Origin of the sequence: Paractinoplanes polyasparticus, from assembly GCF_019710575.1 — a bacterium.
Taxonomy (GTDB): Bacteria; Actinomycetota; Actinomycetes; order Mycobacteriales; family Micromonosporaceae; genus Actinoplanes; species Actinoplanes polyasparticus.
Genome location: NZ_JAHWFK010000068.1, coordinates 1 through 50,306 on the forward strand (window position 1 = coordinate 1; position 50,306 = coordinate 50,306).

35 protein-coding genes are annotated in these 50,306 nt (G+C 70.9%); 11 read left to right on the forward strand and 24 right to left on the reverse strand.

The genetic code is table 11. The features are described from left to right. From KXC43_RS47120 to KXC43_RS47165, 10 genes are all read right to left on the reverse strand, one after another. The coding region (locus KXC43_RS47120; protein ID WP_221382828.1) for a non-ribosomal peptide synthetase at nt 1–4,778 on the reverse strand (4,778 nt) is incomplete at its 3' end. 265 nt (nt 4,779–5,043) lie between these two features. Then, nucleotides 5,044–6,186, reverse strand: a complete 1,143-nt coding sequence (locus KXC43_RS47125) for a cytochrome P450 (RefSeq protein ID WP_221382829.1) — start codon at nt 6,184–6,186, stop codon at nt 5,044–5,046. 79 nt (nt 6,187–6,265) lie between these two features. Further along, the gene (locus tag KXC43_RS47130) at nt 6,266–6,478 is read right to left on the reverse strand and encodes an MbtH family protein (RefSeq protein WP_221382830.1); all 213 of its coding nucleotides are present in this window, start codon (nt 6,476–6,478) and stop codon (nt 6,266–6,268) included. Nucleotides 6,479–6,656: 178 nt separating this feature from the next. Continuing rightward, nucleotides 6,657–6,923, reverse strand: a complete 267-nt coding sequence (locus KXC43_RS47135; RefSeq protein ID WP_221382831.1) for an acyl carrier protein — start codon at nt 6,921–6,923, stop codon at nt 6,657–6,659. A gap of 20 nt (nt 6,924–6,943) precedes the next feature. Next, nucleotides 6,944–8,701 (reverse strand): fatty acyl-AMP ligase, encoded by a 1,758-nt coding sequence (locus KXC43_RS47140; protein WP_221382832.1) that lies wholly within the window; start codon nt 8,699–8,701, stop codon nt 6,944–6,946. A 28-nt stretch (nt 8,702–8,729) separates the two neighbouring features. After that, the gene (locus KXC43_RS47145) at nt 8,730–18,104 is read right to left on the reverse strand and encodes a non-ribosomal peptide synthetase (RefSeq protein WP_221382833.1); all 9,375 of its coding nucleotides are present in this window, start codon (nt 18,102–18,104) and stop codon (nt 8,730–8,732) included. Nucleotides 18,105–18,255: 151 nt separating this feature from the next. Beyond that, nucleotides 18,256–19,146: a prephenate dehydrogenase dimerization domain-containing protein gene (locus KXC43_RS47150; RefSeq protein ID WP_221382834.1), complete on the reverse strand. Its 891-nt coding sequence runs from the start codon at nt 19,144–19,146 to the stop codon at nt 18,256–18,258. Beyond that, entirely contained in the window at nt 19,143–21,170 is a 2,028-nt protein-coding gene (gene pabB / locus KXC43_RS47155) for an aminodeoxychorismate synthase component I (protein WP_221382835.1), read from the reverse strand. The genes KXC43_RS47150 and pabB overlap by 4 nt, the downstream gene beginning before the upstream one ends. Before the next feature lie 28 nt (nt 21,171–21,198). Then, the gene (locus KXC43_RS47160) at nt 21,199–21,495 is read right to left on the reverse strand and encodes a chorismate mutase (protein WP_221382836.1); all 297 of its coding nucleotides are present in this window, start codon (nt 21,493–21,495) and stop codon (nt 21,199–21,201) included. Next, on the reverse strand, nt 21,492–22,346 hold the full coding sequence (locus tag KXC43_RS47165; RefSeq protein WP_221382837.1) for a N5-glutamine methyltransferase family protein: 855 nt from the start codon (nt 22,344–22,346) through the stop codon (nt 21,492–21,494). The genes KXC43_RS47160 and KXC43_RS47165 overlap by 4 nt, the downstream gene beginning before the upstream one ends. Before the next feature lie 416 nt (nt 22,347–22,762). On the opposite strand from KXC43_RS47165, the gene KXC43_RS47170 reads away from it, so the two are divergent. Both KXC43_RS47170 and KXC43_RS47175 read left to right on the forward strand, forming a co-directional pair. Continuing rightward, on the forward strand, nt 22,763–23,419 hold the full coding sequence (locus tag KXC43_RS47170; protein WP_221382838.1) for a 4'-phosphopantetheinyl transferase family protein: 657 nt from the start codon (nt 22,763–22,765) through the stop codon (nt 23,417–23,419). Further along, a complete protein-coding gene (locus KXC43_RS47175) occupies nt 23,416–24,243 on the forward strand; it encodes a metallophosphoesterase family protein (RefSeq protein WP_221382839.1) in 828 nt (275 codons plus the stop codon). The genes KXC43_RS47170 and KXC43_RS47175 overlap by 4 nt, the downstream gene beginning before the upstream one ends. 37 nt (nt 24,244–24,280) lie before the next feature. On the opposite strand, the gene KXC43_RS47180 is transcribed toward KXC43_RS47175, so the two are convergent. The 9 genes from KXC43_RS47180 to KXC43_RS47220 all read right to left on the reverse strand — a co-directional run bounded on the left by KXC43_RS47180 (nt 24,281) and on the right by KXC43_RS47220 (nt 33,642). After that, entirely contained in the window at nt 24,281–24,964 is a 684-nt protein-coding gene (locus tag KXC43_RS47180; protein WP_221382840.1) for a CE1759 family FMN reductase, read from the reverse strand. Next, complete coding sequence (locus KXC43_RS47185) at nt 24,961–26,148, reverse strand: CE1758 family FMN-dependent luciferase-like monooxygenase (RefSeq protein WP_221382841.1); 1,188 nt, start codon at nt 26,146–26,148, stop codon at nt 24,961–24,963. The genes KXC43_RS47180 and KXC43_RS47185 overlap by 4 nt, the downstream gene beginning before the upstream one ends. 88 nt (nt 26,149–26,236) lie before the next feature. After that, on the reverse strand, nt 26,237–26,713 hold the full coding sequence (locus tag KXC43_RS47190) for a MarR family winged helix-turn-helix transcriptional regulator (protein WP_255646046.1): 477 nt from the start codon (nt 26,711–26,713) through the stop codon (nt 26,237–26,239). A gap of 65 nt (nt 26,714–26,778) precedes the next feature. Further along, nucleotides 26,779–28,086, reverse strand: a complete 1,308-nt coding sequence (locus KXC43_RS47195) for an RICIN domain-containing protein (RefSeq protein ID WP_221382843.1) — start codon at nt 28,084–28,086, stop codon at nt 26,779–26,781. Between the two features lie 54 nt (nt 28,087–28,140). Next, a complete protein-coding gene (locus KXC43_RS47200; protein WP_221382844.1) occupies nt 28,141–28,992 on the reverse strand; it encodes a sugar phosphate isomerase/epimerase family protein in 852 nt (283 codons plus the stop codon). A 5-nt stretch (nt 28,993–28,997) separates the two neighbouring features. Continuing rightward, a complete protein-coding gene (locus tag KXC43_RS47205; RefSeq protein WP_308129582.1) occupies nt 28,998–30,176 on the reverse strand; it encodes a substrate-binding domain-containing protein in 1,179 nt (392 codons plus the stop codon). 9 nt (nt 30,177–30,185) lie between these two features. Then, nucleotides 30,186–31,157 (reverse strand): ABC transporter permease, encoded by a 972-nt coding sequence (locus KXC43_RS47210; RefSeq protein WP_221382860.1) that lies wholly within the window; start codon nt 31,155–31,157, stop codon nt 30,186–30,188. 2 nt (nt 31,158–31,159) lie between these two features. After that, nucleotides 31,160–32,131 carry an ABC transporter permease gene (locus KXC43_RS47215; protein WP_221382845.1) on the reverse strand — a complete coding sequence of 324 codons (972 nt, stop codon included), beginning with the start codon at nt 32,129–32,131 and terminating at the stop codon, nt 31,160–31,162. Continuing rightward, nucleotides 32,128–33,642: a sugar ABC transporter ATP-binding protein gene (locus KXC43_RS47220; RefSeq protein ID WP_221382846.1), complete on the reverse strand. Its 1,515-nt coding sequence runs from the start codon at nt 33,640–33,642 to the stop codon at nt 32,128–32,130. The genes KXC43_RS47215 and KXC43_RS47220 overlap by 4 nt, the downstream gene beginning before the upstream one ends. Nucleotides 33,643–33,969: 327 nt before the next feature. On the opposite strand from KXC43_RS47220, the gene KXC43_RS47225 reads away from it, so the two are divergent. Continuing rightward, on the forward strand, nt 33,970–37,506 hold the full coding sequence (locus tag KXC43_RS47225; RefSeq protein WP_221382847.1) for a ThuA domain-containing protein: 3,537 nt from the start codon (nt 33,970–33,972) through the stop codon (nt 37,504–37,506). Between the two features lie 73 nt (nt 37,507–37,579). Here the strand turns inward: KXC43_RS47225 and KXC43_RS47230 are convergent, their stop codons facing one another. Beyond that, the gene (locus KXC43_RS47230) at nt 37,580–38,296 is read right to left on the reverse strand and encodes a helix-turn-helix transcriptional regulator (RefSeq protein ID WP_221382848.1); all 717 of its coding nucleotides are present in this window, start codon (nt 38,294–38,296) and stop codon (nt 37,580–37,582) included. Between the two features lie 40 nt (nt 38,297–38,336). Further along, complete coding sequence (locus KXC43_RS47235; protein ID WP_221382849.1) at nt 38,337–38,735, reverse strand: nuclear transport factor 2-like protein; 399 nt, start codon at nt 38,733–38,735, stop codon at nt 38,337–38,339. Nucleotides 38,736–39,044: 309 nt separating this feature from the next. Here KXC43_RS47235 and KXC43_RS47240 point away from each other — a divergent pair, with 309 nt between their 5' ends. The 4 genes from KXC43_RS47240 to KXC43_RS47255 all read left to right on the forward strand — a co-directional run bounded on the left by KXC43_RS47240 (nt 39,045) and on the right by KXC43_RS47255 (nt 44,113). Beyond that, the gene (locus KXC43_RS47240) at nt 39,045–40,343 is read left to right on the forward strand and encodes an enolase C-terminal domain-like protein (RefSeq protein ID WP_308129583.1); all 1,299 of its coding nucleotides are present in this window, start codon (nt 39,045–39,047) and stop codon (nt 40,341–40,343) included. A 167-nt stretch (nt 40,344–40,510) separates the two neighbouring features. Beyond that, nucleotides 40,511–41,578 (forward strand): sugar ABC transporter substrate-binding protein, encoded by a 1,068-nt coding sequence (locus KXC43_RS47245; RefSeq protein WP_308129584.1) that lies wholly within the window; start codon nt 40,511–40,513, stop codon nt 41,576–41,578. After that, nucleotides 41,575–43,089 (forward strand): sugar ABC transporter ATP-binding protein, encoded by a 1,515-nt coding sequence (locus tag KXC43_RS47250; RefSeq protein ID WP_221382851.1) that lies wholly within the window; start codon nt 41,575–41,577, stop codon nt 43,087–43,089. The genes KXC43_RS47245 and KXC43_RS47250 overlap by 4 nt, the downstream gene beginning before the upstream one ends. Then, nucleotides 43,082–44,113, forward strand: a complete 1,032-nt coding sequence (locus KXC43_RS47255) for an ABC transporter permease (RefSeq protein WP_221382852.1) — start codon at nt 43,082–43,084, stop codon at nt 44,111–44,113. The genes KXC43_RS47250 and KXC43_RS47255 overlap by 8 nt, the downstream gene beginning before the upstream one ends. A gap of 24 nt (nt 44,114–44,137) precedes the next feature. Here KXC43_RS47255 and KXC43_RS47260 read toward each other — a convergent pair whose 3' ends face one another. Together KXC43_RS47260 and KXC43_RS47265 are read right to left on the reverse strand one after the other, a co-directional pair. Continuing rightward, complete coding sequence (locus KXC43_RS47260) at nt 44,138–44,854, reverse strand: FadR/GntR family transcriptional regulator (RefSeq protein ID WP_308129585.1); 717 nt, start codon at nt 44,852–44,854, stop codon at nt 44,138–44,140. A gap of 12 nt (nt 44,855–44,866) precedes the next feature. Further along, complete coding sequence (locus KXC43_RS47265) at nt 44,867–45,772, reverse strand: EamA family transporter (RefSeq protein WP_221382853.1); 906 nt, start codon at nt 45,770–45,772, stop codon at nt 44,867–44,869. 69 nt (nt 45,773–45,841) lie between these two features. Between KXC43_RS47265 and KXC43_RS47270 the strand changes: the two genes are divergently transcribed. Then, a complete protein-coding gene (locus tag KXC43_RS47270) occupies nt 45,842–46,723 on the forward strand; it encodes a LysR family transcriptional regulator (protein ID WP_221382854.1) in 882 nt (293 codons plus the stop codon). A 25-nt stretch (nt 46,724–46,748) separates the two neighbouring features. Here the strand turns inward: KXC43_RS47270 and KXC43_RS47275 are convergent, their stop codons facing one another. Next, nucleotides 46,749–47,963: a hypothetical protein gene (locus KXC43_RS47275; RefSeq protein WP_221382855.1), complete on the reverse strand. Its 1,215-nt coding sequence runs from the start codon at nt 47,961–47,963 to the stop codon at nt 46,749–46,751. A 211-nt stretch (nt 47,964–48,174) separates the two neighbouring features. Between KXC43_RS47275 and KXC43_RS47280 the strand changes: the two genes are divergently transcribed. The 3 genes from KXC43_RS47280 (at nt 48,175) to KXC43_RS47290 (ending at nt 50,275) form a co-directional block, all read left to right on the forward strand. After that, nucleotides 48,175–48,912: an SDR family oxidoreductase gene (locus KXC43_RS47280; protein WP_221382856.1), complete on the forward strand. Its 738-nt coding sequence runs from the start codon at nt 48,175–48,177 to the stop codon at nt 48,910–48,912. Between the two features lie 116 nt (nt 48,913–49,028). Continuing rightward, a complete protein-coding gene (locus tag KXC43_RS47285; protein WP_221382857.1) occupies nt 49,029–49,868 on the forward strand; it encodes a helix-turn-helix transcriptional regulator in 840 nt (279 codons plus the stop codon). Between the two features lie 77 nt (nt 49,869–49,945). After that, on the forward strand, nt 49,946–50,275 hold the full coding sequence (locus tag KXC43_RS47290; protein WP_221382858.1) for a hypothetical protein: 330 nt from the start codon (nt 49,946–49,948) through the stop codon (nt 50,273–50,275). Nucleotides 50,276–50,306 lie beyond the last annotated feature (31 nt).

Genomic DNA, 50,306 nt, shown 5'->3' on the forward strand with positions numbered 1-50,306 from the left:
ATCGGCAGGTAGGCCGCGCCCGCCTTGAGCACGCCCAGCAGGGCCGCCACCAGATCCGGGCCGCGGTCCATGACCACCGCGACGACCGACTCGGCGCCCACGCCGTAGCCGCGCAGCAGCCACGCCAGCTGGTTGGCCCGGGCGTCCAGTTGCGCGTACGTCAGCTCGACGCCGTCGGCTCGTATCGCCACCGCTTCCGGCGACGCCGCCGCGATCAGATCCAGGACCGTCCGGGCGGGAACCGGCGCCGCCGTGTCGTTCCACTCGGAGAGCACCTGAGCACGCTCGGCCGCGTCAAGCAGATCGATCGCCCGCAGCCGGGCGTGAGGCGTCGTTGTCACGATGTCCAGGACCCGCGCCAGGCCACCGGTGAGCCGTTCCACGGTCGAGCGGTCGAACAGGTCGGCCGAGCCGGTGAGGGAGCCGCGCAGCCCGGCCGGGCGGCCCCGCTCGTCGAAAACCTCGCCGATCATCAGGTCGATGTCGGTCTTCACCACCGCCGTGCCGTCGCCGGCCATCGCCAGCCCGCTGACCTGAACGTCGGGCAGCTCCATCACGGCCCGCTCGACGTTCTGCAGCGTCAGCACGACCTGACACAGCGGGTGCCGGGCCAGCGACCGCACCGGCGCCAGCTCCTCGACCAGCCGCTCGAACGGCACGTCCTGGTGGGCGAGGGCGCCCAGGGTCGTCTGCCGCACCCGCCCGAGCACCTCCCGGAACTCCGGGTCGCCGGACAGGTCGGTGCGGATGACCAGCGTGTTGACGAAGAAGCCGACCAGGTCGTTGAGCGCCTCATCGGTACGCCCGGCGTTGCCCGAGCCGATCGGGACGTCGGTGCCGGCGCCGTGCCGGGACAGCAACACCGCGACCGCGGCCTGCATCACCATGAAGACGGTGACGCCCTCGGCCCGGGCCAGCTCGATGAGCCGCCGGTGCAGCTCGGCCGGCATCTGCAGCGGCACCCGGTGCCCGCGGTGGCTCGCCTCGGCCGGGCGGGCCCGGTCCACCGGAAGGCTCAGCTCCTCGGGCGCGCCGGCCAGTTGCCGCCGCCAGTACGCGACCTGCTGCGACAGCCGGCTGTCCGGGTCGGCCTCGTCGCCGAGCAGTTCGCGCTGCCAGACCGCGTAGTCGGCGTACTGGACCGGGAGCGGCTCGAAGCGCGGCGCCTCGCCGCGGCTGCGTGCCGTGTAGGCGGCCGACAGGTCGCGGCCCAGCGCGGCGTTCGACCAGCCGTCGCTGGCGATGTGATGCATGACCAGCACCAGCACCTGCTCGTCCGGTCCGGTGCGGAACAGCCGGCCCTGCACCGGCACCTCGGCCGCCAGGTCGAACGCGTACTCCGCGGCCCGGGTCACCGCCTCGGCGAGGTCGGCGGGCGCCACCTCGGTGACCTGAAGGCGCCAGTCCAGCTCGGACGGCTCCAGGATCCGCTGGTACGGCTCGCCGTCCTCGACTGCGAAGACCGTGCGCAGCGGTTCGTGCCGCCCGATCACGTCGCGCAGCGCGGCGTCCATCGCGATCGGCTCCACCGTGCCGCCCAGCCGCACCACCAGCGGCGTGTTGTAGGTCGGGTTGGGACCTTCCAGCTGGGCCAGGAACCAGAGCCGGCGCTGCGCGAACGACAGCGGTGCGCGCTCCGGCCGGACCCCGGCCCGCAGCAGCGGCCGCACCGCGCCGGTCTCGGCGCCGGCCAGCCAGGCGGCCACGCCTGCCGGCGTGGGCGCCTCGAACAGCGTGCCCATCGGGAGTTCGGCGCCGAGCAGGGTCCGTACCCGCGACACCAGCTTGACGGCGAGCAGCGAGTGGCCGCCCAGGGCGAAGAAGCTGTCGTCGACACCCACCGCGTCGACACCGAGCACGTCGGCGAAGGCGGCGCACAGCAGTTCCTCCTGCACGGTCACCGGCGCGCGGCCGGTGCCGGTGTGGTCGACGGCGGGCAGGGCCTTGCGGTCGAGCTTGCCGTTGGGAGTCAGTGGGAGCTCGGGCAGCAGCACGAACGCCGAGGGAACCATGTAGTCGGGCAGCCGCGCCGCGGTCAGCTCACGCAACAGCTGCTCGGTGAGATCCTCGCCGACGACGTAGGCGATCAGGCGGTCGTCGCGGGCGATCACCGCAGCCTGATCGACCTCGGGGTGCGCGCGCAGGATCTGCTCGATCTCGCCCGGCTCGACCCGGAACCCACGGACCTTCACCTGCTCGTCCGCCCGGCCCAGGAACACCAACTGCCCGTCCGCCAGCCGCCGCACCCGATCGCCGGTCCGGTACATCCGCTCACCGGAGCCGAACGGGCACGCCACGAACCGCTCGCTCGTCAGGCCCGCACGGCCCACATAGCCTCGCGCCAGGGCGGCGCCGGCCACATACAGTTCGCCCGTGACGCCGACCGGGACCGGGCTCAAGGCCCCGTCCAGCACGAACAAGCGTGTGTTGGCGATCGGCGACCCGATCGGCACGGTGCCGTCGCCGGTCAGCTCGGCAGTTGCGACACCGACCGTGGTCTCGGTCGGGCCGTAGTGGTTGAAGACCCGACGGCCGTGCGCCGTGAGGTCGGCCACCCATTCCGGGGAGGCCGCCTCGCCACCCAGCACCAGCGACTCACTCGGCAACACCGCCTCGACACCCGCCACCGACGACAACGCCATCAGGTGCGACGGCACCGCCTTCACGAAATCGATCTGCCGCTCGGCCAGATACGCGGCCACCGCAGCGGGATCGGTCACCGCCGCCTCGCCAAGAATGTGCAGCTGGCCGCCGGTGGCCAGGCTGACGAACACCACCGTGTTACCCAGATCGGTCACCTGCGGCTGCAACAGCCCGTACCGGCGGCCCGTACCGGACCAGCCGAACCGCTCGGACACCGAAGCCACATAGTTGGCCAGCGAGCCGTGCGTGACCGCCACACCCTTCGGCGTGCCGGTCGAACCCGAGGTGTAGATGACATACGCGACCTGCCGCGGATCGAGGCGCACCTCCGGCGCAGACTCCGGATACACAGCCACCGACGGATCATCGAGCGCCACCAACGGCACCCGGCCCATCGGCAGATCGTCAAGCACCTCCGACAAACCCAACAACACCGTCGCCCGGCTGTCGTTCAAAACAAAAGCGATCCGATCGACCGGCAGCTTCGCATCGATCGGCAGATAAGCCGCACCGGCCTTCCACACACCCAGAATCGCCGTGATCATGTCCGCGCCACGGGGCAGGCACAAACCCACCACCGACTCCACGCCGACACCCTGACCACGCAGATAATGGGCGATCCGATTCGCCCGCGCGTCCAGTTGCGCGTACGTCACCGATTCGCCGTCGGCCACCAGCGCAACCTCCGCCGAGGTCGCCTGCCGCTCGAACAGCTCCAGCACCGACGCCCCGGCAACCGCGGCCGCCGTGTCGTTCCAGCCGCTGAGGATCTGCGCCCGCTCCCGCGCGTCGAGGACGTCGACCTCGCGCAGCCGGGCCTGCGGCGCCGCCGTCACCGCGGCCAGCACCCGCGCCAGGCCGGCAGTCATGCGCTCGACCGTCGCCCGGTCGAACAGGTCGACCGAGCCGGTGACCACGCCGGTCAGCCCGGCCGGGCGGCCCTGCTCGTCGAACAGCTCGACAGCGGCCACGTACAAGTCGAACTTGACAGAAACCGAATCCTCGGTCTGCTGGCCCGCGGCCCACGAGACCTCGTGCACGCCGGGCAGTTCCAGCATCGCCTGCTCGTTGTTCTGGAACGTCAGCATCACCTGGAACAGCGGGTGCCGGGCCAGCGACCGCACCGGCGCCAGCTCCTCGACCAGCCGCTCGAACGGCACGTCCTGGTGCGCGAGCGCCTCCAGGCTCGTCTCCCGCACCCGCCGCAGCACGTGGCGGAACTCCGGGTCGCCGGACAGATCCGTGCGGATCACGAGGCTGTTGACGAAGAACCCGACCAGATCGTTCAGGCCCTCATCGGTGCGGCCGGCGACCGCCGAGCCGATCGGGATGTCGGTGCCCGCACCGAACCGCGACAGGGTGACCGCCAGCGCGGCCTGCAACACCATGAACGTGGTGACGCCCTCAGCCCGGGCCAGCTCGACCAGCCGCCGGTGCACCTCGGCCGGCACGTTCACCGGCACCCGGTGTCCACGATGGCTCGACACCGCCGGGCGGGGCCGGTCCACCGGCAGGCCCAGTTCCTCGGGCGCGCCGGCCAGGGCCTGCCGCCAGTAGCCGACCTGCCGCGACAGCAGGCTGTCGGGATCGTGGTCCGCGCCCAGCAGTTCGCGCTGCCACAGGGCGTAGTCGGCGTACTGCACCGGCAGCGGCTCGAAGGACGGCGCCTCGCCGCGCAGCCGGGCCGCGTAGGCCGCCGACAGGTCGCGCATCAGCGGGCCGTGCGACCAGCCGTCGCAGGCGGTGTGGTGGACCAGCAGGGCCAGCGTCTGTTCGTCACCCCCGCGGCGGAACAGCCAGGCCCGGATCGGCAGGTCGGCCGACAGGTCGAAGACTTCCTCGTTGATGCGGCCGAGTGCCTGGTCGAGCTCCCCGTCGTCCAGCCGGCGCACCTCGAGCCGCCAGTCGAGGCCGGCCGGGTCCAGCACGAGCTGATGCGGCTCGTCGTGCGCCGCGGGCAGGACGGTGCGCAGCGACTCGTGCCGGGTGATCACGTCACGGAGTGCGGCGTCCAGCGCGCCCTCGTCGACTTCGCCGCGCAATGTCAGGGCGATGACGCTGTTGTATGTCGAACTCGGACCTTCGAGCTGGTCCAGGAACCACAACCGGCGCTGCCCGAACGACAAGGGAATCATCAGTGCGTCTCCTCATGCATCCGACCGCTCCGGGCCGATAGCGATCCGAATTCCGCGTCTTCACCGGCGCTGTCGCAGCCGTCATTGCTCGCCGATTACCGGCGTACCGAAAAGGGTTTGGATCCGAGCGAAATCAACCAGGAGCCCCGGGACCGGTCACCGAGATTCCAGCCGATCCGGCGTTACCGGACAAGGCCGGAGGTCGAACAGGGCGTGACCTGCCGTCCAACCGGCTCGGAGGCACGGTTGAACAGTCCCGCGGAGGTCACCAGGACACGTGCAGGTGCGCCGGCCCGCGGGTGAGCAGACCGTCCTTCCACTGCACGGCCGGGGCGCCGCCGGCCAGGCGTAGCCCCGGGAAGCGGCGCAGCAGGCGTTCCACCGCGATCCGCACCTGCAGCTGGGCCAGCGGGGCGCCGGGACAGCGGTGCGGGCCGTGGCCAAAGGTGAGATGCGGGGCGGGGCGCCGGTCCGGCCCCGCGGGGAACACCCGCCCGTCCCGGTTGGCGTCGAACAGGGAGACCAGCACGCCCTCGCCGGCCCGCACGGTGACGTCGCCCAGCTCGACCGTCTCCACGGCGACCCGCGGGAAGCTCAGCGGGGTGGACGGGTTGAGCCGCAGCAGCTCCTCGACCGCGGCCGCCGGGCGTTCGAGGAAGCCGTCGCGGCGGGCCGGCTCGGCCAGCAGCGACAGCACGGCCAGCCCGATCTGGCCGATCGTGGTCTCGTATCCGGCCATCAACAGGCTCAGGCCCATGGTCACCAGTTCGGTCAGCGACAGCTCGCCACCGTCGTGGCGTTCGATCAGCGCGGTGAGTAGGTCGGCGCCGGGCTCCCGGCGCTTGCGCTCGACCAGGCCGGCCATGTAGCGGGCCAGTTCGACGCGGTGGCGGACCTTCTGCTGCGGGGTGCTGGCGGAGACGTCGAACAGCACGCCGACCCAGGTGCCGAACCGGAGGCTGTCCGCGTGCGGCACGCCCATCAGCGTGCACAGCACCGCCAGCGGCAGTGGCACGGCCAGCCGGTCCATCACGTCGGCGCCGGGGCCGGCCGCCTCGAGGTCGTCCAGGTGCCGGTCGACGAGCCGCTCGATGCCGGGCGCCATGGCCGCGACCCGGCCGGACGTGAAGGTGCCGGTGATGATCCGCCGCAGCCGGGCGTGCTCCGAGCCGTCCATGCTCATCATCGAGGCGGGCACGGGCTGCGCGTCGTTGAACCGGGGCGCGTGCGGGGCGACCGCCTCGGCCCGGCTGAACCGGGCGTCGGTCAGCACGAGACGGGCGAGCGCGTAGTCGCGGACGAGCCACATCCGGTCGCCCATCGGCGTCACGATCGGCACGGTCGCGCCGCCGTCCCGCCCCAGGTGGTCCGGAAGCGGACCGATGTCGTCGAGGCCGAGCTGAGTCATCGGCTTCCCTCTCCGGTGGGCCGAACGAACTGCCCCCGGGCGCGGTGCGCGGCGGGGGCAGACGTACGGGTCGGTGGGCCTACTGTGCCTTCATCGCCTCGACGAGGCTCTTGGGCCGCAGGTCGGTCCACGACTTCTCGATGTATTCGAGGCAGTCGTCGCGCGACGCCTCTCCGAATACCGACGTCCAGCCCTCCGGAACGTCGATGAAGACGGGCCACAGCGAATGCTGTCCCTCGTCGTTGACCAGAACCAGATAGCTCGCATCGGGATCTTCGAACGGGTTCGGCACCGGACCATCCTTATCTATCGGCAATAAGGGAGACCCAGGAATGCAATGACTGGGCTGGACTCACTATGACCGGCGCCGGGCCCATCGACAAAGCAGTGTCCAGGTACAACCGTGCGTGCGAATGGAACAGAAACAGGGACCGTCCCAGCTGGGACGGTCCCTGTTTCTGTTCGATTCGTCAGACTCCGGACGTGCGGCCGGCCAGGTGGGCGGTGAACTCCGTCGCGGTGGGGTGATCCCAGAGGGCGTTGGGATCGACGTCGAACCCGACCCGTTTTTCCACGGCGACGAGGACGGCGGCCGCGGTCAGCGAGTCCAGGCCGTAATTGACCATCGGCTCGTCCGGGTCGATCCGGCCGCCCGGCACCCGCAGTTCCACGGCGAGATGGGCGCACAGCCACTGGCAGAGCTCGGTGCGAGCGATGTCGGTGAGGGGTGTGGACATGGGCACTCCTTGGGCGGCGGTCATGCCATCGACGGTGAACGGTCGTCGGCCGGCGGATCCTGGAAGATGGGGCTCAACCGGCCGGTGCGGAACAGCTCGGACATGGCGGCCCGTTGCACCTTGCCGCTCGTCGTGCGCCGGACCGTCCCGGGGCGCAGCAGCGCGACCACGGCCACCCGGACGCCGAATTCCCGCGTGACGGTCAGCCGCAGCTCACCGGCGAGCGACGACCACCTCTCCGGCGGCAGCTTGCCGATCTCGTGGGTCACCACGACGGCCTGGGTGGCGACCCCGTCGGCCTCGCCCGGAACGGCGAAGACGGCGCCGACCCGGCCCAGCTCGGGGTGGTGGATCCGCAACTCCTGCTCCATGTCGTGCGGGTAGAGGTTACGGCCGTGCACGATGAGCATGTCCTTGAGCCGGCCCTGCACGTACAGCTCGCCCTCGTACATCGCGCCGAGGTCGCCGGTGCGCAGGAACCCGCCCTCCCCGCCGGCGGTTGTGGCGTCGAACAGGTGAGCCTGATCGTCCCGGCGCCAGTACCCGTCGCAGACGACCGGGCCGCGCAGCCAGATCTCGCCGAGCCGTCCGTCCTCGACGGGCTCCCGGCTCGCCGGGTCGACCACCCGGATCTCGCAGGCCCGGGTGGGCGGCCCGCAGCTGACCACGTCGCGGGTCTCGCCCGGCCCGCCCTCGGCGAACCGGCCCTCGGCGAGCTGCCCGATGTTGATCCGGCGGACGACTGCCGACCGGCCGGACGTTCCGCTGACGTACGCGGTGGCTTCGGCCAGCCCGTAGGCGGGGGCGAAGGACTCGGCCCGGAAGCCGGCCGGGGCGAACTTGGCGGCGAACCGGTCGAGCACCGTCCGGTCCACCGGTTCCGAGGCGTTGCCCGCGATGCGCCAGCCCGACAGGTCGAGGCTCGCGACCTCCTCGTCGGAGATCCGGTTGACACACAGGTCGTAGGCGAAGCTGGGGGCGAACGCGACGTTGATCCCGTGCGCGTCCATGGCTCGCAGCCATCGCACCGGGCTACGGATGAAGGCGGACGGCGTCATCATCACCGTCGTCCCGCCGCGCAGGATTGCGGCCAGCAGCATCGTGACCAGTCCCATGTCGTGGTAGAGCGGAAGCCACCCGCCGACCCGCAGGGAAGCGGTCCAGCCGACGTCGGCGGTGAGCGCGTCCAGGTTGTGCAGCATGTTGCCGTGCCGCACCACGACACCCTTGGGGTCGCCGGTGGAGCCGGATGTGTACTGCAGCAACGCGATCGTGTCGCGGGTCAGCGGAACCGGCCGCCAGGCCTGCGGGTCGCCGAACCCCGGGGTGCCGTTCGCCGCGACGAGGACCCCGTCGAGGCCTGTCTCCTCCGCCCACTTGAGCACCTCGGGCAGGTCGGCGGCGTCGGTGAGCACGGCGGCGGCGTCGGCGCTGCCGGCCACCGTCGCGATGCGGCTGCGCTGGTGCCGCTGCCGGCCGGGTTGCGGGGCGGGCACGGCGATCATCCCGGCGTACAGGCAGCCGAAGTAGGCCGCGACCCACTCGATGCCGTTGGGGTGCAGCAGCAGCACGCGGGACCCCTCCGGCAGGCGTTCCTGCAACCAGGCCGCGCACGCGCGGGCCTGCCGGTCGAGCTCCTCGAAGGTGCAGCGGACCGCTCCGCCGTACACGTCGTCGGGATCGGCGAGAAAGACGAGCGCCTCGGCTCCGGGGCGGGTCGCGGCGTGCTGGCGCATCAGGGTGACCAGGTCCGGAGCATCCTCCAGGTCATAAAGCATGCGATTCCTCCGTAGCGGATCGGTCGGGTCAGGATCGGGGCATCGGGCGCAGCGCCGGCCGGCTCGGCTTCTCGGTGCGGGGCCGTTCGGCCAGCGAGGCCGCCAGCCCCTCGGGGGTGGGCACCTCGAACAGCGTCCGGATCTCGATCTCGGCGCCCAGCACCGTGCGGATCCGGGAGACCAGGCGGGCCGCGAGCAGCGAATGGCCGCCCAGGTCGAAGAAGCTGTCCTCGACACCGACCGTCTCCAGCCCGAGCACCTCGGCGAACGCCGCGCACAGCAGCTCCTCCGGCACGGTGGCCGGGGCCCGGCCGGTGCCGCCGGTCTGCTCCGGCGCGGGCAGGGCCTTGCGGTCGAGCTTGCCGTTCGGGGTGAGCGGCAGTTCCGGCAGCACGACGAAGGCCGACGGCACCATGTAGTCCGGCAGGCGGGCCGCCGCCGGCTTGCGCAGCTCCTCGGCCGTGACGTCGTCACCGACCACGTACGCGACCAGGCGGTCCTCCCTGACGATCACCGCGGCCTGCCGCACGCCCGGATGGGCCAGCAGCACCTGCTCGATCTCGCCCGGCTCGACCCGGAACCCGCGCACCTTCACCTGATCGTCGACCCGCCCGGCGAAGACGAGCCGTCCGTCCTCGGTCCACCGGGCCAGGTCGCCGGTGCGGTACATCCGCTCGCCGTCGCCGAACGGGCACGCCACGAACCGTTCGCCGGTCAGCCCGGCCCGGCCGACGTAGCCGCGGGCCAGACCCGCTCCCGCGACGTAGAGCTCGCCGGGCACGCCCACCGGCACCGGGCTCAGGGTGTCATCGAGCACGTAGGCGCGGCAGTTCGCGATCGGCGTGCCGATCACCGGCACGTCGCCGGCCGACAAGGGCTGCGACATCGACGCGCACACCGTCACCTCGGTCGGCCCGTACGCGTTGATCAGTCGCCGCCCCGCGGCCCATCGGTCCAGCAGCGCCGGGTCGAGCGCCTCGCCGGCCGACACGATCGTGCCCACCGGCACCGCCGCCGGGTCCAGCACGGCCAGCACGGCCGGTGGCAAGGTCACATGCGTCACCCGGTGCCGGTCCAGGAGTTCCACCAGCCCGCCGCCGGGCTGCAACTGCGATCCCCCCGCGGTCACCAGCGTGGCGCCGGACAGCAACGTCATCAGCACTTCCGAGGTCGCGGCGTCGAAGCCGATCGACGCGAACTGCAGCACCCGCGACTCCGGGCGCACCCCGAACCGTTCGATCTGCGCCGCCGCCAGATTCACCGCGCCCGCGTGGGTCAGCGCGACGCCCTTCGGCGTACCGGTCGACCCCGACGTGTAGATCACGTAGGCCAGGCCCTCCGGGTCGAGCCGCGTCGACGGTGCGGTCTCCGGCTGCGCGGCCACCGCCGGATCGTCGACCGCGACCATCGGCACCCGGCCCACCGGCAGATCGTCGAGCACGTCGGCCCCGCCGAGCACCACGGCCGCGCGGCTGTCGGCCAGCATGAACGCGATCCGCTCGACCGGGTAGGCCGGATCGATCGGCAGGTACGCCGCGCCGGCCTTGAGCACGCCCAGCAGCGCAGCCACGAAGTCCGGGCCGCGGTCCATGACCACCGCGACGACCGACTCGGCGCCGACGCCGTGCCCGCGCAGCAGCCACGCCAGCCGGTTGGCCCGGGCGTCCAGTTGCGCGTACGTCAGCTCGACACCGTCGGCCCGCACCGCAACAGCCCCAGGCGGCGCCGCCGCGAACCGGTCCAGGATCGTGCTCGGGGGAACCGGCGACGCGGTGTCGTTCCACGTGTCGAGGATCGCCGTCCGCTCGGCCGGATCGAGCAGGTCGATCGACCGCAGCCGCACCTGCGGCTCCGCCGTCACGATGTCGAGCACCCGCACCAGTCCCCGCGTGAACCGCTCCACCGTCGAGCGGTCGAACAGATCGGCTGAACCGGTCAGGAAGCCGCGCAGCCCGGCCGGGCGGCCCTGCCCGTCGAAGACCTCGCCGACCATCAGGTCGACGTCGGTGCGCACCACGGCCGTGCCGTCGCCGGCCACCGTGCCGTCGCCGGACCGCACGCCGGGCAGGTCCAGCGCCGCCTGCTCGACGTTGTGCAGGGTCAGCACGACCTGGCAGAGCGGATGCCGGGCCAGCGACCGCACCGGCGCCAGCTCCTCGACCAGCCGCTCGAACGGCACGTCCTGGTTGCTCAGCGCGCCCAGCGCCCGCTCCCGCACCTGGCCGAGGACCCGGCGGAACTCGGGGTCCCCCGACAGATCCGTGCGGATGACCAGGGTGTTGACGAAGAAGCCGACCACGTCGTTGAGCGCCTCATCGGTGCGCCCGGCGTTGCCCGAGCCGATTGGGATGTCGGTGCCCGCGCCCAGCCGGGACAGCAGCACCGCCACCGCGGCCTGCAACGCCATGAAGACGGTCACCCCCTCGGCCCGGGCCAGCCGCACCAGCCGCTGATGCAGCTCGGCCGGCACGTCCAACGGCACGCTGTGCCCGCGGTGCGAGGCGACCGCCGGGCGCGGCCGGTCCAGCGGGAGGCTCAGCTCCTCCGGCACGCCCGCCAGCACCTCGCGCCAGTAGCCGATCTGCCGCGACAGGCGGCTCTCCGGGTCGTCCTCGGCGCCCAGCAGCTCCCGCTGCCACAACGCGTAGTCGGCGTACTGCACCGGCAGCGGCGCGAAAGACGGCGCCTCGCCGCGCAGCCGGGCCGCGTACGCCGCCGACAGGTCGCGGCCCAGCGCGGCGTGCGACCAGCCGTCGCTGGCGATGTGGTGCAGCACGAGGTGCAGGACGCACTCGTCGGGGCCGGTGCGGAACAGCGACGCCCGGATCGGCGGCTCGCCGGCCAGGTCGAAGACGTGCCCGGAGGCCTCGGCGACCGCGGCGGCCAGATCGCCGGCCTCCACATCGGTCAGCCGCATGCGCCAGTCGAGCTCGCCGGGATCGAGAATTCGTTGGTACGGCTCGCCGTCGACCGTCGGGAAGACGGTGCGCAGCGACTCGTGCCGCTCCACCAGATCACGCAGCGCGGCGCCCAGAGCGTCCACGTTCAGGGCGCCCGACAGGTTCACCACGATCGACCCGTTGTAGGTGGCGCTGCGCCCCTCCACCTGGCCCAGGAACCACAACCGGCGCTGCCCGAACGACAGCGGCACCCGCTGCGGGCGCACGCCCGCGCGCAGCACCGGCCGGGCGGTCCCCTCGGCGCCGAGCCGGCCGGCCAGCGCGGCCGGGGTGGGATTGTCGAAGAGCAGCCGGATGTCGAGGTCCGCGCCGAGCGTGGCGCGGATGCGGGAGACCAGCCGGACGGCCAGCAGCGAATGCCCACCGAGGTCGAAGAAGTCGTCGTCCACGCCGGCCGAGTCCAGCCCCAGCACGTCGGCGAACGCGTCGCAGAGCAACTGTTCCCCGGCGGTGGCCGCGGCCCGCCCGGTTCCGGCGCCGGCGACGAGATCCGGGGCCGGCAGCGCCCGGCGGTCCAGCTTCCCGTTCGCGGTCAGCGGCAGGCCCGGGAGCGTGACGACGACGGCGGGCACCATGTAGTCGGGCAGCCGCTCGGCGGCGTATCCCTTCAGCGGAGCCGACAGGTCGGTGCCGCCCTCCCCCGGTACGACGTACGCGATCAGGCGACCGTCCCGCACGACCACCGCGGCCCGATCGACCAGCGGATGCGAGAGCAGCACGGCCTCGATCTCGCCGGGCTCGACTCGGAAACCACGCACCTTGACCTGGTCGTCGGCGCGCCCGGCGAACACCAGTCGACCGTCGGCGGTCCAGCGGGCCAGGTCGCCGGTGCGGTACATGCGCTCCCCGGCGCCGTACGGGCAGGCCACGAACCGCCGGGCGGTCAGCGACGGCTGGTTGACGTAGCCCCGCGCGACCTGGGCACCGGCCACGTAGAGTTCGCCGACCACGCCGGCCGGAACCGGCTCCAGCGCGTCGTCCAGCACGTACAGCCGGGTGTTGGCGAGCGGGCGGCCGATCGGCACCACTCCCCCGGTCGGCGGCGACAGCTCGGTGGTGGCCACGCCGACGGTGGTCTCGGTCGGGCCGTAGTGGTTGAAGACCCGGCACCGGCCGGCCGCGAGCTCGTCGACCCAGCCGGCGTCGGCCGCCTCACCGCCGAGCACCAGCGAGTGCGCCGGGCGCAGCCGGTCGACGCCGGCCGTCGAGAGCGCCATCGCGTGCGACGGCACCACCTTCACCGCGTCGATGCGCTCACGTTCCAGATAGGACGCGACCGCTTCGGCGTCCACCGCGGCCGCCGGGTCCAGCACGTGCAGCTGGCCGCCGGTGGCCAGGGCCGCGTACACCACGGTGTTCGCGAGGTCGGTCACCTGTGGTTGCAGCAACGCGTAACGCATGCCCGGCCGGTTCCAGCCGAGCCGCTGCGTCACCGACGCCACATAGTTGGTCAGCGAGCCGTGGGTCACGGCCACGCCCTTGGGCGTGCCGGTCGAACCCGAGGTGTAGATGACGTACGCGACCTGTCGCGGATCGAGGCGCACCTCCGGCGCAGACTCCGGATACACAGCCACCGACGGGTCGTCGAGGGCGACCAGCGGAACCCGGCCCATCGGCAGATCGTCGAGCACCTCCGACAAACCCAACAACATCGTCGCCCGGCTGTCGTTGAGAACAAAGGCGATCCGATCGACCGGCAGCTTCGCATCGATCGGCAGATAGGCCGCACCGGCCTTCCACACACCCAGAATCGCCGTGATCATGTCGGCCCCGCGAGGCAGGCACAAACCCACCACCGACTCGACACCCACACCCTGGCCACGCAGATAGTGCGCGACCCGGTTCGCCCGGGCATCGAGTTGGGCGTACGTCAGCTCGACCCCGTCAGCCACCAGCGCGACGGCGTCCGAGTCCGCCTGCCGCTCGAACAGCTCCAGCACCGACGCCTCGTCGACCGGAGCCGCCGTGTCGTTCCAGGCGTGCAACACCAGATCCCGCTCGTCGGCCTCCAGCACGCGCACGTCGTGCAGCCGTACGTCCGGGGTGGCGGTGACCGTCTCGAGGACCCGGACGAGCCACCCGGTGATCCGCTCGGCCGTCGGCGCGTCGAACAGGTCGGCCGACGCGGTGACGACACCGCGCAGCCCGGCGGGCCGTCCCTGGTCGTCGAACACCTCACCGACGAGCACGTCCAGGTCGAACTTCGCCGTCGGCCGGCCCGGATAGAGCGACCGCACCCGCACACCGGGCAGCTCGATCCCCTCCCCGGTATCGTTCGCGGACACCGGGTTGAGGATGGTCAGCACGACCTGGAACAGCGGGTGCCGGGCCAGCGACCGCACCGGCGCCAGCTCCTCGACCAGCCGCTCGAACGGCACGTCCTGATGGGCCAGCGCACCCAGGCCGGCCTCCCGCACCCGTTCCAGGACAGTGCGGAACTGCGGGTCACCGGACAGGTCCGTACGGATCACGAGGGTGTTGACGAAGCATCCGACGAGCTCGTCGAGGGCCGCGTCGGTGCGGCCGGCCACCGCCGAGCCGATCGGGACGTCCACGCCGCCGCCGAGCCGCGACAGCAGCACCGCGACCGCCGCCTGCAACGCCATGAAGACGGTGACGCCCTCGGCCCGGGCCAGCTCGGCCAGCCGCCGATGCACCTCGGAGGGCACCCGGAGCGGCACGCTGTGCCCGCGGTGCGATCCGGTCGCCGGGCGCGGCCGGTCCGCCGGCAGCCGCAACTCCTCGGGCGCGCCGGCCAGGGCCGAACGCCAGTAGCCGAGCTGCTTCGACTGCAGGCTGCCGGGGTCGTCGCCGTCGCCCAGCAGACGCCGCTGCCAGACCGCGTAGTCGGCGTACTGGACCGGCAGCGGGTCCCAGCCGGGCGCCTCGCCGCGCCGCCGGGCGGCGTACGCCCGGTTCAGGTCGTGGCTCAGCGGGCCCATCGACCACCCGTCGGCGGCGATGTGGTGCAGAACGAGAACCAGGACGCACTCGCCGGCGTCGGTGCGGAACAGCCATGCCCGGGCCGGCGCCTCCACCGCGACGTCGAAGGCGTAGCGCGAGGCCCGCTCGACCGCGCCGGTGAGCTCACCATCGGGCACCCACACCTCGTGCAGCTGCCAGTCGAGCTCGTCCAGGCCAAGGATCCGCTGGTAGGGCTCGCCGTCGACCGACGGGAAGACGGTGCGCAACGACTCGTGCCGCTCCACCACGTCGCGCAGCGCCGCGCCCAGCGCGCCGGCGTCGAGCCCGTCGGAGAGACTCACCACCACCGGCGCGTTGTACGTCGCGCTCGGCCCCTCCAGCTGACCCAGGAACCACAGGCGGCGCTGCCCGAACGACAGCGGCACCCGCTCCGGTCGCGGGCCGGCGACCGGGACCGGACGGGTGACGTCCCCACCGGTGATGCTCCCGGCGAGGTTGGCGACGGTCGGCGCGTCGAAGACGGCACGCATCGGCAGGTCGACGCCGAAGATCGCGCGGACCCGCCCGATCAGCTTCGTGGCCAGCAGCGAGTGGCCGCCCAGGTCGAAGAAGTCGTCGTCCACGCCGACCGAGTCCAGCCCCAGCACGTCGGCGAACGCGTCGCACAGCAGCAGCTCCTGCGCGGTGGCCGGGGCGCGGCCGGACCCGGCGCCCGAGACGAGATCCGGCGCGGGCAGCGCCCGGCGGTCCAGCTTTCCGTTGGCGTTCAACGGAAGGGCGTCCAGCACCACCACCGCGGCCGGCACCATGTGGCTCGGCAGCCGTTCGGCGACGTGGTCGCGGATCCGGTCCACCGGCGCACCGTCGCCGGCCGGCACGACGTACGCGATCAGTCGCTCGTCCAGCGCGATCACCGCCGCGCGGGCCACCGCCGGGTGGGTGGTCAGCACCGCCTCGACCTCGCCCGGCTCGACCCGGAAACCGCGCACCTTCAGTTGGTCGTCGGCGCGACCGGCGAACATCAGCCGGCCGTCGGCGGTCCAGCGGGCCAGGTCGCCGGTGCGGTACATGCGCTCGCCCGTGCCGTACGGGCAGGCCACGAAGCGCTGACCGGTGAGGCCCGGGCGGCCCACGTAGCCCCGGGCCACCTGGGCGCCGGACACGTAGAGCTCTCCGACCGCCCCGGCCGGGACCGGGGACAGCACGTCGTCCAGGACGAAGGCGCGGGTGTTCACGACCGGCCCGCCGATCACCGGCTCGTCGTCCACGGTCAGCGGCGGCGACATGGTCGCACACACGGTCGTCTCGGTCGGCCCGTACGCGTTGATCAGCCGCCGGCCGGGCGACCAGCGGGCCACCAGCCCGCGGTCCATCGCCTCGCCCGCGGACACGAGCGTGCGTACCGGCGCCAGCGTGGCCGGGTCGGACGCGGCGAGCACCGCCGGGGGCAGCGTCGCGTGCGACACCTCGAACCGGCGCACCACGCCGGCCAGGCCCTCGCCGTCCTGCAGACCGCCGGGACCGGTCACCACCAGCGCGGCACCCGAGCACCAGGCCATCACCAGTTCCCACACGGCCGCGTCGAAGCCGGCCGACGCGAACTGCAGAACCCGGTCGCCCGGGCCCACACCGAGGCCCTTCGCCTGCGCGGCCACCAGGTTGACCGCGCCCTGGTGGGTGACGGCCACCCCCTTGGGCGTGCCGGTCGAACCCGACGTATAGATCACGTACGCGAGTTGCCCCGGACGGATCGGCACTCCCGGCGCGTGCACCGGACCGTCCACATCGGCCACGTCGACGGTGAGGACGCCGGTCAGCGGCAGGTCGTCGAGAACCCCGCCGGAGCCGAGCACGACGATGGCCCGGCTGTCGGCAATCATGAAGGCGATCCGTTCGGCCGGCTGGGCCACGTCGATCGGCAGGTAGGCGGCGCCCGACTTCAGCACCGCCAGCAGCGACACCACCGGGTCGACCCCGCGCGGCATCGCCACGGCCACCAGCGATTCGGCGCCCACGCCGAGCCGGCGCAGGTGCCACGCCACCCGGTTCGCCCGCTCGTCGAGCTGGGCGTAGGTCATCGATACGCCGTCGGCCAGCAGCGCCACCGCCCCGGGGGCGGCCGCGACCTGCCGGTCGAACAGCTCCACCAGGTTGCTGCCGGCGGTCTCAGCCGGGTTGTCGTTCCAGGCGACGAGCATGCGGTGGCGTTCGCCGGGGCTCAGCAGGCTGATCCGCCCCACCGTGGAGCCGGGCGAGACGACGGCCTCCAGCACCCGCAGGAACCGCTCGGCGGTCTCCGCGGCCACCGCGCTGTCGTGGAGGCGCGGGTTCACGTCGACGTCCACCTCGAGCTCGCCGGTGCCGGCACGGTCGTAGACGTCGATCGCGATGTCGTCGACCGGCCCGCCGGTGAGGCTGTGGGCGGTGGAGACGCAGTCGCCGAACCGTATCGGGCGGGCGAACGTCATGACGTCGACCTTCACGGCGTACAGCGGCACCCCGCCCGGCAGATCCAGGTCCCGCAGCAGTTCCTCGTACCGGTAGCGCTGGTGGGGCAGGTCGGAGCGGACGGCCCGGGTGGTCTGCGCGACCAGGTCGGCGATCGAGGTGTGCGGCCGCACGTCGAGCCGCAGCGGCATCAGGTTGGTGGTCTCGCCGACGGCGCGCAGCTCCCGCATCCCGATGCGTCCCACTGTGGGAACGCCGAGGACGACATCGCGTACGCCGGTGAGGCGGTGTTGATGGATCGCCGCCGCAGCCAGGACGAGCCCGGCGAGATTGGTGCCGTAGCGGGCGGCGGCGTCCCGGAGGCCGGAGGCCACGGCCGGATCGACCGTGCGGGAGTGCCGTACGGGCCGGACGGGACTCCAGGCCGCGGGGCGCCCGGCGCCGGCCGCGTCCGGCCGGTCGGCCAGCCGGTCGATCCAGTACCGCCGGTCCCGGTCGCGGGCCTCCGACGTCCGGTACGCCCGGTCGGCCGCCAGCAGGACGGACAGGGGCTCCAGCGCCGGGCCGGCCGGGTCGTTCCCAGCGGCCAGCGCCGTGTAGTGCTCGGCGACCCGGGCGCTGAACAGCACGCCGCTGTAGCCGTCCACCGCGAGGTGGTGATAGCGCTGATACCAGAAGTGCCGCCGACGTCCCAGCACGAGGACGGCCTGTGCGGAGACCGGATCCCGGAGCAGGTCGACCGCATGGGCCGCGTCCTCGCGCATCCACTGCCCGGCGGCCGCCGCCGGATCGGGCTCGCCGCTGACGTCGACGATCTCGACCTGGTCGAGGCCGTCGACGACGTACTGCTCCGGCTCACCGCCGGCCGACCGGAACCGCAGGCGGTACGCCGGAGCCTCGGCCAGCGCCCGCCGGATCGCCCGGACGAGCAGTTCCGGGTCGAGGTCGCCGCGGATGTCGTGGTACTCGCTGATGGTGAACGCGACGCTCTCCGGTGCGAGCTGCTGCGCGTTCCAGACACCGAGCTGGCCGGCCATCAGCCCGTCGGATGCGGCTTCGATTGCGGCCATGCTGTCCTTCCCTCGGTACGGTCGTCGCCCGGGACGGCGTCGCAGGCACGTCAGTGCTGGATCGGTGGCGCCATTGCAGCGCATGGTCTGTTCGCTCGACAACGTGCCGCTCGAACACGTCCAACCGGTGCGGGTACGGCAGTTGAACGCCCTACCCGGCCGGCGGCAGGCCGGCCAGCAGCGTGGAGCAGAGGGCGGCGTACCCGGTCAGGTCGTCGCCGAGTGCGGCGCCGGCCCGCCGCATGAAGGCGTCGAAGGCGGCCGGGTCGCCGACGGCGCCGACCGCGTCCAACTCGCCGACGGCGGCGGCCAGCGCCGCCCGGGCCTCGGCCGCGTACGGGTTGGCGTGCTGGATGTCCCGGTAGACCGCCGGGGTGCCGCCGGCGATCCGCGCGAGCAGGGCCAGCAGCATCCGGTGGGGCGGCGGGGCCAGCGCGGCCAGCGCCGCCGGATCGACGCCGAGGCGGCCCAGCGCGGCGCCGAACGACAGCACCGCGGCGTGGGTCAGCACCTGCGTGGCGGCGGCGATCCGGTCGTGCTGCTCGGCGTCCAGGGCGGTGACCACGCCACCGGCCGCCTCGATCATTCCCAGGACCGACGCTGCGGCGGCGGACGGCGGTGTGCCGTGCCGCACCGCGGCCACCGGCCGGCCCGGCAGGCCCAGCGCGGGCGCGAACATCGGGTTGAGACCCAGCGCCGAGCCGCCCGCGCCGGCGATGGCCCGCCCGATGGGCACCTTCACCGACATCGTCTCGACCAGCAGGGCGTCGTCCCGGGCGAGCCGGCCGACGACCGGCACGGCGGCGGTGGCAGTGTTCTCGTCGACGGCCAGCACCACCACGTCGGCCGCGGCCAGCAGCCCGGCCATCGCCGCCGACGGACACGTGACGTCCCCGTCGAGGTGCCGGTGACGAACCGGCCCGTCGGGCGGCCGCAGGTCGACGACGACCACCTCCGCACCGGCGCCGGCGAACACGTCGGCCAGCATGGTCCCGACCGCGCCGCCGCCGGCGATCACGGTGTTCGGCGAGGGCCGGGTCATCGGTCGGCGGCGGTGAGCGCGCCGATCATCGCCCGCGACTTGACCAGTGTCTCGCCGTACTCGTCGGCCGGGTCCGACTGGGCCACGATGGCCCCGCCGACCCCGAACGTGGTGGTGTGCGCGTCGGCCACGATCGTCCGGATGACGATGCTCAGATCGGCCGCGCCGCTGAGCCCGAACCAGCCCAGCGCCCCCGAGTACGGGCCGCGTGGGCCCTCCTCGAGCCGGTCGATGATCTGCATCGTGCGGATCTTCGGTGCGCCGGTCATCGAACCGCCCGGGAACGCCGCGCGGACGCACTGCACGGCCGAGGTGTCCGGCCGCAGTGTCCCGCGCACGGTCGACACGAGCTGATGGACCTGGGCGTACGTCTCGACGGCGAACGACGTCGGCACGTGCACCGAGCCGATCGCGCAGACCATGTTGAGGTCGTTGCGGACCAGGTCGACGATCATCAAGTTTTCGGCGCGGTCCTTCTCCGCCGTGGCCAGCGCGGCGCGCAGCTGCTCGTCGTCCTCGGGGGTGGCGCCGCGCGGCCGGGTGCCCTTGATCGGCTTCGATTCCACCCCGCCGTCGGCGCCGATGGTCAGGAAACGCTCCGGTGAGGCGCTCAGCACCGCGACGTCGCCGAAGGCCAGCAGCGCCGCGTACGGGACCGGACTGATCCGCCGCAGCGCGCGGTAGGTCGCCAGATGGTCGACGGGAACGTCGCTCGTGGCGGTGTTGGTCAGGCAGACCTCGTAGGACTCGCCCTCGGCGATCTCGTCGAGGCAGTGGGCGATCCGCTTGAGATAGCCCTCCTCGTCGTGGCGGAACTGAACGGACGACGGGGGCGCCACCGCGTCGGCCACGACCGGGGCGTCCCGCTCGCCGTGCGCGGGCGGGATGCCGGCCAGGACCGCGGTCACCTCGTCGAACCACCCTGTCACCTGGGGGGTCTCGTCGTCCGGTCCGAGACAGAGAAGGTGGCTCTCGCCGGTCTCGTGGTCGATGACCAGCGCCCGGTCGGCGAAGATCAGCGCGGCGTCGTTCCACGGTGACCGGTGCTCGGCGGCGCCGCCCGTCTCCGCCTTCAGCTCGTAGCCGAGATAGCCGACGTAGCCGAGGTTGAACTCGGTGGGCAGGCCGGGAACGACGGGCAGCGCGCGCCGGCGCAGCTGGGCGTCCAGGTAGTCGAAGAAGGTGCCGCGGACGGCGCCCACGGCCCGTCCCTGCCGGTGGACGCACACGCTCTGCTCGTCGACGCGGTAGGTGAGGTATTCGGCGAGCGGGCCGCGGTCGTCGCCCATCATCGAGAAGCGGGCCTTGGCCGGCCCGCCGGTGGCGCTGCTGTCGAGCCAAAAGCTGTGCGGCGCATCGGCGAACAGCTCGACATAGGCGCGTTCCGGGTCGACCGGAGCCGTGAGCGTCCGCCGGTGCACCCGGGTGGCCGGCCAGGCGGAGGCCCGTTCCCGCTCGAGCGACAGCCGGCGGAAGTTGGCCATCAGCTCCCGGCCGTACCGGGTGGAGATCGATTCCGGGTGGAACTGGACGCCCCAGATCGGCCGGGTGCGGTGCCGCAGCCCCATCACCACGCGGTCGTCCGTCCAGGCGATGGCCTCGAGCTCGTCCGGAAGCTGGGTGACCGCGAGCGAGTGGTAACGGACCGCGTCGAACGGCGACGGCAGACCCTCGAAGACGTCCCGGCCGTCGTGCCGCACAGCTGACAGCCGGCCGTGCATCGGCTCCGGCGCATGCGACACCAGCCCTCCGAAGAGGTGGGCGATGCCCTGATGCCCGAGGCACACGCCCAGTACCGGCAGCCCGCCGTCGGTGATGGCCCGGGCGCTGAGGCCGAAGTCGCCGGGACGCTCGGGGCGGCCCGGGCCCGGCGAGATCACGATGTTGTCGAACTGCCGGAAGTCCACCTCTTCGAAGGCCACGTCGTTGCGCACCACCGTCGGCGCCGCACCGTTCACCTCACCGATGAGCTGATGGAGGTTGTAGGTGAACGAGTCATAGTTGTCGATCAGCAAGGTCCGCATGGCTCTCCGCGGGATCATCCTGGCGTCCTCAGTCCACCCGTGCGGCCTGGATGACCAGGTCCTCGACCCGGCAGGTCTCGCCGATGACGAGCTCGTAGAGCCGGCGGATGAAGTCGGTGTCGATGTCGTTGGCCGCGGCGAAGACGGCGGCCCGCTCCTGGACCACGCCGATGCGGTGCGGCTGCATCATCGGGACGCCGCTCCTGCTCTTGAAGTCGGCGATCCGCACACAGCAGCGGAAACGGTCGGCCAGCGCCGCCTGCAGCCGGTCGTCGATCAGGTCCAGTTCGGCGCGGAGCGCGGTCAGTTCGTCGTCGTCCTTCATCGGGTGACCCCCTCGTCCGTTCGGTCGGCACGTCGAGCTGTCGTCAACAGCGGCAGGCCCCGGTGATCCGCACCGCTGCCCACCTCGGTCCATCGCGGGTCGGCGCGGAGCATGGAAGGCACGGCGGCCTCGTGGTAGGGCCCGTGCTCGACGACGAACCCGCCACCCGGCCGCAGCAGCGCGGTGGCGGCCTCCGCGACCGGCCGGATCACGCCGAGCCCGTCCGGTCCGCTGAAGATGGCCGCGGCCGGATGGTGCACGCCGTACTCCGGCAGCAGCTGGACGCCCTCCGGCACGAACGGCGGATTGATCAGCAGCAGGTCCACCGCGCCGAGCAGCCCGGAAAGCAGACCCGGCGCGGCCACGTCGGCCCGGTGCAGGACGATCGGCGTGTCACCGGCCGCGGCCCGACGGTCACGGTTCCGCGCGGCGAACTCCAGGGCCAGGTCGTCCATCTCGACCGCGTGGACCGTGGCGTCCGGGCGGGCGTGCGCGATCGCCAGGGCCAGCGCGCCCGAGCCGGTGCAGAGATCGGCCACCACGGGTCGGCGTACGGCTTCGATGAGCCGCAGTCCGGCCGCGAGCACCCGCTCGCTGTGCACGCGGGGGACGAAGACTCCGGGACCGACCTCGACCTCGATACCGCCGAGCACCGCCCGGCCCACCAGATGCCCGAGCGGGATCCGCTCGGCCCGCCGGCGCACCAGGTCGCCGAACAGCTGCGTGGCCGGCTCACCGGCGGCGTGACTGGCGTAGGCCGCCAGCTCCTCGGCGTCCTCGCGCGCGGTCTCGATGCCGGCCACGGTCAGCAGCCGCACCGCCTCGTCGATCGCCCCGGTCACGACGGCCATGGCCCGGCTCCCGCCGCGTATCGCTCCCGCCGGTTCAGGTGATTGCCGAATGCCGCGGAATCGTACGGCGGCACGGCGTCATTCTGGTCTTTCAAGTGACTTCACTCCGCTTTCCGAATACGCAGCAGAATCGTTTGCCGATCCTTTTCGGCGTGGCCAACGTTCTGGCAAAGCGCGGGAGCTGTCAAGAACGGGCACCGCCGTTCGAGGCGCTACTTGACGGCTGCGCAAAAGGCGCGGTAGCAAGGCGTTCGGCCGGACCGGCTGGGGTTCGAGGGCCGTTCTCACAATTGTTCCGAAACTGAGCAGGTGCTCGCCTGCATGAGCCGCGGCCCCACGACCCGCCGAGCCCCGAGCGGGCGTGCCGCTGGCAGTATCGACCGCCTGTGCCGGCATTCTTGGTGGGAGGGCAAGGCTTGATCGGGACCACTCTGCCGTCGGCGGTCGTGACCGTCGAGGCGTTCGACGACGTACCGGGCGAGCCGCCGTTCCCGGGTGAGGAGGACCTCATCGCCGGAGCGGTCGAGTCCCGTCGCCGCGAGTTCATCACCGCCCGCCGCTGCGCGCGGGCGGCGCTGCGCGCCCTCGGTCACCCCGACGCGCCGATCCGTCCCGGCCCCAGGCGCGAGCCCCTGTGGCCGCCCGGCATCACCGGCAGCATCACACACTGCGCCGGTTACCGGGCCGCGGCCGTGGCCCGCACCACCGACGTGCCCCTGCTCGGCGTCGACGCCGAACCGAACGGCCCGCTGCCCGAGGGCATCGCGGAGTCGATCACCGTGCCGGGCGAGCCGGAGATGCTGGACCGGCTGGATCGCTCCCATCCCGGCACGCACTGGGCCCGGCTGCTGTTCAGCGCGAAGGAATCGGTCTACAAGGCCTGGTTCCCGGTGACCCGGCGCTGGCTGGGCTTCGAGGAGGCCCGCCTGACCATCGACCCCGCCGCCGGAACGTTCACGGCGGAACTGCTGGTGGACGGCGCCCGGATCGACGGCGGCCCCCCGCTGACCGTCCTGAACGGTCGCTTCGCCGTCGGCCGCAGCTTGGTCCTGACTGCCGTGAGCTCGATGTGACGGGGTCACTGCTGGCAGTCAGCGATCTGCACGTCTCGCACGCCGAGAACCGCCGCATCTTCGACCGGCTGCGCCCCGCGTCCCCGGACGACTGGCTGATCGTCGCCGGCGACGTGGCCGAGACGTTCGCCGACGTCGAGAAGGCCCTTCGCGCCCTGCGCGACCGGTTCCGGCAGGTGATCTGGACACCCGGCAACCACGAGCTGTGGACCCAACCCGGCGACCCGGTGCAGCTGCGCGGCGAGCAGCGCTACCAGGCGCTGGTGCGGATGTGCTGTGACATCGGGGTGCTGACCCCCGAGGACGAGTACCTCGTGTGGCGCGGCGAGGGCGGCCCGGTCACGGTAGTGCCGTTGTTCCAGCTGTACGACTACTCCTTTCGCGTACCGGGCGCGCACACCAAGGAGGAGTCGCTGCGGCGCGCGTACGACGCCGGGGTGGTGTGCACCGACGAGATGCTGCTGCACCCCGACCCGTACCCGAGCCGGGAGGAATGGTGCTGGAGCCGGCTGCAGGAGACCGAGCGCCGGCTGGACGCCCTGGACCCCGCGACGCATACCGTCCTGGTGAGCCATTGGCCCCTGGTCCGGCAGCCGACGGACGTTCTGTGGTTACCGGATTTCGCGCAGTGGTGCGGAACCGAACGCACAGCCGACTGGCACACCCGGTACCGCGCGAAGGTCGCCGTCTACGGCCACCTGCACATCCCCCGCACCACGGAATACGACGGCGTCCGCTTCGAGGAGGTCTCCTTGGGCTACCCCGGCGAATGGCGCCGCCACGGCGACCAGCCCGACCCGGTCCGTCGCATCCTGCGCCCGTGAAGACATGGTCTCGTCATGGCGCTGGACATGACGGAGATCAGGTTTCGCCGCGCGCCAGGCGCATCAGGTCGCTGTCCAGGTCGATGTCGGCCGCCGTGCGCTGGGCCCGGGTCGCGTTACCGCCGAAGGTGTGCTGGTAACCGGACCAGCCACCGTCGGCGATGTCGCGGCTGACACCGCTGGCGATCAGGGCGACCAGTTCGCCGGCGGCCCGGTCGACGCGCTTGGACAGATCCGCCGCTCCCCAGTCCTCGGGCGCCGCGAACAGCGACGTCGGCGCCGGCAGGGCGCGCAGGAACGCGAACAGCGGCCGCAGGTGGTCGTCGGCCACCATCGCGTGGCGGGCCGATCCCGCCGTCGCGGCGAGCAGGACGGGCTTGGCGATCAGCAGGTCGTTGTCGAGCACGTCGATGAACGACTTGAACAGTCCGCTGAGCCCGGCCTTGTAGACCGGTGTGGAGACGATGACGGCGTCGGCCGCGGCGAGGTGCCCGATCGCTTCCTGGACGGCAGCGGTCGGCAGCCCGCTGACCAGGGTCCGCGCGACTTCGGCAGCGATCGGAGCGAGTTCGATCACGCGGACCGTGGTGTTGCGGCCGCTGTCCCGCAGGCGGGTGACGACGGCCTGAGCGGCCCGATCGGCGAGCATGCGCGTGGTGGACGGTTCGCTGGTGCCGGCGCTGATCGCGGTGATCTGCGCGGGGGCTTCACCGAAGCTCATGCGTGCCTCGGCATGGTCGCGGGCTTCTCCGGGTCGCTGTCCAGGTAGGGCAGCGCGCCGGAGGTGTTGTCACCCTGATTGGGCCGGGGCCGGGCCTGGCGCGTCTCGCCGTCGCCGTAGGCGGCCGCGACCAGCGAGCCGTGGGTCGGGGCGTCCGGGACACCGGGCGCCCGCCGCGACTCCATCTCCTTGCGCAGCACGGGCACCACCTCGGTGGCCAGCAGTTCGACCTGCTCGAGCACGAGTTCGACCGGCATCGAGCCGAGGTCGACGACCCACAGTTGCCGCTGGTAGTCGCCGAAGCCCTCCTGGAAGGTGAGGGTCTTGTCGATCACTTCCTGAGGTGAGCCGACCGACAGCGGAGTGCCTTCGGCGAACTGTTCCAGGCTGGTGCCGCGGAACATCGGGTAGTTCTCGAAGTACGGCCGGAACCGGTCGTAGGCGTCCTGGGACCGCTTGGCGATGAACGCCTGCCCGCCGAGCCCGACGAACGCGTCCTCGGCCCGGCCGTGCCCGTAATCCGCGAACCGCTGCCGGTAGAAGTCGATCAGCGGTTTGAAGTGAAAGTTCGGGGCCAGGATGTGATTCGCGAAATAGCCGTTGCCATAGAAAGCAGCCTGCTCGGCGATCTCCGGCGTACGGATCGCACCGTGCCACACGAAAGGCGGAATCCCGTCCAGCGGCCGCGGCGTCGCGGTGAACCCCTGCAGCGCAGTGCGGAACTTGCCCTCCCAGTCCACCACGTCCTCGCGCCACAGCCGGTGCAGCAGGTTGTAGTTCTCCAGCGCGAGCGGGATCCCCTGGCGGATGTCCTGGCCGAACCAGGGGTAGACCGGCACGGTGTTGCCCCGGCCCAGCATGAGATCCAGCCGGCCCTGGGCGAGGTGCTGCACGAACGCGTAGTCCTCGGCGATCCGCACCGGGTCGTTGGTGGTGATCAGGGTGATCGAGGTCGACAGCAGGATCTGCCGGGTCTCCGCCGCCAGGTAGCCGAGCAGAGCCGGTGGGCTGGACGAGACGAAGGGCGGATTGTGGTGCTCACCGACGGCGAACACATCCAGCCCCAGCTCGTCGGCGGCCTTCGCGACCCGGACGGTGTCCAGGATGCGCTGCGCTTCCGAACGGGGAATGCCGGTGGTCGGGTCGGGGGCGATGTCGCCGACGCCGAAGATGCCGAACTGCATGACAAGGGTCCTTTCACTGGCGGTGCGGTGAAGGGACCGTGCGGGTGCATGAAGGCCGGAGCGCGCGGTCGCCTGCGAGAGTCGGGATTCAGTCGTGCGGGCCCAGGGCGAGATGACGCCTCAAGGCGTTGGTCGCCTCGTCGATGTGAGCCAGCTGGTCGTCGGTGAGCGCGTCGACAAACATTTCGCGTACGGCTCGCAGGTGCGGCACGGTGGCCGCGTGGAAAGTCTCCGCGCCCGCATCCGTCATGACCACATCGATGCCGTGGACGTCGTCGGCACAGGAGACCCGGCGCAGGAGCCCGCGCTTCTCCATTCGCCCCAGGTGATGCGACAACCGGCTGCGCTCCCACTCGATCTGCGAAGCCAGAGCCGAGGACCGCAGTGTGTGCTGCTCGGCCTCGCTCAGCGCGAGCAGCACCACGTAGTCCCCCGACGACAACGATGTCTCATGCTGCAACCGGCCGGCCAGCCGCAGCCGTACCGCCTCAGCCGTCTCGACGTAATTACGCCAGACCCGCAGTTGTTCCTGCGTCGGCAACACCCGGCGCCTGGCCCGCTTCATCATGCCTCCCGAGTTGACACGTCAACCGTAGCACTCGGAATTGACGTGTCAACTCACCATCTCCCTCAGGCCTGGCTCCAACGCTGGTTCGCGCCGGTGTGACAACTCCACACGACCACGGCTGTGCCGTTGGCGGTGCCGGCACCATTGACGTCGAGACACATCCCCGTCTGGACGTTGCTGATCGTGCCGTTGCTGTTGACGTTCCACTGTTGGTTCGCGCTGCCCACGCAGTCCCCGATCCGTGCCCGCGCGCCCGCACCGGAGTTCGCGGGAATTTCCAGGCACTTGCCCATCACCTGCAGGGTCTGGCCGTTGCGGGTGAACTGCTGGTTGGCGTTGGTGTGACAGTCCCAGACAATCATCTGGGAACCGCTGGCCGAGCTGGCGCCGTTGACGTCGAGGCAGCGACCGGACGACTCCCCGCGCAGCCGGAAGGTGGTGGGGTTCGGGCTTGTCCCTCCGGTGAAGAACCGCCACACCTCCTCCTTGACCCAGCTGCGGGCGCCGCTCTCGCAGCCGGCACAGCCATCCACGGGGCCTTGCTGGTGCCCGCCGTCGAAGGCTGCCCAGACCACCGGGTAGCCCTCGCGGCACCCGGAGTACGTCGTGGTGATGTGGGTCCGGCTACCCGCGACCGGCTCCGGCGGGTTCTGCGGGGTGCAGCCGTTGTTCCGGACGAACCGGTCCCGCAGTGCCCGCCCGGCGGCGGGATTGTCACCGACACCGTGGATGCCCATGTAGGCGAACGGCTGGGTGCCGCCGCTGCATCCGCTGATCGGCCCGGGAGCGGCGATGGCCGCCACCGCACGGAAGACGGTCGGCCGGGCACACGCCAGCGCGTAGCTCATGGCGCCGCCGTAGCTGAAGCCGAGCGAGAAGCGCTGTGCCGTGTCGATGCACAGGGCGTTGTCGAGCCGACTGATCATGTCGTCGACGAAGGTGACGTCCTCGCCGCCGGAGTTGGCCCAGCCGTTACCGATGCCCTGCGGCGCGACGAAGATCGCGCTGTTGTCCGCCAGCCGTCGCAGTCCGTAGTGGGCGTAGACGTCCCCGTCGCTCCCGCCCGACGCGACAGCCTCGGCGGTGCCACCCCACCAGTGGAAGCCGAATATCAGCCGATACTGCCGGTTGCTGTCGTAGTTGCCGGGGACGCTCAGGATGAACGAGCGACTCTTGCCTCCGCTCTGGATGGTGTGTGTTCCGTTGGCCAGAGTCGGGGCCTTGCCGCACCCGGGGGTCGCCGCGGCCGCCACGGGGCCGGCGGCCGGCGCTGTTCCGCCGGCCGCACTGCCCTCCGCCGCGGCACCGGTAGCCAGGACGAGCAGGAGCGCGACCGCCGCCGATCCCGAGAACAATCTGTGCTTGGACATCACGGATTCCTTCCATCAGTTGGAGACGCTGGAGTTGAGCCGGCCGGCCCACCCTCATCGCAGAAGCCGTCGCAGATGGTTCAGTCCGTCGAGGGCGAGGCGGTCCTGCGACGGGGCCAGCGGGCGCCAGATCGACGCGGCGGTCGCGATCGTCTCGTTCTCCGCCGTGAACGACTCGATGCACACCGCGCCGTCGTATCCGGTTCCGTCCAGCACCGCCAGGAAGCGGAGCCAGTCGAAGTGGTCCGCCCCGGGCGCCCCACGGTCGGTGCCGCTGACCTGAACGTGCTTGATGTGCGGTCCGGCGGTGGCCAGAGCGGCGTACGGGTCGGCCTCCTCGATGTTGAGGTGATAGGTGTCGATCATCACGCCGACCGTGGACGGCAGCCCGCTGATCATTTCGAGGGTCTGCCCGATGGTGTTGACGACGCTCGTCTCGTACCGGTTGAGCGGTTCCACGCCGATCGACACACCGCGTTCACCGGCGTGGTCGGCGACCGGCGTGATCGCCCGGCGGAACTCCGCGTAACACGCCGTGCGGGCCGCGTCGGTCATCCGCCACGTCCGGCCCACCGCCGCGTAGACCGGCCCGCCGACGCACGGCGCGCCGACCGCCGCCGCGCTGTCCACGCAGCCCTTCAGATAGGCGACGGTCGCCTCGACGACGGCCGGGGCGGTGCCGACGAGGTCCCGGCCGGGTGGCGTGACCGCGCAGACGGCGGCCGCGGTGAGGCCGTGTGCCGCCAGCAGGTCGCGGGTGCGGACCGGGTCCCAGTCGCCGGGTTGCTCGATCGGCAGCTCGACCGTGTCGAAGCCGAACGCGGCGATCCGCGGGATCAGCGCGGCCAGGGCCTCGTCGTCGACCGGCGAGGCCCACACCCAGGGGTTCACACCGACAGCGCGCACGGTGGCTACTTCCAGCGCTGCGGATAGCCGGGCAGGCCGGTGCAGCCGCACATCGCGTAGTGCAGCGGGGGCATCTGCGGGTCGAGGTAGTCGTCGAGGTTCTCCTGGGTGATGGTGGGCTGCGGCAGCTTCCACGGGGCGGAGACCGGCTTGCCGTCGAGGATCCGCAGTGCGGCGATGACGGGCGTACGCCATTGGTAGGTCGGGTAGGTCGGCGCGATGGCCGTAAGTCCTTCGTCCTTCCACAGGCGCAGGAAGTCGAGCTGGTCCTCACCGTTGATCGGGGGCACCGGCTTGCCCGCGTCCTGGAACGCTTCGACCGCCGCGACCGCGACCGCGCCGGCGTCCATCCAGACGCCGTCGATCGTGCCGTGCCGCTGGAGGTAGTCGTCGACGATCTTCTTGGTCTTCGCCGGGTCGCCGTCGGTGAACTCGACGCCCACCACGTCCACCTTCGCGCGGTCGAAGACGAGCTTCGCGGCCGACCAGCGGGTCTCGAGCACGTCGACCCCCGGCAGGATCCGCAGGGCGAGAACCTTGCCACCTGGTTTCACCTTCTGGGCGACGAATTCCGCCCCGACGTGACCGAACCCGTATCCGCCGATCGGGTTGATGTAGGTCACCGGGCACGTCGTCTCGACGCCACGGTCGAACACGACAACGGGGACGCCGGTGCGGCACGCCGCCTCGACCGCCGGGGTCAGCGTCGCGGTGGTGTTGGGCGAGATGATGAGCGCGTCGCAGCCCCTGCCGAGCAGGTCGTTGATGTCGGCGATCTGCTTCTGGTCCTTGCCCTCGGCGTCGACGTGCACGAACTCGGAGATCTGGTCGCGGTGGGTCTCGACCTCGGCCTGCATGGTCTTGAACCCGACCTGACGCCACGGATTGTTCAGCGCCGCGTTGGAGAAGCAGATCTTGTGCGGGCCCGCCTTCTTGAAGGAGGCGGTGTCCACCGTGCTCGGGTTGAGCACCTGCTCCCACGGTTTGCCGGCCGGCCCCGTCGCGGTGGCCCCGAGCATCGCCAGCTCGGCCTCGTAGTCGCTGCGCACGAAGAACTTCGACTGCTCACCGGTGCCCGCGTCCGCGGCGGGCGGGCCGGAGGCGCTGGTCGCCGGCTCGTCGGTGGAGCAGCCGGCGAGGGCCAGCACGATGACAACGGCCAGCGATGGAATGGAACGTCGCACAATGTTCCCCTATCTGGACGGCGAGCGCGCTGCCGTGACGGCCACGGCGAGCAGGATGATGGCGCCCTGGACGGCCGGTCGGACCGTGCCGGAGACGCCGGAGAAGTTCATGAGGGCGAACAACAGCTCGAGCGTCAGCGCGCCGAGCATCGCGCCGGCGACGGATCCGCGTCCGCCGCCCAGGGCGACGCCCCCCAGAACCACCGCGGTGATGGCGGTGAACTCCAGGCCGCTGCCGGCCTGGAACGACACTCCGCTGTATCCGCCGAGGAGGATTGCCGCCGCTCCGGCCGCGCCGCCGCTCAGGACGAACGCGATCGTCCGGGCGCGCCCGGAGCGCACGCCGCTGAGTTCGGCGGCGCGCGCGTTGTCGCCCACGGCGATCAGGGTGCGCCCGAAGTCGGAACGCATCAGCATCACGGCGAGCCCGCCGAGCACAAGCACCACGAGCAGCGCGTACGGTACCCGGCCGAGCACCGGGACGCCCTCGACGGCCCGTCGGCCGAACCGGCGGAACTGCTCCGAGAGCTCGCCCTTGGGGGAACCGTCGGACCAGAGGTAGACGGCTCCGACCAGGATCAGCAGCATGCCGAGGGTGGTGATGAACGACGGCACCCGCAGCCACGTCGTGATGAGGCCGTTGACCAGCCCCACGAACGCGGCGGACGCGAGCACCAGCGCCACCACGGGCCAGGTGCGGGCCGGCTCGCCGTCGATGAGCCGGGCGGCGATCACGACCTCGGCGGTGACCAGCGAGCCGACCGACAGATCGAATTCCCCGGAGACGATGACGAAGTACTGACCGGCGGCCAGCAGGATGATCGGGGCGGAGCGGCCGAGGAAAGACATCAGCGAAGCGGGAGCGAGGAAGTCCGGCTGGCGGATCGCGACGAGGACCAGCAGCACGCCGAGGATCGCGAGGATCGGCAGCGGGCCCCCGGCGCGTACCCGTGGCAGGCGCCCCCGCAGCGTGTCGACCATCGTCACCACCGGCCCTTCCGCACGGCGCGGCGGGCATAGACGGCAACCGCGCCGATGATGACCACGCCCCGGACCACCTGCTTGGCGAACGCGTCGAGCTCGAGCTGGTTGAAGATGGCGTCGATGCCGGCGAGCAGAAGCACACCGCCGACCGTGCCCGCCACGCCGCCGCGGCCACCGGCCAGAGCAGTGCCGCCGATCACGACCGCGGCGATGGACTCCAGGTCGTAGAGGCCTTCGGTGCCGACCCGCGGCGCACCGGAGCCGAGGCGGGCGGCGAGATAGACGCCGGCGAGTCCCGCGCACAGCGAGCACAGGACGTGCGCGGCGACGAGGACGCGGTCGGTGCGGACACCGGAGAGACGCGCGACCTCCGGGTCACCGCCGACCGCGACGAGGTGGTGCCCGAAACGAGTGCGGCTCAGCGTCAGCCACGCGGCGGCCGCGACCGCGAGCATCACCACGAACGACACCGGCACCGGCCCGATCCGCTGATAGCCGAGGGTCTGCACGAGCCCGGGCGAGGTGCTTCCGGCCGGGCCGTCGTAACCGCTGTCCAGATAGCCCTTGAGCAGCAGCCCGACGCCGAGGGTCGCGATGAACGCGTTGACCCGGGCCCGCGCGATCAGCAGGCCGTTGAGCAGCCCCACGCCGGCGCTGACCGCGAGCGCCAGGAGGACACCCGGCAGCAGGGCCCCGTTGCCGCCGTTCATCGTCTCGGCGGCGACGAGGGTGCTGAGGCTGACCACGTACGCCACCGACAGGTCGAGGGAACCCCCGAGGATCACGAGGGTCTGGCCGACGGCGACGAGTCCCAGGCCGGCGGCGACGTGCAGCAGGCTCACGATCGTCGCCTGGTTGAACAGCGCGCCGCCGCGCAGCGCGACCACCAGCCAGCCGATCACCGCGGTGAGAACCAGGGCCACGTAGACGCCCGGGACGGGTCGCCGGGCCACGACCGACAGGGCGCTCACGCGACCGCCCCCGGCGCCGCGCCCACCGCCAGGGCCACGACGTCCGCCTCGGACGCGGCGCCGGACAGCTCGCCGGCGATGCTGCCCTCGCGCATGACGATGATCCGGTCGCTCATGCCGAGCAGCTCCGGCAGATCGGACGAGATCATCAGGACCGCGGCCCCTTCGCGGGCGAGCCGGCGGACGACGTCGTGGAGGGCTGACGTGGCGCCCACGTCGACGCCCCGGGTCGGCTCGTCGAAGAGCAGGACCCGCGGGCCCAGTGCGAGCCAGCGGGCGAGCACCACCTTCTGCTGGTTGCCGCCGGACAGAAAGCGGATCTCCTGGTCCACACCCGCGGTTCGCACATCCACGGCGCCGAGCAGTTCCCGCATCCGCGTGGTGCGGCCGGCCCGGCCGGACCACGGGCCACTGATCGCCCGGGCGGCGAGCAACGCGTTGTCGAGCACCGATTGACGAGCCAGGATGCCCTCGCCCTTGCGGTCCTCGCTGACATACGCGATGCCCGCCCGTATCGCGGCGCGCGGCGAGGCCAGCCGGACCGGCCGGCCGTCCAGGCGGACCTCGCCGGTGGTGAACGGCGCGACGCCGAAGAGCGCCCGGGCGAGCGCGGACCGCCCCGAGCCCTGGAGGCCACCGACGCCGACGACCTCGCCGGCCCGCAGTCGCAGGTTGACGTCGCGCAGCTTGCGGTTGCCGCCGCCGCGGACGGCGAGCCGGACCGGCCCCTGGTCGCCGGGCGCGGCCCGCTCTGGGTAATAGCCGGACAGGTCCCGGCCGACCATGTGCCGTACCAGTTCCGCCGTGGTGGTCTCCGCGGCCGGCACCGTCGTCACCCGCGTGCCGTCCTTCAGAACGGTGATGCGGTCCGCGAGGTCGAAGACCTCGGCGAGGCGGTGCGAGACGTAGAGCAGGCCGATGCCCCGGCCCCGGAGCCGTCGCACGAGGGCGTAAAGGAGCTCGACCTCATGGTCGGCGAGCGCCGCCGTGGGCTCGTCCATGATGAGCAGCTGGGCGTCGAGGGCGAGCGCCTTGGCGATCTCGACCACCTGACGCTGGGCGATGCCGAGCCGGCCGACCGGGGCGTCCACCGGCAGCGGGCCCGCGCCCATCGAGGTGAGCAGTGCCGACGTGCGGGCGAGCATCTCGCGCCGGTCGACCAGGCCCCGGCGCACCGGTTCGTGGCCCAGATGGACGTTCTCCGCGACCGTGCGGTCCGGCAGCAGGGTCAGCTCCTGGTGGATCATCCCGATCCCGGCGCGCCGGGCCTCCCGCGGCCCGCGGAACACCCGTGTCTCGCCGGCGAACACGACGCTGCCCTCGTCCGGTGCGTACGCGCCGGAAATGATCTTCATGAGGGTCGACTTGCCCGCGCCGTTCTCGCCGACGACGGCGTGCACCTCGCCGGGCGTCACGTCGAGGTCGATGTGATCGAGGACGCGCACGCCGACGAACGACTTGCTGACTGACCTGAGCATCAGCAGCGGTGGATCATCACTCGCAGTAGCCATGTCCGGCTTCCAGAAAATCGACAACCGTCACGCCGGACAGCCCACGAAGGGTCAACTCTTGACAGCCATGAAACATCACACGTATGAAGATAGATGTTCCCCGATGCTTAGGCAATCATCACCCAAAACCGGTGATGAGAGACGCGCACGCATAGTGGGAGCGTTCCCATGAGCAACCGACCAGCAGGCTCAGCCGCCTTGAACTGATCGAAGCTCATTAATTGAATGAGGATCTTCGGCGCTCTGCCCCCGAAGGAGAGAACACGGCACTCTGTGACACTCCGTGATATTCGCGTGGGTGCAGACAACCATGACCAGGAGAGACGCATGCGCCGCTCAACACTGACCATCGGGCTGATCGCGGGCATGCTGCTCTCGCTCGCGCTCGTCGCCCCGGCATCGGCCGCTCCGGCCTTCCGCGCCCTGCTCTTCACCAAGACGGCGGGCTACCGCCACGACTCGATCCCCGCCGGGATCTCGATGTTCCAACAGCAGGCCGCCGCCAACAACTTCGAGTTGGTGCACAGCGAGGACGCCGGCGTCTTCACCCCGGCCAACCTCGCCACCTTCGACGTGCTCATCATGTTCCAGACCTCGGGCATGGTGTGGACGTCGGCCGCCCAGCGCCAGGCGGTGGAGGGCTATCTCTCCTCCGGCAAGGGCATCGTCGCCGTCCACAACGCCACGGACATGGGCATCGAAGGTGAATACCCGTGGTGGGACCAGACGGTCAACGCCGGCGCGCACATGCCGGAGCACTCACCCGGCGTCCTGCAGGGCACCGCCATCGTGGCCGACAAGAAACATCCCTCGACAGCGAGCCTGCCCGACCGCTGGATCCGCAACGAGGAGTGGTACAACTTCGACCGCAACCCGCGCGGCGACGTGCACGTCCTCGTGACCGCGGACGAACGGACGTACAACCCGGGTTCGCGCGCGATGGGCCCCGATCACCCGATCTCCTGGTGCCGTAACACCGCCGGCGGCCGGGTATGGGCCACCGGGATGGGTCACGCCGCCGAGTCCTACAGCGAGACCAACTTCCGCAACCACGTCCTGGGCGGGGTGAAGTGGGCCGCCGGCGCCGAGCCCGGCGAGTGCGGCGGGACGGTCTGGAGCAACTTCCAGAAACGTACGCTCGACGACGGCACCACCGACCCGATGGCGCTGGCCGTCGCGCCCGACGGACGGGTCCTCTACGTCCAGCGCGGCGGACAGGTGAAGATCTTCAAGCCCTCGTCCAACAGCACCGTCACGGCGGGCACGCTGAGCGTCTACACCGGCGGCGAGGACGGTCTGACCGGGCTGGCGCTGGACCCCGCCTTCGCCAGTAACGGATACGTGTACCTGTACCACTCGCCCGCGAACAGCACGACAGACGTGAACCGGGTTTCCCGCTTCACCCTCACCGGCGACACGCTGAACGTCTCCAGCGGGGTCACCATCATCGACATCCCGGCCTACCGGGACCGCACCTTCCCCGAGCCGGGGCACACCGGCGGATACATCGAGTTCGGCCCGGACGGCAACCTCTACATCGGCACCGGTGACGACACCCCGCCCAACCTCGACCCGAACTGGCAGGGCTACGCCCCGCTGGACTGGCGGAACGGCAAGGCCAACCTCGACGCGGCCCGCACCGCCGGCAACACCAACGACCTGCGCGGCAAGCTGCTGCGCATCCGGCCGCAGGCCGGCGGCGGCTACACCGTGCCGTCGGGGAACCTCTACCCGTCGGGAACGGCGCAGACCCGGCCGGAAATCTACGCGATGGGCTTCCGCAACCCGTTCCGCTTCTCCATCGACCCGGCCAACGGCTGGGTCTACCTCGCCGACTACGGACCCGACCGCAACCCGCCGACCACCAACCGGGGGCCGGAAGGTCTCGTCGAACTCAACGTGATCAAGGCGCCGGGCAACTACGGCTGGCCGTTCTGCCACGGCGACAACCAGCCCTACGCCCCCTTCAACCCGGACACCGGCGTGGTCGGCGCCAAGTTCAACTGCTCGTCACCGGTCAACAACTCGCCCAACAACACCGGGCTGAGCAGCCTGCGCCCGGTCGTCGCCCCGAACATCTGGTACGGCTACGGCACCTCGCCGACCTTCCCGGAACTCGGCTCGGGCGGCTCCGCGCCGATGGGCGGGCCGGTGTACCGGTACGACGCGGCCAACCCGTCCGACACGAAGTTCCCGGCCTACTACGACGGCGTCCATTTCTTCTACGAGTGGTCCCGCAACTACGTCAAGGAGGTGCACTTCGACGCCGGCACGGCGGTGACCCGCACCAACCCGTTCCTGCCGGGCGGACGCTTCAACAAGCCGATGGACATGGAGTTCGGCCGCGACGGCTCCCTCTACCTCCTCGAATGGGGCACCAACTTCGGCGGCGGCAACAGCGACTCCGGGCTCTACCGGATCGACTACGTCCAGGGCGGGCAGTCCCCGGTCGCCAAGGCCACCGGGACGCCCACCAGTGGCACGGCGCCGCTGACCGTCCAGTTCAGCAGCGCCGGCACGACCGACCCCGATCCCGGCTCCACGCTGAGCTATCAGTGGACCTTCGGTGACGGCACAACCTCCACGGCCGCCAACCCCAGCCACACCTACACCGGCAACGGCAACTACACCGCCCAGCTGAAGGTCACCGACCAGTCGGGCAAGTCCGGCTTCTCCAACGTCACGATCACGGTCGGCAACACCGCTCCGGTCGTCACCATCACCACACCGGCCAGCGGCGGCATGCTCGACTTCGGGGACCGGGTGTCGTACACGGTCAGCGTCACCGACCCGGGCGGCGCCGCGGTCGACTGCACCAAGGTCTTCGTCAACCCCGCTCTCGGGCACGACGACCACGCGCACGAGACCACCGAATACCCGGGCTGCTCGGGCACGATCCGCACCGAGCTCCTCGGCGGGCACCCGGACGGCGCCAACCTCTTCTACGTCCTCAACGCGCGGTACACCGACAACGGTGGCGCGGGCGGCGCGGCGCCGCTGACCGGCCATGCCCAGGCGATCCTGCAGCCCAAGCACAAGCAGTCCGAGTACTACTCCAGTCAGTCCGGCACCCGCGTCGTCGAGCAGACCGCAGCGGAGAGCGGCAAACGCATCGGGGACATCTCTGCCGGCGACTGGGTGGCCTTCACCCCGATGAGCCTGGCCGGCATCTCGACGGTCAGCTACCGCGTGTCGTCACCATCGGGCGGCGGGTCGATCGAGCTCCGCGCCGGCTCGCCGACCGGCACACTGCTCGCCACCACCACGGTTCAGAGCACCGGAGGCTGGAACAACTACCAGTCCACGGCCCCGGTGAGCCTCACCGGCACCGCCGGGACCCAGACCCTCTACATGGTGTTCAGAGGCAGTGGATTCGACCTCGACTCGCACACTTTCGGCGGCAGCGGCGTCGGCGTGCCGACCGACACCGGCGTCGCGGGCAAGACCTGGACGTTGACCGCTCAGCACAGCACAAAGCTGATGGACGTCAGTGGCGCCTCCACCGCCGACGGTGCCGCGATCAACCAGTGGGCGGCCACCGGCGGCGCCAACCAAAGGTGGCAGGCGGTGGACGCCGGCGGTGGCGCCGTCAACCTGAAAGCGTTGCACAGCAACAAGTGCGTGGAAGTGACCGGCAACTCCTCCGCGGCGGGCGCATTCCTGCAACAGGCCACCTGCACCAGTGGCAACCAGCAGAAGTTCACCGCCACACCGACCGGGACGTCCGGTGTCTACACCGTGCGCAGCGTGTCCAGCGGGCTCTGCGTGGATGTGAACGGCGCCGCGAACAATGACGGGGCGCGGCTCCTGCAATGGACCTGCCAGGGCTCGCTCAACCAGCAGTGGCGTTTCAGCCCGGTGTGACAGACAGCGGACGGGCGGGTCCGGTCGCTCCTGGCCGGCCCCGCCCGTCCGTGCCCGGTCATTTCATGGCGCTTCAACCGAGACGCCGCGTCGGCCACCGCGCGAGGTCTGCCTCGAGGAGGGTCGGGTCACGAGGTGGCGGGACCTCGTCGAGGATCTCGAGCCGGGTGATCCGCTCGATGCGGAAGCCGCGGATCGCAGCACGGAGCCGGCACCAACCGGTGAGCAGCCAGGCATCGCCCGCACGGAGAAGTCCCATCGTCTCGACGTCGCGGACGGTGCTGGTGGCGCGATCCGGGCCGTCGCCCCTGTCCTCACCCAGGTAGGTGAGCCGCACCACGCGCCGGGCGGCAATCGCGTCGGAGAGCATCCCGAGCGGCACGGCGTCGCCCGTCGGGGCGACGGCGTCGATGACCTGCATCATGCCGAGCAGTTCCTGCACAGGGGCACGTTGTTCCTCCCCCATGACGGCAGCGATCTTGGCGCGTGCTCGTCGGGCCGCTCCCTGGTACGGCGAGGACTCGAGCAGCGCGAGCCCGGCAAGCACCGCCAGCGACTCGGCGGCGGACAGGTTCAGCGGCGGCAGCGAGTACTCACGCAGGATCGAATAGCCGCCCGTCGCCCCGTGATCTGCGTAGATGGGGACCCCGGCCAGCTGGAGCGAACCGATGTCGCGTTCGATGGTGCGCGAGGACACCCCGAACTCGCCGGCGAGCCGAGCGGCGGACCAGGGCCGGCTTGCTCCGCGGAGCAAGTCGACGAGGGCGTACTGCCGCTCGGCTCGCTTCATGCCTCAAGTCTGGCAGAGGCAGTCGCCTCTGGTACGTGCGTCAGCTCCGCATGCTCCGCTGTCCGCCGACAGACCAGACACGTCGGACCCGGCCGTCCTCGGCGAAGTCGAACACGTCGACGCCGCCCGCGCGCTGGTCGGGAGACTCGACGTCCCAGAGCAGCCGGCCGTGGTCGCCGTCGATGGCATCGGCGACTCTCGTGAAGACGACGCCCGGGTGCTGCTCGTGCCACCAGTCGAGATACTGCGCGAAATCTTCGGCGGTACGGATGGCGTCCGCCGGCGTCGACCCGTCGCGCTCGGTCACGGCGAAATGGATCCGGAAGTCGTCGGCGCAGATCCGTCGTGCGATGGCGCCGTCGGTGTTCCACATCGTCAGCCACAGGTCGAGCGCTTGCCGGGCGGTGGAGCCGCTCGTGGGGTTCATGTTCTCGGTCATGCATCCACTCTCGGACGCCGACGCGACACCAGTATGTCGGTGTTCCCGAGACTCCCGCGCCCAATGCCGGCACGGAGCCACTGTCGGCCGCGGCGCCTTCGCCGACTCTCCACCGCCGCATTCCGCTGCCGCTCGGCGAGCACGCCGGCGCCGGCCAGCCCTCACCCAGAGACTCCCGGATACATCTGACTAATTCCTCGAAGATGCCCACTTCATCGCCGCCTGTAGACACATCAAGGGCGAAAGACGTATAGATACATCTGATGTATGCGGGCTCTGCACCTGAGAGCCCCACCGAGTGGAGGTTCAGTGACCGAGCGCATCCTGTCCGTCGACACCTTCGACATCCGGTTCCCGACGTCGAGGCATCGCGACGGATCCGACGCTATGAACCCCTTCCCGGACTACTCCGCCGCGTACATCCTGCTCCGCACCACCGCGGGCGCCGAAGGCCACGGGTTCGTCTTCACCGTCGGCCGCGGCACGGAGATCGAAGTCGCCGCCATCCGCTCGCTCGCCAGGATGATCATCGGGCAGCCGGTGGACGAACTCGTCGCCGACCCCGGGGCGCTTTCTCAGCGACTCATCGGCGACAGTCAGATCCGCTGGCTCGGCCCGGCCAAGGGAGTCGTGCACATGGCAGCGGGCGGCCTGGTCAACGCGGTCTGGGATCTCGCCGCCCGGCGCGCGGGCCAGCCCCTGTGGCGGCTGCTCACGGCACTGTCCCCCGAGCAGGTCGTGGCCCAGATCGACTGGCGGTACCTGCGCGACGCGCTCACCCCGGACGAGGCGCTGGACCTGCTGCGGGACGCGGCCGAAGGCAGGGCTGAGCGGGAGAAGGCCCTGCTCGACGAGGGCTATCCGGCGTACACCACCACGCCGGGCTGGCTCGGCTACGACGACGAGAAGCTCGCCCGGCTGTGTGCGGAGGCGGTCGACGACGGCTACCGGCTGATCAAGCTGAAGGTGGGCGCGAACCTCGCCGACGACGTACGGCGGCTGGCCATCGCCCGGCGGGCGGTCGGACCGGACGTACGCCTCGCCGTCGACGCCAATCAGATCTGGGGCGTGCCCGACGCCATCGGGTGGATGCGGGAGCTCGCGCCGTTCGACCCGTACTGGATCGAGGAACCGACGTCACCGGACGACATCCTCGGGCACGCCGCGATCCGTGCGGCGCTGGCCCCGGTGAAGGTGGCCACCGGCGAGCACGCACACAACGCCGTCATGTTCAAGCAGCTGTTGCAGGCCGGCGCCGTCGATGTCGTGCAGATCGACGCCTGCCGCGTCGGCGGGGTCAACGAGAACCTCGCGATCCTGCTGCTCGCGGCGAAGTTCGGCGTCCCGGTCTGCCCGCACGCGGGCGGGGTCGGCCTGTGCGAGCTCGTGCAGCACCTGGCCATGTTCGACTTCGTCGCGGTCAGCGGCACGACCCAGGACCGCGCCATCGAATACGTCGACCACCTGCACGAGCATTTCACCGATCCGGTACGCATCGAGAACGGCCGCTACGTCGCACCCCGCGCGGCCGGGATGAGCGCCGAGATGCGCCCGGCGACGCTCGCCGCGTACCGGTACCCCGACGGTCCCGAATGGGCCGCCGCGTAGTTCGAACCGTCAGCAGGATTCATCAGATGCTTCGACGGTGAAGGCAGATATTTGGGCCGGGATCATCCGTTGACCGGCACAACATCGAGGCATAACGTCAGATGTCTACAGTGTCGTCCGTCACACCCCACCATCGCTCCCCTTCTCCGCAGCATGGAAGGACACCGGTGAACCGCAGGATTCAGGTCAGTCTGGCGGTCGTCATGATGCTCGGCGCCACGTCGTCCATCGCCGCGTGCAATCGCGACTCGCCGGCGGCCACGGGCGCCGGCGCCGCGGCCCCGCTGGTCGGCGTGGACTATCCGAGGTCCGACACCGACTTCTGGAACTCCTACATCAAATACGTCCCTCCGTCGGCTCAGGCGGTCGGCGTCGAGCTCAAGACGACGAATTCGCAGAACGACGTCGCCGCGCTGATCTCGAACGTGCAGACGTTCGTCAGCCAGGATGTCAAGGGCGTCGTGATGGCCCCGCAGGACACCGCCGCCATCGCACCCACCCTCGAGCAGCTCGCCACCAAGAAGGTCCCGGTCGTCACGATCGACACCCGGCCCGACACCGGCTCGGTCTACATGGTCGTGCGGGCCGACAACCGCGCCTACGGCACCAAGGCATGCCAGTTTCTGGGGACCAAGCTCGGCGGGAAGGGCAAGGTCGTCATGCTCCAGGGCGACCTCGCGTCGATCAACGGCCGCGACCGCACCGAGGCGTTCAACGACTGCATGAAGAACGACTTCCCCGGCATCCGCGTCTTCGGCGAGGTGACCGACTGGAAGGGCGACGTCGCGGCGTCCAAGCTGCAGACGCGCCTGGCTTCCGACCCCGACGTCAAGGGTGTCTACATGCAGTCGTCGTTCGCGCTCTCCGGGACACTGCAGGTGCTGAAGCAGAAGGGCCTGCAGGTGCCACCGAGCGACCCGAAGCACGTCTTCATCGTCTCCAACGACGGGATTCCGGAGGAGCTCAAGAACATCAAGGCCGGGCTCATCGACGCGACGGTCAGCCAGCCCGCCGACCTGTACGCGAAATATGGCCTCTATTACATCAAAGCCGCCATCGACGGCAAGACGTTCCAACCCGGACCGACCGACCACGACAGCACGATCATCAAGGTGCGCGAGGGCCTGCTCGAGGATCAGCTCTCCGCTCCGCTGGTCACGGCGGACGGCGCGACGATCGGCGGTGAGAAGACGGCGAAGTACGACGACACGTCGCTGTGGGGCAACAACTCATGACGTACGAAGAACAGCCGCCGCTCGTCGAGGCGGTGGACATCGGTAAGCGCTTCGGGTCCACCGTCGCGCTCGACCGGGCCGGCATCACGGTGCGAGCCGGCGAGACCCATGCCCTGGTCGGCCGCAACGGCGCCGGGAAGTCGACGCTGGTCGACATCCTGACCGGGCTCCAGGCACCGGACACCGGCCGGGTCAGTTTCGGCGGACGGGCCGCCCCGCCGCTCGGTGACCGGGACGCCTGGCGCCGGCAGGTGGCCTGCGTCTACCAGAAGTCGACGATCATCGGAGCCCTCACCGTCGCCGAGAACCTCTTTCTCAACCGGCACGATCGCGGCGCCGGCGGCCTCATCCGGTGGCGGGCGCTGCGCCGTTCCGCGCGCGAACTGCTGGCGACCTGGTCGGTCGACGTGGACGTGGACCAGCCGGCGTCGGCGCTCACCGTCGAGCAACGGCAGTTCGTGGAGATCGCCCGTGCGCTGTCGTTCGGGGCCCGCTTCATCATCCTCGACGAACCAACCGCCCAGCTCGACGGCACCGGCATCGCCCGGCTGTTCGACCGCATCCGCGCCTTGCGCGCGCAGGGCGTCACGTTCCTGTTCATCAGTCACCACCTCCAGGAGATCTATGAGATCTGCGACGTGGTGACCGTCTTCCGCGACGCCCGGCACATCGTGACCGCCCCGGTCGCCGAGCTTGATCGCGCGGCCCTGGTGGCCGCGATGACCGGTGAAGACGTGAGCCTCGCCGGAGACACGTACCGCCCGCCACCGCCCGCCGACGCCGCGGTCCGGGTCGTCGTCCGTGATTTGGTGACCGCCTCCGGCGCCGGCGCGTCGTTCGAGGCACGCGCCGGCGAGGTGGTCGGGCTCGCCGGCGGCGGCAGCAGCGGCAAGTTCGAGGTGGCTGAGGCTCTGGTCGGACTCGCGAAACCGGCCGGGGGCAAGGTCACCGTCGACGGCCGTACGCTGCGGCGTGGCAGCGTGCCGGACGCCCTCGCGGCCGGCGTGGGTCTCGTCCCGCAGGACCGGCACCGGCAGGGCCTGGTACCCCTGCTGTCCATCGCCGAGAACGTCACCATGACCGTTCCCGGGCGGATCGGCCGGCACGGTCTCATCTCGCCGGCCCGGCGCGATGCCATCGCCCACGGGTTCATCACCGACCTTGCCATCAAGGCGTCCGGGCCGCACGTACCCGTCTCCGACCTCTCCGGAGGCAACCAGCAGAAGGTGGTCATGGGTCGCGCCCTGGCCGGCGACCCCAAGCTGCTGGTTCTCGTCACCCCGACCGCCGGCGTGGACGTGCGATCCAAGCAGACCCTGCTCGGCGTGGTCGAGCAGGTGCGCGAGCGCGGCAACGTCGTGCTGATCGTCTCGGACGAGCTCGACGACCTGCGCATCTGCGACCGCGTCCTGGTGATGGTGCAGGGCCGGATCGTGCGCGAGATGCCGGCCGGCTGGCGTGACAACGACCTGGTAGCCGCGATGGAAGGGGTCGATCTCGACCATGTCTGACACGCTGTCGAGCACCACCGCTGCCGAGGCTCCGCCGCCTCCGGCCACCCGCCGGATCCCCGCGCTGGCCCGGCTGCGTGACCTCGCTCTGGTGCCGGCCATCGTCACGGTCGCCATCGTCGGATACATCGTCAGCCCGGTGTTCCTGCGGACCGACAACATCATCAACGTGCTGCAGAGCATGTCCGAGATCGCCATCGTCGTGCTCGCCGAGACCCTCGTGCTCATCACCGGAAAGATGGACCTGTCGCTGGAGTCGACCTTCGGACTGGCGCCGGGCATCGCGGCCTGGCTCATCGTCGACCCGGCCGTGACGCACGGCCTCGGCCTGCACGCCGTGCCGGGCGCCCTGGCCATCCCGCTGGTACTCCTGACCGGCGCGCTGATCGGCGCGTTCAACGGCTTGCTGATCGTCCGGTTCGGGCTCAACGGCTTCATCGTCACGCTCGGCATGCTGATCGTCCTGCGCGGCCTGCTGACCGGCATCTCCGGCGGCAAGACGTTCTTCGCCCTGCCGGAGTCCATGACCTACCTCGGCTCCGCCTCGTGGCTCGCCGTGCCCGCGTCGATCTGGATCAGCTTGATCCTGTTCGCCGTGGCGGTCGTGGTCCTGGGTTACACCCGGGCCGGCCGGTCGCTGTACGCGATCGGCGGCAACGCCGACGCCGCACGGGCGGCCGGCGTCCGCACCGACCGGGTCGTGTGGCTGACCCTGATCATCGCCGGCACGCTGGCTGCGCTCGCGGGGCTGCTCATCAGCGGGCGGCTCGCGTCGGTCACGGCGGCGCAGGGCGACGGCGCGATCTTCCAGGTGTTCGCCGCGGCCGTCATCGGGGGCGTCAGCCTCAACGGCGGCAAGGGCACCGTCTTCGGAGCGTTCACCGGCGTCCTGCTGCTCTTCCTGATCATCAACGTGCTGACGCTGGCCGGCGTGCCGGCGCAGTGGACGAACTTCCTCAACGGTGCGGTCATCCTCGTCGCGCTGGTTGTCTCCCGGGTGACCGGCGGTAAGGCGCAGACCTGACCCGGCGTCAACTCATCTGATGAATCACGGTGCCGGCTGCCGCGGTGCGGCGGCCAGCACGGTACGCAGCCACGACTCGGACGTGTTCACATGGATCAGCGCGCTCGCCTGGGCCAGGAGCGGGTCACGGTCGCTCAGGGCCCGGTAGATCGCCTCGTGCTCGTTGAGCGTGACGCCGGAGGAGCCACCCTCGATCAACCCGCGCCACACCCGGGCCCGCAGCGTCTGCCCGGACAGGCCGTCGAGCAGGGAGGTCAGCGTCTCGTTGCCGGTAACCGCGATGACGGTCCGGTGGAACTCGGCGTCGTACCGGATGAGCCGCTCGGCGTCGTCCGCCGCACCGCGCATGTCCTCGAGGATCTCGCGTAGCCGTTCCAGGTCGGCGTCGGTGATCCGCAACGCGGCGACACCGGTGGCCACCGGCTCCAGCATCCGGCGCACCTCCATCACCTCGAGCAGGGTGTCGTCGCGAAGCAGCTCGACCGCGACCCCCAGACCCTCCAGCAGCAGCCGCGGCGCCAGGCTCGTCACATACGTGCCGTCACCGCGACGCACGTCGAGCACGCGCGCCGCCTCAAGCACCTTGACGGCTTCGCGAACGCCGCTGCGGGACAAGCCCATCTCCAGCGAGAGCTGCTGCTCGGTGGGCAGGCGAGCACCCGGCGGCAACTCCCCCGACTGGATCATCCCGCGGATCTTCGTGATCGCCTCGTCGGTCAGCGCCACCGGGCCCTCCTGCACGCCATGAGGCAATCATCTTATCTTTGCCGCCGACGAAACGGTCCGCGGCCGCCGTCCTCGAAACGGCGTCCGTACGGCGCCGACGTTGGCGGCGACGACCAGCGCGATGGCCAGCCCTTCGACAGGAGTGAGCTGCTGGTGCAGGACGACATAGCCGGCGATCGCAGCGACGGCGGGCCCAAGGCTCATGAGTACGGCGAAGGTAGGGGTGGGCATGCGGCGTAGTGCCAGCAACTCCAGGGTGTAGGGCAGCGCGGAGGACAACAGCGCCACTGCAGCGCCCATCGCCACGATGTAGGGGTTCAACAGCGTGGTTCCTGCTGTGTCGGCGCCGAAGGGAAGAGTGATGACCGCGGCGGCGGTCATGGCCAGGGCCAGGCCGTCAGCCTTGGGAAAGCGTTGCCCGACCCGCGCACTGGCCATGATGTATCCGGCCCATACCGCGCCCGCTGCGGCCGCGAAGCCGATCCCGGCCGGGGTGAGCCGATCGGATCCGGCGCTGCTCAGCAACGCTACCCCGGCGGTGGCCAGACCGGCCCACAGCCAACTCGCCGCGCGGCGGGCGGTCACCACCGACAGCACGAGCGGCCCCAGCACCTCCAGCATCACCACGGGACCGAGCGGGATCAGCGCGATCGCGTGGTAGGCCAGCGTGTTCATGCCGGCAAGCGCCGCACCGAACCCGCCGATCAACAACCAGTCCGCTCCCCGGTATCCCTGCACGCGGGGCCGGCACACCGCCAGTAGCACGAGCGCCGCGATCGTCAGCCGCAGTGTCACGACTCCGTCCACCCCGACCCGGGAGAACAGCAGCGCCGCGACCGCGCCGCCGAACGGACCCGACAGCAAGGCTCCCAGCACCAGCGCTACCGCCCCAGGGGTGTTGGCGGACCGGGTGGGGTGGAGAGCGTTGGCCATGCGGTCGACGTTAGGAGTCACCTTTCGGCGCGGGAAATGCCGAATGAGCTGCGGTTATGCTCTGTCGTTATGACGGTAGAGCTGCGGCATCTGCGCGCGTTCCTCGCCATCGCTGCCGAAGGCACCATCACCCGCGCTGCGGCCCGGCTGCATGTGACGCAACCCGCGCTCTCCCGCACACTGCGCCAGCTGGAAACGCACCTCGGCGCCCGCCTGATCGACCGGTCCACCCATCATCTACAGCTCACCGCCGCCGGACACGCGTTTCAGCCGCGAGCCGCCGCCGCGGTCACGGCCGTCGACGAGGCACTCGACCCCGCACGCGCCGGAACATGGCCCTTACGCCTCGGCCACGCCTGGTCAGCGCTGGGCGAGCACACCACGCCACTACTGCGACGCTGGAAGCAGGAACACCCGGACACGCCCCTGCAGCTCCTGCGCGTCGACGATCGCACCGCCGGGCTCCACCACGGCACCGTCGACGTCGCCGTCATCCGAGGCGAGGTCGGCCTCCCCGCCGAGGTGAACACCGTGGCCCTACTTCTCGAGCCGCGCGTCGCCGCCGTCGCCGCCGACAGCGCTCTCACCCGAAAAGCACGACTCACCTTGCACGATCTCATCGCCAAGCCGATCGCCGTCAACACCATCGCCGGCACCGCAGCCCTCGGCCTCTGGCCGCCGGACGACACCCCGACCGACACCATCGAGGTCGCCAACACCGACGACTGGATCGCTGCCATCGCCGCCGGCCACGCTGTTGGCATCACCACCACGGCGACCGCGGTCACATACCCGAACCCGGCCGTCGCCTACCTCCCGCTCATCGACGTACCAGCCGTCACGGTCCGCCTGGCATGGAAGCAACCCCCGAGCCATCCCGCCGTACCGGATTTCATCACCCTCGCCCGGCAGCTCATCGCAACAGCACACGGCACGACCGCCACTGCTTGAAGGCCCACCTTTGCCTTCGGCCACGCTAGGCCGGGGTCAGCGACCGGCCCTCGTCGATGGCCGTCTGTTCCGCCTCGGCGATCACCGCGCCGACGGCCCGGGCGTCGGAGCCCCAGTCGTCGGCGATCGCGGTCAGCACCAGCGCGGCGGCCGTGTACCGGTCGCCCGCACTGATGTCGTCGACCGGGGTCTTCTCGCCGACGGCCCGGCGCACCATGTGATCGATCGCGATCGGATCGGTCTGCGGCCGAAAAGTCTCCCAAGTGCGCTTGGTCAAGGCGCTGATCTCCCGCTGGTCCGGCGCCTTCGGGAGGTACTGCCGCACGATCAGGACCATCACGGTCAGCGCCAGCGTCATCAGCTCGGTGCCGTCCGTCTCGGCGCTCCGATCCGGTGAATTCTGTTCACGCACCGCCAACGCCCACAGGAAGCGGCCGACGACGGTCGACGGTTCCGGCGCGGCCGCCTGCCGCCGGAGGGCCTTGCGACTGCGCGGCGCGGCGGGCGGGCGCCACGGCGAGCGCATCCGGCGGGTCAGATCGGGCAGGCGATCCGCGTCGGTGAGATACCGCTGCCCAGTCCGGTGGCACTGTTGCTGCTCGACCCGGACAGCATCCTCGCCGCCGGGCGGCAGCACCACCGCCGCCATCGCCGCCTCCGCCTCGGCCAGCAGAGCATCGACCTGCGCGTCGTCCAGTTCCAGCTCGTCAACCAAGGCGAACAACGCCGGGTACATCATCTCGCCGGCCACGACCGGGTCGACCGCACCGAGCAGCCAGGCCTCACCGATCGCGCCGCGCACCACCGCCTCCACTGTTCGGGCCGCGAAATCCTGCCCGCCGGGAGCACGCTCGACAAAACGGCGCGCGAACGTGGTCACCAGGTGCCGGTCACCGAACTTGCCGAACCGCCGGAACGCCGCGATGGTGAAGGCGGCCGACGTCACCTCGGGCCACCAACCGTCGTCCAACTCGGTGTCCAGGATGCGGTCGCGCTCGTCATCGTCGCCCCGCAACTCAGCCCGCAGCAACCGCCCCTCAGCGGTTCGGAGGGCTGCCGGCACACCGATCACCTCGAGATCAATATCTTGATGGCACGTCCGCCGGATCAGGTTAACGTCCCGGCCGGGCCGGCGAGATCGGGGCCGTCGATGCCCCGGGTTCTCGATGGCCGGATATAACTCCGCGGCATCGAGCTTCCTGGCCTCCGGGGTGGACGCGTGTGACCGCGGCTGAACCACAGGCCGCCGAGTCCGATGACTGCGTCCCAGCCCACGCGCCTCCTTCCGTGGCTGTTCTGAGCTGGCTGACGACCGCTCTTCACGACGCCGCAACCCGGCGACCATTGCCATACGGACACGTGTCCGCTACGGTTCCACCAACGAAGCGGACACGTGTCCGATTACTGCGTGACGTTCTCGTGGTACGCACGGCCAAGCGAAAGGACATGGTGTGCCAGACACGCTGGACAAGGTTGTCATCGTCACCGGAGCCGGGCGGGGCATCGGCGAGGCGACCGCACGGCTGCTGGCCGGGCGGGGCGCGACGGTCGTTCTCAGCGGCCGCGACGCCGGGGCGATGGAACGCGTCGCCCACGACATCACGGCGGGTGGCGGGACGGCCTCAGCGTTGGTGGTCGACGTGACCGACCGGGCCGAGATGGTGGACGCTGTCGCCGCGACCGCGGCACGGTTCGGCCGGCTTGACGTCCTGATCAGCAACGCCGGCGTGGGACCGATCTCGTACCTTCACGAGTTGAAGGTCCGCGAGTGGGACCAGATGATCGACGTGAATCTGCGCGGAGTCCTGAACGGTATCGCCGCGGCACTGCCCGTTTTCCGGCAGCAGAACTCCGGGCAGTTCGTGAACGTCGCCTCGACGGCCGCGTACACCACCAGTCCCACGATGGCCGTCTACTCGGCGGTGAAGACCGCCGTCCGGGCGTTGTCCGAAGGCCTGCGCAAGGAAGCCGGACCGCACCTGCGGGTCAGCGTCGTCTCGCCCGGCTTCGTGGACACCGACTTCGTGCGCACGATCAGCGACGACGAGCTACGCGAGCAACTACTGGCCCAGCGCGACGCCCTGGCCCTCACACCGGACGCCATCGCCCGGGCGATCGCCTTCGCCATAGAGCAACCCCCGGAAGTTGATGTCAACGAGATCGTCATCCGGCCCACCGCGCAGGCCTGAAGGCGAGCGCCGTTCAGGTGGTAGCCGGGGTATGGCTCACCTAGGCTGAACGTGGCCTTCATATCCCGGTCCCTTCCGGAGATGCTGAGTTCGCGCCGGAGGGGAGGGAGGTCGGCATGGAAGACAACGCGCTCGGGGAGTTTCTCCGCCATCGGCGGGAACGGCTACGGCCCGAGGATGTGGGACTGCCCGGCGGTGGGCGACGCCGCACTCCCGGGCTGCGCCGAGAGGAAGTAGCGAGCTTGGCGGCGCTGTCGCCGGACTACTACTCCCGGCTGGAGCAGGGCCGGGTGCGCGCCCCGTCCGCGGCGGCGCTGACCAGTCTGGCCCGTGCCATCCGGCTCACCGGCGACGAGCAGGACTACCTGTTCCGCCTCGCCGGGCAACAGCCGCCGGAGCCGCGTTCGCCCTTGGCTCACGTCGACCCCGCAATGATGTACCTGCTGGACGCGCTCGAGCACACACCGGCCCAGGCGGCCGACGACCTGCTCACCGTGATTGCGCAAAATCGCGCCGCCCGGAACTTGTTGGGCATCTGGACCGGCTTGCCCGGTTACGAATCCAACGTCACGTGGCGCTGGTTCGCCGACCCGGCATCGCGGGACAGCAACGATCCGGCCGAACACGAACGCATCGGCCGGGCCTATGCGGCTGACTTGCGCGCCGGCGTCGCCCAGCGTCCGGCAGGCGACCGCTTCGCTCACGGGCTGGTCGCCGACCTGCTCGGGCGCAGCGCCGAGTTCCGTGAGCTGTGGGCGCAGCAGCAGGTGGTGTCGCTGACGTCGGCGCCCAAACTGATTCGCCACCCACTGGTCGGCGAACTCGACCTGCAATGCGACGTCGTGCTGAGCCCGGCCACCGGTCATCGGCTCATTCTCTTCCGGCCCCGCCCCGGATCGAACGCCCGCGAACAGATTGCATTCCTCGACGTACTCGGTAGTCAGAAGTTCGCCTGAGTTTCCCTCCCTCGTCCATCGCCCCGGAGGTGCTTTCCTTTCCAGGAGAGGACACACCGCAGGCGCTGCTGTCCACGATGGCGCAGCGGCTCGATCTGCTCACCGACACCCGGCGCGCCGCGATCCGCTCCCGGCGCAGCGTGCGCGACGCGATCCAGTGGAGCTACGACCTGCTGGACGGCAAGGAGCAGGAAGTGTTCACCCGGCTCGCCCTGTTGCCCGGCGGCTTCGACCAGCAGAGCGCCGCCGCCGTGACGACCGACCTGGGTCTGAGCCGGCCCCAGCTGTGGGCGCTGCTGGCCGGGCCGGCCCGCAAGTCGGTCAGATCCTCAACAAGCAGGCTTGGCTGCTCATCGCGAACTGAGTTCCCCCCGCTTTCGTGGAGCTTCTCAAACATGATCGACTGATCATGGGGAGGAAGCATTTGTGGCTGCACCG

Excerpts from the sequence above, each read along its gene's own strand:
- KXC43_RS47150 (WP_221382834.1), bottom strand. The coding sequence starts at position 19,146 with ATGACCCGGCCCTCGCCGAACACCGTGATCGCCGGCGGCGGCGCGGTC.
- KXC43_RS47255 (WP_221382852.1), top strand. The coding sequence starts at position 43,082 with ATGTCTGACACGCTGTCGAGCACCACCGCTGCCGAGGCTCCGCCGCCT.
- KXC43_RS47270 (WP_221382854.1), top strand. The coding sequence starts at position 45,842 with ATGACGGTAGAGCTGCGGCATCTGCGCGCGTTCCTCGCCATCGCTGCC.
- KXC43_RS47285 (WP_221382857.1), top strand. The coding sequence starts at position 49,029 with ATGGAAGACAACGCGCTCGGGGAGTTTCTCCGCCATCGGCGGGAACGG.
- KXC43_RS47235 (WP_221382849.1), bottom strand. The coding sequence starts at position 38,735 with ATGACCGAGAACATGAACCCCACGAGCGGCTCCACCGCCCGGCAAGCG.
- KXC43_RS47160 (WP_221382836.1), bottom strand. The coding sequence starts at position 21,495 with ATGAAGGACGACGACGAACTGACCGCGCTCCGCGCCGAACTGGACCTG.
- KXC43_RS47265 (WP_221382853.1), bottom strand. The coding sequence starts at position 45,772 with ATGGCCAACGCTCTCCACCCCACCCGGTCCGCCAACACCCCTGGGGCG.
- KXC43_RS47230 (WP_221382848.1), bottom strand. The coding sequence starts at position 38,296 with ATGAAGCGAGCCGAGCGGCAGTACGCCCTCGTCGACTTGCTCCGCGGA.
- KXC43_RS47165 (WP_221382837.1), bottom strand. The coding sequence starts at position 22,346 with ATGGCCGTCGTGACCGGGGCGATCGACGAGGCGGTGCGGCTGCTGACC.
- KXC43_RS47145 (WP_221382833.1), bottom strand. The coding sequence starts at position 18,104 with ATGGCCGCAATCGAAGCCGCATCCGACGGGCTGATGGCCGGCCAGCTC.
- KXC43_RS47180 (WP_221382840.1), bottom strand. The coding sequence starts at position 24,964 with ATGAGCTTCGGTGAAGCCCCCGCGCAGATCACCGCGATCAGCGCCGGC.
- KXC43_RS47220 (WP_221382846.1), bottom strand. The coding sequence starts at position 33,642 with ATGGCTACTGCGAGTGATGATCCACCGCTGCTGATGCTCAGGTCAGTC.
- KXC43_RS47210 (WP_221382860.1), bottom strand. The coding sequence starts at position 31,157 with ATGGTCGACACGCTGCGGGGGCGCCTGCCACGGGTACGCGCCGGGGGC.
- KXC43_RS47135 (WP_221382831.1), bottom strand. The coding sequence starts at position 6,923 with ATGTCCACACCCCTCACCGACATCGCTCGCACCGAGCTCTGCCAGTGG.
- KXC43_RS47225 (WP_221382847.1), top strand. The coding sequence starts at position 33,970 with ATGCGCCGCTCAACACTGACCATCGGGCTGATCGCGGGCATGCTGCTC.
- KXC43_RS47190 (WP_255646046.1), bottom strand. The coding sequence starts at position 26,713 with ATGAAGCGGGCCAGGCGCCGGGTGTTGCCGACGCAGGAACAACTGCGG.
- KXC43_RS47250 (WP_221382851.1), top strand. The coding sequence starts at position 41,575 with ATGACGTACGAAGAACAGCCGCCGCTCGTCGAGGCGGTGGACATCGGT.
- pabB (WP_221382835.1), bottom strand. The coding sequence starts at position 21,170 with ATGCGGACCTTGCTGATCGACAACTATGACTCGTTCACCTACAACCTC.
- KXC43_RS47185 (WP_221382841.1), bottom strand. The coding sequence starts at position 26,148 with ATGCAGTTCGGCATCTTCGGCGTCGGCGACATCGCCCCCGACCCGACC.
- KXC43_RS47125 (WP_221382829.1), bottom strand. The coding sequence starts at position 6,186 with ATGACTCAGCTCGGCCTCGACGACATCGGTCCGCTTCCGGACCACCTG.
- KXC43_RS47290 (WP_221382858.1), top strand. The coding sequence starts at position 49,946 with ATGGCGCAGCGGCTCGATCTGCTCACCGACACCCGGCGCGCCGCGATC.
- KXC43_RS47195 (WP_221382843.1), bottom strand. The coding sequence starts at position 28,086 with ATGTCCAAGCACAGATTGTTCTCGGGATCGGCGGCGGTCGCGCTCCTG.
- KXC43_RS47140 (WP_221382832.1), bottom strand. The coding sequence starts at position 8,701 with ATGCTTTATGACCTGGAGGATGCTCCGGACCTGGTCACCCTGATGCGC.